Source organism: Duganella sp. 1411 (assembly GCF_017833525.1).
Taxonomy (GTDB): domain Bacteria; phylum Pseudomonadota; class Gammaproteobacteria; order Burkholderiales; family Burkholderiaceae_D; genus Rugamonas.
Genome location: NZ_JAFICD010000008.1, coordinates 1 through 57671, shown reverse-complemented (window position 1 = coordinate 57671; position 57671 = coordinate 1). Strand labels below are relative to the sequence as shown.

General features: G+C 64.5%; 50 protein-coding genes (1 of these 50 running past the window's edge). 30 read left to right on the top strand and 20 right to left on the bottom strand.

What is annotated here, in order from left to right; all coding sequences use genetic code 11:
• The 3 genes from JOD97_RS28420 to JOD97_RS28410 all read right to left on the bottom strand — a co-directional run.
• A protein-coding gene (locus JOD97_RS28420; protein ID WP_209725992.1) for a glycine-rich domain-containing protein-like crosses the window boundary here: on the bottom strand, positions 1-406 show its beginning. The gene continues 410 nt to the left of window position 1, outside the view; the window shows 406 of its 816 coding nt (coding positions 1-406); its start codon is at positions 404-406; its stop codon lies beyond the left edge, outside the window.
• A 161-nt stretch (positions 407-567) separates the two neighbouring features.
• Positions 568-2397, bottom strand: a complete 1830-nt coding sequence (locus tag JOD97_RS28415) for a CHASE domain-containing protein (protein WP_229264790.1) — start codon at positions 2395-2397, stop codon at positions 568-570.
• Positions 2398-2605: 208 nt separating this feature from the next.
• Positions 2606-4372 carry a glutamine--tRNA ligase/YqeY domain fusion protein gene (locus JOD97_RS28410; RefSeq protein WP_209725988.1) on the bottom strand — a complete coding sequence of 589 codons (1767 nt, stop codon included), beginning with the start codon at positions 4370-4372 and terminating at the stop codon, positions 2606-2608.
• 164 nt (positions 4373-4536) lie between these two features.
• Between JOD97_RS28410 and JOD97_RS28405 the strand changes: the two genes are divergently transcribed.
• The 4 genes from JOD97_RS28405 (at position 4537) to JOD97_RS28390 (ending at position 7112) form a co-directional block, all read left to right on the top strand.
• Positions 4537-4830 carry a DnaJ domain-containing protein gene (locus JOD97_RS28405; protein WP_209725986.1) on the top strand — a complete coding sequence of 98 codons (294 nt, stop codon included), beginning with the start codon at positions 4537-4539 and terminating at the stop codon, positions 4828-4830.
• 114 nt (positions 4831-4944) lie between these two features.
• Entirely contained in the window at positions 4945-5442 is a 498-nt protein-coding gene (locus JOD97_RS28400; protein WP_209725984.1) for a hypothetical protein, read from the top strand.
• 3 nt (positions 5443-5445) lie between these two features.
• Entirely contained in the window at positions 5446-6225 is a 780-nt protein-coding gene (locus JOD97_RS28395; RefSeq protein ID WP_209725982.1) for a hypothetical protein, read from the top strand.
• Between the two features lie 14 nt (positions 6226-6239).
• Positions 6240-7112 carry a hypothetical protein gene (locus JOD97_RS28390; protein WP_209725980.1) on the top strand — a complete coding sequence of 291 codons (873 nt, stop codon included), beginning with the start codon at positions 6240-6242 and terminating at the stop codon, positions 7110-7112.
• A gap of 57 nt (positions 7113-7169) precedes the next feature.
• Here JOD97_RS28390 and JOD97_RS28385 read toward each other — a convergent pair whose 3' ends face one another.
• Complete coding sequence (locus tag JOD97_RS28385) at positions 7170-8081, bottom strand: LysR family transcriptional regulator (RefSeq protein WP_209725978.1); 912 nt, start codon at positions 8079-8081, stop codon at positions 7170-7172.
• Between the two features lie 114 nt (positions 8082-8195).
• Between JOD97_RS28385 and JOD97_RS28380 the strand changes: the two genes are divergently transcribed.
• Complete coding sequence (locus tag JOD97_RS28380) at positions 8196-9455, top strand: MFS transporter (protein WP_209725976.1); 1260 nt, start codon at positions 8196-8198, stop codon at positions 9453-9455.
• Here the strand turns inward: JOD97_RS28380 and JOD97_RS28375 are convergent, their stop codons facing one another.
• Together JOD97_RS28375 and JOD97_RS28370 are read right to left on the bottom strand one after the other, a co-directional pair.
• A complete protein-coding gene (locus tag JOD97_RS28375; protein ID WP_209725974.1) occupies positions 9456-10100 on the bottom strand; it encodes a hypothetical protein in 645 nt (214 codons plus the stop codon).
• 72 nt (positions 10101-10172) lie between these two features.
• Positions 10173-13457, bottom strand: a complete 3285-nt coding sequence (locus JOD97_RS28370) for an EAL domain-containing protein (RefSeq protein ID WP_209725972.1) — start codon at positions 13455-13457, stop codon at positions 10173-10175.
• A 223-nt stretch (positions 13458-13680) separates the two neighbouring features.
• Here JOD97_RS28370 and JOD97_RS28365 point away from each other — a divergent pair, with 223 nt between their 5' ends.
• Entirely contained in the window at positions 13681-14010 is a 330-nt protein-coding gene (locus tag JOD97_RS28365) for a hypothetical protein (RefSeq protein ID WP_209725970.1), read from the top strand.
• A gap of 20 nt (positions 14011-14030) precedes the next feature.
• On the opposite strand, the gene JOD97_RS28360 is transcribed toward JOD97_RS28365, so the two are convergent.
• Positions 14031-14486, bottom strand: coding sequence for a GNAT family N-acetyltransferase (locus JOD97_RS28360; protein WP_209725968.1), 456 nt, complete (start codon positions 14484-14486; stop codon positions 14031-14033).
• 2 nt (positions 14487-14488) lie between these two features.
• Positions 14489-15724, bottom strand: coding sequence for a CaiB/BaiF CoA-transferase family protein (locus tag JOD97_RS28355; protein WP_209725966.1), 1236 nt, complete (start codon positions 15722-15724; stop codon positions 14489-14491).
• 184 nt (positions 15725-15908) lie between these two features.
• Between JOD97_RS28355 and ugpQ the strand changes: the two genes are divergently transcribed.
• The 7 genes from ugpQ to JOD97_RS28320 all read left to right on the top strand — a co-directional run bounded on the left by ugpQ (position 15909) and on the right by JOD97_RS28320 (position 23996).
• Complete coding sequence (ugpQ, locus tag JOD97_RS28350; RefSeq protein WP_209725964.1) at positions 15909-16661, top strand: glycerophosphodiester phosphodiesterase; 753 nt, start codon at positions 15909-15911, stop codon at positions 16659-16661.
• Positions 16662-16737: 76 nt separating this feature from the next.
• Positions 16738-19356: an alanine--tRNA ligase gene (alaS, locus tag JOD97_RS28345; RefSeq protein ID WP_209725962.1), complete on the top strand. Its 2619-nt coding sequence runs from the start codon at positions 16738-16740 to the stop codon at positions 19354-19356.
• Positions 19357-19579: 223 nt separating this feature from the next.
• Complete coding sequence (locus JOD97_RS28340; protein ID WP_373999957.1) at positions 19580-19837, top strand: sulfurtransferase TusA family protein; 258 nt, start codon at positions 19580-19582, stop codon at positions 19835-19837.
• 184 nt (positions 19838-20021) lie between these two features.
• On the top strand, positions 20022-20771 hold the full coding sequence (locus tag JOD97_RS28335; protein WP_161084473.1) for an electron transfer flavoprotein subunit beta/FixA family protein: 750 nt from the start codon (positions 20022-20024) through the stop codon (positions 20769-20771).
• Positions 20772-20781: 10 nt separating this feature from the next.
• A complete protein-coding gene (locus JOD97_RS28330) occupies positions 20782-21714 on the top strand; it encodes an electron transfer flavoprotein subunit alpha/FixB family protein (RefSeq protein WP_209725960.1) in 933 nt (310 codons plus the stop codon).
• 75 nt (positions 21715-21789) lie between these two features.
• On the top strand, positions 21790-23580 hold the full coding sequence (locus tag JOD97_RS28325) for an acyl-CoA dehydrogenase (RefSeq protein WP_209725958.1): 1791 nt from the start codon (positions 21790-21792) through the stop codon (positions 23578-23580).
• A 185-nt stretch (positions 23581-23765) separates the two neighbouring features.
• A complete protein-coding gene (locus JOD97_RS28320; protein ID WP_209725956.1) occupies positions 23766-23996 on the top strand; it encodes a hypothetical protein in 231 nt (76 codons plus the stop codon).
• 28 nt (positions 23997-24024) lie between these two features.
• Here the strand turns inward: JOD97_RS28320 and JOD97_RS28315 are convergent, their stop codons facing one another.
• Positions 24025-25008, bottom strand: a complete 984-nt coding sequence (locus tag JOD97_RS28315; RefSeq protein WP_209725954.1) for a proline dehydrogenase family protein — start codon at positions 25006-25008, stop codon at positions 24025-24027.
• Positions 25009-25349: 341 nt separating this feature from the next.
• Here JOD97_RS28315 and JOD97_RS28310 point away from each other — a divergent pair, with 341 nt between their 5' ends.
• Positions 25350-28529, top strand: coding sequence for a TonB-dependent receptor (locus JOD97_RS28310; protein ID WP_209725951.1), 3180 nt, complete (start codon positions 25350-25352; stop codon positions 28527-28529).
• A gap of 7 nt (positions 28530-28536) precedes the next feature.
• Positions 28537-30624: a glycoside hydrolase 43 family protein gene (locus tag JOD97_RS28305; RefSeq protein WP_209725949.1), complete on the top strand. Its 2088-nt coding sequence runs from the start codon at positions 28537-28539 to the stop codon at positions 30622-30624.
• Positions 30625-30806: 182 nt separating this feature from the next.
• Here the strand turns inward: JOD97_RS28305 and JOD97_RS28300 are convergent, their stop codons facing one another.
• Together JOD97_RS28300 and JOD97_RS28295 are read right to left on the bottom strand one after the other, a co-directional pair.
• The gene (locus JOD97_RS28300; protein ID WP_209725947.1) at positions 30807-31403 is read right to left on the bottom strand and encodes a glycine zipper 2TM domain-containing protein; all 597 of its coding nucleotides are present in this window, start codon (positions 31401-31403) and stop codon (positions 30807-30809) included.
• A 35-nt stretch (positions 31404-31438) separates the two neighbouring features.
• A complete protein-coding gene (locus JOD97_RS28295) occupies positions 31439-31879 on the bottom strand; it encodes a hypothetical protein (protein ID WP_209725946.1) in 441 nt (146 codons plus the stop codon).
• Between the two features lie 217 nt (positions 31880-32096).
• On the opposite strand from JOD97_RS28295, the gene rpsP reads away from it, so the two are divergent.
• From rpsP to JOD97_RS28245, 10 genes are all read left to right on the top strand, one after another.
• On the top strand, positions 32097-32342 hold the full coding sequence (rpsP, locus tag JOD97_RS28290) for a 30S ribosomal protein S16 (RefSeq protein ID WP_019921707.1): 246 nt from the start codon (positions 32097-32099) through the stop codon (positions 32340-32342).
• Between the two features lie 14 nt (positions 32343-32356).
• On the top strand, positions 32357-32917 hold the full coding sequence (gene rimM / locus JOD97_RS28285) for a ribosome maturation factor RimM (protein ID WP_209725944.1): 561 nt from the start codon (positions 32357-32359) through the stop codon (positions 32915-32917).
• Between the two features lie 21 nt (positions 32918-32938).
• Positions 32939-33685 (top strand): tRNA (guanosine(37)-N1)-methyltransferase TrmD, encoded by a 747-nt coding sequence (gene trmD, locus JOD97_RS28280; protein ID WP_209725941.1) that lies wholly within the window; start codon positions 32939-32941, stop codon positions 33683-33685.
• 120 nt (positions 33686-33805) lie between these two features.
• Entirely contained in the window at positions 33806-34192 is a 387-nt protein-coding gene (gene rplS, locus JOD97_RS28275) for a 50S ribosomal protein L19 (RefSeq protein ID WP_209725939.1), read from the top strand.
• A 161-nt stretch (positions 34193-34353) separates the two neighbouring features.
• Complete coding sequence (locus JOD97_RS28270; RefSeq protein ID WP_209725938.1) at positions 34354-35025, top strand: CoA pyrophosphatase; 672 nt, start codon at positions 34354-34356, stop codon at positions 35023-35025.
• Positions 35026-35118: 93 nt separating this feature from the next.
• Entirely contained in the window at positions 35119-36087 is a 969-nt protein-coding gene (locus tag JOD97_RS28265) for a CobD/CbiB family protein (protein WP_209725936.1), read from the top strand.
• A gap of 236 nt (positions 36088-36323) precedes the next feature.
• A complete protein-coding gene (locus tag JOD97_RS28260) occupies positions 36324-36656 on the top strand; it encodes a DUF3579 domain-containing protein (protein ID WP_090315719.1) in 333 nt (110 codons plus the stop codon).
• 236 nt (positions 36657-36892) lie between these two features.
• The gene (locus JOD97_RS28255) at positions 36893-39664 is read left to right on the top strand and encodes a pitrilysin family protein (RefSeq protein ID WP_209725934.1); all 2772 of its coding nucleotides are present in this window, start codon (positions 36893-36895) and stop codon (positions 39662-39664) included.
• Between the two features lie 135 nt (positions 39665-39799).
• Positions 39800-40264, top strand: a complete 465-nt coding sequence (locus tag JOD97_RS28250; protein WP_209725932.1) for an Rrf2 family transcriptional regulator — start codon at positions 39800-39802, stop codon at positions 40262-40264.
• Positions 40239-41162, top strand: coding sequence for an NAD(P)/FAD-dependent oxidoreductase (locus JOD97_RS28245; protein WP_209725930.1), 924 nt, complete (start codon positions 40239-40241; stop codon positions 41160-41162). Before JOD97_RS28250 ends, JOD97_RS28245 begins: the two co-directional genes overlap by 26 nt.
• Positions 41163-41281: 119 nt before the next feature.
• Here the strand turns inward: JOD97_RS28245 and JOD97_RS28240 are convergent, their stop codons facing one another.
• Complete coding sequence (locus JOD97_RS28240; RefSeq protein ID WP_209725928.1) at positions 41282-42016, bottom strand: GntR family transcriptional regulator; 735 nt, start codon at positions 42014-42016, stop codon at positions 41282-41284.
• 340 nt (positions 42017-42356) lie between these two features.
• Here JOD97_RS28240 and JOD97_RS28235 point away from each other — a divergent pair, with 340 nt between their 5' ends.
• The 4 genes from JOD97_RS28235 to JOD97_RS28220 all read left to right on the top strand — a co-directional run bounded on the left by JOD97_RS28235 (position 42357) and on the right by JOD97_RS28220 (position 48472).
• A complete protein-coding gene (locus JOD97_RS28235; RefSeq protein WP_229264788.1) occupies positions 42357-45251 on the top strand; it encodes a TonB-dependent receptor in 2895 nt (964 codons plus the stop codon).
• A 53-nt stretch (positions 45252-45304) separates the two neighbouring features.
• Positions 45305-46330, top strand: coding sequence for a cupin-like domain-containing protein (locus JOD97_RS28230; protein WP_209725926.1), 1026 nt, complete (start codon positions 45305-45307; stop codon positions 46328-46330).
• A gap of 16 nt (positions 46331-46346) precedes the next feature.
• Positions 46347-47627: a glycoside hydrolase family 18 protein gene (locus JOD97_RS28225; RefSeq protein ID WP_209725924.1), complete on the top strand. Its 1281-nt coding sequence runs from the start codon at positions 46347-46349 to the stop codon at positions 47625-47627.
• 131 nt (positions 47628-47758) lie between these two features.
• Positions 47759-48472, top strand: coding sequence for a hypothetical protein (locus JOD97_RS28220; RefSeq protein ID WP_209725922.1), 714 nt, complete (start codon positions 47759-47761; stop codon positions 48470-48472).
• A gap of 60 nt (positions 48473-48532) precedes the next feature.
• On the opposite strand, the gene JOD97_RS32845 is transcribed toward JOD97_RS28220, so the two are convergent.
• From JOD97_RS32845 to JOD97_RS28185, 8 genes are all read right to left on the bottom strand, one after another.
• Entirely contained in the window at positions 48533-49273 is a 741-nt protein-coding gene (locus JOD97_RS32845) for a hypothetical protein (RefSeq protein ID WP_229264787.1), read from the bottom strand.
• A 36-nt stretch (positions 49274-49309) separates the two neighbouring features.
• Positions 49310-49837, bottom strand: a complete 528-nt coding sequence (locus tag JOD97_RS32840; protein ID WP_229264786.1) for a hypothetical protein — start codon at positions 49835-49837, stop codon at positions 49310-49312.
• Between the two features lie 227 nt (positions 49838-50064).
• A complete protein-coding gene (locus tag JOD97_RS28210; RefSeq protein WP_209725920.1) occupies positions 50065-51372 on the bottom strand; it encodes an MFS transporter in 1308 nt (435 codons plus the stop codon).
• 22 nt (positions 51373-51394) lie between these two features.
• A complete protein-coding gene (locus JOD97_RS28205; RefSeq protein ID WP_209725918.1) occupies positions 51395-52888 on the bottom strand; it encodes a glycoside hydrolase family 3 protein in 1494 nt (497 codons plus the stop codon).
• A 124-nt stretch (positions 52889-53012) separates the two neighbouring features.
• The gene (locus tag JOD97_RS28200) at positions 53013-54026 is read right to left on the bottom strand and encodes an SIS domain-containing protein (protein ID WP_209726307.1); all 1014 of its coding nucleotides are present in this window, start codon (positions 54024-54026) and stop codon (positions 53013-53015) included.
• Positions 54027-54031: 5 nt separating this feature from the next.
• Positions 54032-55129 (bottom strand): N-acetylglucosamine-6-phosphate deacetylase, encoded by a 1098-nt coding sequence (gene nagA / locus JOD97_RS28195; protein ID WP_209725916.1) that lies wholly within the window; start codon positions 55127-55129, stop codon positions 54032-54034.
• Entirely contained in the window at positions 55126-55803 is a 678-nt protein-coding gene (locus JOD97_RS28190) for a GntR family transcriptional regulator (RefSeq protein ID WP_229264805.1), read from the bottom strand. The genes nagA and JOD97_RS28190 overlap by 4 nt, the downstream gene beginning before the upstream one ends.
• A gap of 60 nt (positions 55804-55863) precedes the next feature.
• Complete coding sequence (locus tag JOD97_RS28185) at positions 55864-56757, bottom strand: BadF/BadG/BcrA/BcrD ATPase family protein (protein WP_209725912.1); 894 nt, start codon at positions 56755-56757, stop codon at positions 55864-55866.
• A 291-nt stretch (positions 56758-57048) separates the two neighbouring features.
• Here JOD97_RS28185 and JOD97_RS28180 point away from each other — a divergent pair, with 291 nt between their 5' ends.
• Positions 57049-57315, top strand: coding sequence for a hypothetical protein (locus JOD97_RS28180; RefSeq protein ID WP_209725910.1), 267 nt, complete (start codon positions 57049-57051; stop codon positions 57313-57315).
• The last annotated feature ends 356 nt before the right edge of the window (positions 57316-57671 follow it).

Here is a 57671-nt window from a genome sequence, read left to right as displayed (position 1 = left end):
CGTTGGCTTGGGTCGCGCCCTCGAACGCGCGCTTGGCGGGACGGGCATACGGCTCGCCGAACTCGGCTTCGTACAGTTCCTTCATGCGCTGGCCGATGCGCGCCAGGGCCGCTTCGTCTTCCTCGCCGCGCATGCCGACATACGGGAAGTGGTGCAGGAAGTAGCCGAACACGGTCTCGCAATCGGCGGCGTATTTCATCGTGTCCAGGATGTGGTAGTGCCAGAACGTGTCGACGTCGACCAATGGCGAAGTCTGTTCGTTCGGGTACTTTTTCATCAGCGTCAGGAATCGGCGATATTCGAACTCGACAGCGTTGGCGCGTTCCAGCGACCAGCCTTCGCCGGATTCTTTGTGCATCAGCTTGACCTTGATGGGGTCCAGATCCAGGGCGTTGATGACGTTCATTGGGGCATCTCCTCTGTGTTGAAACGGGTTAAAAAACATTGCGACCAGTTGATTTTTGCCTAAGTTTGCTTCTTGTTATTTGATATTTATCAATGTTTATGAGGAAATTCCTACACGCCGCCGACTTTTTCCTAGTCGGCGGCGGGATAAAACGGAGGGGATCAGGCGACGACGTTGGCGGCCAGGTGGCCGGCGTCTTTGATATCGTTGATATCGTCGCTGGAGGGGGGCGGTACGTGGTCGATCGGCACCGAAATGGCCACCGTGGTGCCGGCGTTGGGGCTGCCGATGATCGAGCACACGCCTCCTAACAGGCTGATGCGCTCTTCGATGCCGACCAGGCCGAACGAGCCGACCTTGTTGCGGTTGCTCGCCCGCATGCCGACGCCGTTGTCGGTGATGGTCATGCTCAGCATGCCACCGGCCTGACGCAATTCCACCCGCACCAGGCTGGCGTGCGCGTGCTGGACGATATTGCTCAGCGATTCCTGCAGCACGCGGAAAAATGCCGTGGCGCAATGGTCGTCGATGCGGATGTCGCGCTGGTGCTCGATCAGCTCGCAAACCATGCCGGAGCGCTGGCGGAACTGGGCGATCTGCCATTCGACGGCGGCGTTCAGTCCCAGGTCGAGCACGTTCGGACGCAGGTCGTTGATGATGTGGCGCACGCTTTTGATCGTGCTGTCGATCTGGCTGAGCGTGCTTTTGGCGCGCGCGTGCAGGCGCGGGTGGCGGTGCCGGGTGCGCGTGGCCAGCATGTCCGCCTCGATGCGCAGCACCAGCAGGTTCTGGCCCAGGTCGTCATGGATTTCGCGCGCGATGCGCTTGCGTTCCTGTTCCTTGATCTGGTCGGCGTGCGCGGCCAGCCGGCGCAGCTTGTGGTGCGACTGTTGCAGCTTGGCCTGGCTGTCGCGCAATTCCTTGGTCATGACCTTGGCCATCTTGATGGCCCGCATGCGCGACGACGACAGCGTGTGGATCAGCAAATAAAACAGCAGCGAGCCGATGAAGCCGGCCAGCATGGCCAGCCACGGCAGGAACAGGTCGAAGCGGCTGGACCAGGCCGCCTTGGGGGCGCTGAAGTGGGCATGCCACTGGCGGCCGTTGAACATCAGCGGCAGCACGATGGCGAACTGGTCGGCCGGACGCACGTTGTCGCCGTTGTTGAGCTTGTTGTCGAACAACAGGCTGGGCGGCGATGCGGCCGGCGATCGGTCGCCGCTTTCGCCGCCGTCGTACAGGCGCAGGCGCACGTCGCGCACCTGCATCTGGTCCATCGCCAGCTGCACCAGGCGCGGCACGCTGAAACCGATGCCGACCGAGCCCTTGTAGGCGGCGCGGCGTTCCTCGGTGTTAGTCAGCGGCATATCCTTGCGGTACAGCGGCAGGCGGATCGCCATGCCGCCGCCCTGGCCGAAGCTGTCCATGTCGATCTGCTTGCCGGACGTGCTGACCTCGCCCGTGTCGCGCGCGTAGGCCAGCGCCTGCGCCACCGCCGGCTTGTGCGTGATGTCGAGGCCGACCCGCCAGCGGAACGCGGCGATCGGTTCGATCATCGTGATGACCGAATAGTCGGCGCGGCGCCCGGGCGGCTGGATGACGTAGTCGGGATAGCCGTTGGGCGTGCCGTCGCCGCTGTGGCGCGAAATCTTTTCGAACTCCTCGCGCTGGGCGTCGGTGATGTATGGAGCGAAGTTAATGCTGACCAGGGCGGGGAACTGGGTGGCCAGTTTCAGTCCGCGCACAAAGCGGTGGAAGGCCTCGCGGTCGACGCGGTCGCTGGCGTCGAAGAAGCTGGCGGTGGCGCGCAGCACGTCGGAATAGGTGTCGATGCGCGAGCTGATGTGATACTGGGCGTTGCGCGCCTGGTGCATGAAGCGTTCGCCGGCGTCGTACTCGACCATTTTATAGGCGGCGACATAGCACAGCGCGCCGACGCCCAGGGACAGCATGATGCCCGCCCACCAGACGGATTTTGGCGGCGAAAACATTTGTCGCTGCGCGAGAAGTACCTCCATTACGATTGCCTTTCAAGCAACTTCCATGATTTCCACCGTGCTTGAATATAGAAAATATTACTCATGCGAGTCAAGTAATTTTAAAAAAAATGCCATTTGTCCTGAACATACTCCCCGGCAATGGCCGAAAAAAAACCGGCGCCTCCAGGGGAGGGCGCCGGTCCGGTGCAGGCTTGGTGTCTTATTTAGCGACGAAGCTGTCTTTTAGCGTCACGATCCGATTGAACACCGGTTTGCCCGGGGCCGAGTCGACGCGGTCGGCGACAAAGTAGCCGTGCCGCTCGAACTGGAAGCGCTGGTCCGGCAGCGCCGCGCTGATGCCCGGCTCCAGATAGGCGGTGACCACTTCCTTGGCGTTCGGGTTAAGCAGCGACAGGAAATCCTTGCCGCCGGCGTCCGGCTGGGCGTCGGTGAACAGGCGGTCGTACAGGCGCACCTCGGCCTGCACGGCGGTGGCGGCCGACACCCAGTGGATGTTGCCCTTGACCTTGTAGGTGTCCGAGCCGGGCGTGCCCGATTTGGAGTCCGGGAAGTAATTGACATGGACCGCGACGACTTTGCCGTTGTCATCCTTGTCGAAGCCGGTGCACTCGGTCACGTAGCCGTGGCGCAGGCGCACCCGGCTGCCCGGCTTGTCGTCGATCGGCGGGTAGTAGCGGAAATAGCCCTTGCTCGGCACTTCCATGAAGTCCTCTTCCTCGATCCACAGCTCGCGCGTGATCGGGAAAGTGCGCACGCCCATTTCCGGATGGTGCGGGTGGACCGGCGACGTGCATTCCTCGCTCAGGCTTTCCGGATAGTTGTCGATGATCAGCTTGAGCGGACGCAGCACGGCGGTGGCGCGCGGCGCCTTCGGATCGAGGTCCTCGCGCAGGCAGCCTTCGAGCGTGCTCATGTCGATCCAGCCGTCGGACTTGGTCACGCCGATGCGCTCGCAGAACAGCTGGATCGCCTCGGGCGTGTAGCCGCGCCGGCGCAGGCCGACGATGGTCGGCATGCGCGGATCGTCCCAGCCGCTGACGATGCCGTCCTCGACCAGCTGGCGCAGCTTGCGCTTGCTGGTGACCACATAGGTCAGGTTCAGGCGCGAGAATTCGTACTGGCGCGGCAGCGGCAAGGTGAAGAAGCCACCTTCGGCCAGTGTTTCGAGCAGCCAGTCGTAGAACGGCCGGTGGTCCTGGAATTCCAGCGTGCACAGCGAATGGGTGATGTTTTCCAGCGCGTCCGAGATCGGATGCGTGTAATCGTACATCGGGTAGATGCACCAGGCGTCGCCGGTGCGCACGTGGTGCGCGTGGCGGATGCGGTAGATGGCCGGGTCGCGCATGTTCATGTTGGGCGAGGCCATGGCGTCGTCGCTGATCCTGGCGCGCAGGATGTGCTCGCCGTCGGCGTACTTGCCGGCTTTCATGTCGCGGAAGATTTGCAGCGATTCGGCGCGCGGACGGTCGCGGAACGGCGAGTTCTTGCCCGGCGTGTTGAAATTACCGCGATTGGCCGCCATATCGTCGGCCGACTGGCTGTCGACGTAGGCGTAGCCTTGCTCGATCAGGTACTCGGCCATCGCGTACAGCTGGTCGAAGTAGTCGCTGGCGTAGTGCAGATGGTGCTCGACGCCGCCGTCGGCGGCCGGGTAGTCGTAGTCGAAGCCCAGCCACTTGACGCTGTCGATGATGGTGTCGACGTATTCCTGCTCTTCCTTGGCCGGGTTGGTGTCGTCGAAGCGCAGGTTGCAGCGGCCCTGGTAGTCGCGCGCCAGGCCGAAGTTCAGGCAGATCGACTTGGCGTGGCCGATGTGCAGATAGCCGTTCGGCTCGGGCGGGAAGCGGGTGATCACGCTGGGCATGCCGGCGCGCACGTGGGTGCCGGCGGCCTGGTCGTGATCGATGATGGCGCGCAGGAAGTTGGACGGTAAGGCGGGCGCGGTGCTGTTTTTTTCGTTGCTCATCTGAAAAGTGGGCTTTGCAAGAGTTCGTGTAAGGGCATTTTACCGTATCCCCTCCGTGGGCTGAGGGGAAATGCCGCATCGCGGCGGCCGGCGGGGATCGCCGGTGGCGCGGCGGGTATAATTCGTCTTTAATTGTTTCGGCACACTGGCCCGGAGTTTCCAAGATGGAAAATCACTACAACACGCTGGGTATCGCGCCTAACGCCACCGAAGACGAGATCAAAAAGGTATATCGCTCGCTGGCGATGCGTTTTCACCCGGACCGCAACCAGGCGCCCGGCGCCGAGGCGCGCTTCAAGAGCATCACCAAGGCCTACGAGATCCTGTCGGACCCGGTCAAGCGCGAAGAGTACAACCAAAGCGTCAACCACCGCATCATCATCGACGCGGAAGCGGAAGCGTACCAGTTATGGCGCTCGGTGTTCAACCTGCACGGCACGACCCTGCCCCCCGCGTAAGAGCGAGGTGACCCCGGAAACACGTAGGGCGGATTAGGCGGCACGCCGTAATCCGCCAAGCGCCGCCAGCGACGCAAACATAATATACACAGCATCAAAAAACGAAAGCAAGCAATGAGAAAAGTACACCCCGAATTCGCCTATCAATCGCGCGAACTGGAAGGCCAGATCGAAGGCATTCTGGGCGACCCGCCCGACCGCAAGAACTACCAGCGCATGATCGACGCGCTGGTGTCGGAGTACGCCGCCGGCGGCGGCATCGAAGATGTCAACATGCTGGCCTTCGCGCTGGTCGACCACCTCGAGTTCAGCGATCCGAAAGGCCTGCTGGCCGAAGCCCAGGACTACGAGTTCGGCGACGCCGCGCGGGTGTTTTCGATGGCCTCGTGCAAAGGCGAGGCGGCGGCACAAATGTACGCGGCGCTGGAAGAAAACCTGCCGGACCTGGCGCGCCAGGCCATCATCACCGCCTTCCTGTACAAAAACCCGCGCAAGTGGGACGACGACGACCAATCGCTGGAACAACTGTCGGCCAACGACGACGGCGACGATATCGAGGACGAAGACAACGCGACCGACGACTTCGCCCAAATGTTCGACAAGGAGGATTAAACCATGTCCGACGAAAACAAAAGCAACCTGCCCGCGCTGAGCAAGCAGGTGACCGAGCTGGTGCTGGCCGGCTCGCTGGGCCACGCCGAGCAAGCCTTCGCCGAAGCGGCCGACCAGTTCGGCGACCTGGCGGTGGTGGAAGTGCTCAGCAACATCCCGCCGCAAGTGACGGCGTTGCACATGGCCGGCTTCGACGGCGGCAAGATGTCGCTGGCGACGCTGCTGGTGCCGCCCAAGGCCTGGGCCGACAGCCTGGCCTTCTTCGCCGCCACCTGGCAGGACGACCTGATCGAGGACGACCCGGAGCGCATCGCCGAATCGCTGTTCGCGCACGTGCACGGCGTGGTGTTCTCGACCGACGACGAGGAGCGCCGCAGCGAACTGCTGCAGGCGGCCTCGGCGACCGACCACGGCGCCACCATTTTCGCCATCCTGTTTTCGATGGCGCCCAAGGAAATCCTCGAGGTGGCCGGCGAGATCATCTCGAAGGGGCCGTACCTGACCGGCCAGACCTCGTCCGACAACGACGTCGTGCCGCTGGCGATCGCGCTGGCGCAGGCGTCCGAGGACGGCTGGGACCGCGCGCTGTTCGAGCTGTTCCCGGAGTTCCGCCACAGCGCCGACCTGGCCGACGCCGAGTTCAGCGACGACCCGGACGAGGAGCCGACCTTCCTGCAGCGTTCGACCAAGGAATTGCTGTACCGCTTGCGCAAGCAGGTGCCGTCGACGCGCAGCGCCAAGGCGGGTTCGCGCCGCAGCGTCGGCACCGGCATTTTCTCGTGATGGAAATTTGATCCATGCTGCCAGCATTAGTAGTAGAGAATTTGCCGCGCCTGACGCGCGCGATCCAGCAACTGGCCGCCCATCCGGACGACGACGCCGCCTACGCGCTGGCCGACGAGCTGACCGGCATCACGGCCATGGTGGCCGAAAAGTTCACCAACGACCGCACCGCCGAGGGCATCCAGAAGGCGCTGCAGTTGACGGTGGGCGGGGTGTCGCTGGGGCTCGACCATGCGATTCCGCATGAGACGGACCTGGCCGCGCTCGACTTCCTGGTCGAGCACGGCGCCGAGCACGCGTTCCAGATCGGCTTCCGGATGATCAAGGAGTTGTCGGCCTTGCCGGAGGATACGCTGGTCGGCGAGTACGACACCGATCCGGTGTATTCGGCGCGCCGGCTGCGCGACCTGTTCATCGAGCTGTGCCAGACCGATCCGAACCAGAACTGGAACGGCGCGGACCGCTACGACGTCATGCTCAAGCAGCGCAAGGAGGTGCAGGCGATCGTGCGGCTGGCCGGATGGCTGCGGCGGCACAACACCGAGGGCCCGGTCAGCGACACGGACCTGAACGCCGAGGGCGTGATCGCGCTGGCGATCATCTTCGCCATCGAGGGCGGGGGCAGGGTGGTGGCGCGCACCGGGCAGAAGGAGTTCGAGCGGTTCGTCAAATCGGTGCGCAAGAACAAGCCCGACTACGAGGAGGGCTGGGCGGCGCTGGTGGCCAAGGTGCCGGTGCAGCATCATCCGGTGTTGTTGGACCGGATCGACAGCTATCGCCAAACCTGCACCGTGATCCAGCACATCAAGGGACGCACGGCGATGAAGACCTTGTTCGCCGAGTTGGAGAATTACGCCGGTTCGGAGCTGGACGCCGATTACTCGTAGCGTTTAACCCGCACCCCGCCACGCTGCGGGGTCGTACCCCTCGGGGTACGACCCCTCTCACGGGGTATGGGTTTGATTTTCCAGCGCCGCCTCCAGCGCGATCGCCCGGAACGCCGCGACCAGCGACGAAATCTCGTCCTTCCTCTGCGCCAGCAGCAGCGCCGTGGTGGCGTCAGGATCGGCCAACGGCCGGTACAGCACGCCGCTCAGGCGGATGATGTCGAACGAACTCGGCAACACCGCGATGCCGAACCCCGCCGCCACCAGCCCCGCCATCGTCGACGCCTCGCCGGCCTCCATGGCGATCGTCGGCTCGAACCCGGCCGCGCGGCACAGCCGGAAAATCTGCGGATGAATGCCGGTGCCGGCCGTCTTCGGATACATGACAAGCGGCTGCCCCTCCAGATCGCTGATCCGCAAGCTGGCCCTGGCCGCCAGCGGATGCTCCTCCGGCAGCACCATCACCAGCGGATCGCGCCGCAGCTCGGTCGTCATCACCGCCTCGGGCAGCGCCGACTCCGGCGGCCGCACCAGCCCCAGATCGAGCTCGCGGTCGGCCAGCGCGGTGATCTGCGCCAAGGTCGAGCTCTCTTGCAAGGTTAGCGTGACGCCCGGATAGCGCTGCCGGTAGCGGTTGATGACGGTCGCGAACAGCGGCGTCAGCGGCGTCGAGAACGTGAAGCCGACGCGCAACTCGCCCGCTTCGCCGCGCTCGGCCCGGCGCGCCGTCTGCACCGCCTGTTCCGACAGCGACAGCACGCGCCGCGCATCGTCCAGAAACAATTTCCCCGCCTCGGTCAAGCGCACCCAGCGTTTGCTGCGCTCCAGCAGCTGCGCGCCCACTTCGGCTTCCAGCATCTGGATCTGGTGGCTCAGCGGCGGTTGGCCGATGTGCAGACGCTCGGCCGCGCGCGTGAAGCTCAGCTCTTCGGCGACGGCGACGAAATAGCGCAAATGACGTAATTCCACGCGGGTGTCCTCAGTTATCGTTTTAAAGTATGACTAACGACTTAAATATATATTGGACAGCCATACAGCGCAATCCTAAGATGAAACCATCGCGTTTTGCATTGGAACCGCCCCATGTCTTCAAGCACAGCCTTAGCTTCAGCCCTGCCCGGGCCCCGGGCCCAGTATGTCGCCGCGCCGCGCATCGCCGCCGGCAGCGCCGAATTCACCCGTAGCAACCGCGCGCTGTTCTTCGGCGGCTTTTCCTGCTTCGCGCTGCTGTACTGCGTGCAACCGCTGATGCCGTTGCTGTCGCGCGAATTCGCGCTGAGCGCGGCGCAGAGCAGCATGGTGCTGTCGGTGTCGACCGCCGCGCTGGCCTTGTCGCTGGTGGCCTCGAGCGCGCTGTCGGAACGGCTCGGCCGCAAGCCGCTGATGGTGGCGGCGATGGCGGTCGCCGCGTTGATGACGATCTTGTGCGCGTTCGCCCACAGCTATCCGCAGCTGCTGGCGATGCGCGTGCTGCTGGGCGTCGCCCTGGGCGGCATGCCGGCCATCGCCATGGCCTACCTGGGCGAGGAGATCGAGCCGACCTCGCTGGGGCTGTCGATGGGTCTATATATTAGCGGTAGCGCTTTCGGCGGCATGGCGGGACGGGTCATCACCTCGGTGTTGAGCGACCACTTTTCGTGGCGGCTGGCGCTGGGCGCGGTCGGCGTGGCCGGGGTGCTGGCGGCGGCCGAATTCTGGCGCAGCCTGCCGGCCTCGCGCCATTTCGTGCCGGCCGGCGGCGGCTGGCGCTCGATGGCGTCGGGTTTCAAGCTGCACCTGTCCGATCCGGGCCTGCCGTGGCTGTTCGCGCTGGCTTTCTTGCTGATGGGCGCGTTCGTCAGCCTGTATAACTACATCGCCTACCGCCTGCTGGGCGCGCCGTTCGGGCTGAGCCAGAGCCTGGTCGGGGCCGTGTCGTTCCTGTACCTGCTGGGGATCTACAGTTCGGTCTGGGCGGGGCGGCTGGCCGACCGCTTCGGCCGCCGCCACGTGCTGTGGGCGGTGATGACGCTGATGCTGGCCGGCTTGCTGCTGACCTTGTCGAACTGGCTGCCGCTGATCGTGCTGGGCGTGGCGCTGTTCACCTATGGATTCTTTGCCACCCACTCGGTGGCCAGCAGCTGGGTCGGGCGGCGCGCCACCACCGGCAAGGCGCTGGCGTCGGCGCTGTACCTGTTCTTCTATTACCTGGGATCGAGCGTGATCGGTTCGGCCACCGGCGTCATGTGGGGGCGCGGCGGCTGGCCCGGCGTGGTCATGGTGCTGGGCCTGGCGCTGTCGCTGGCGATGCTGGTGGCGTGGCGCCTGCGCCGCCTGGCGCCGCTGGGCCAGGCGGAAAAATGATTAGGGGCAGTTGGTGTACGACTTCTTGCCGTCCGGGCGGATGTTGATGCAGTAGGTCACGAACGCGGTGATGATCTTGTAGGTGCGGGTTTTGTTCTCGCCGTCCGGCGTGCCCAGTTCCACCATTCTCGCGCCCTGATACCATTTCGGCGGCACCGCGTCGTGGGCGGCGTCGAAGCCGCGTTGCAGCCGGGCCTGTTTGCTGTCGGGCGGCGGCAGCGGCTCGGCGACGGGGAAGGTCTTGCGCAATTCCCGATCGATCTTGCCGGCGTCGAGCCGGGCTTGCGCCAGGATGTCGGCGGCGCCGGGTGCCGCCGGCGCTGTCGTCGCCGTCGTTTGGGCGAAGGGATCGTAGGGCGGTGCGCTGTCGGCGGCGGGCGCCGGCGCGGCCGGTTCGGCCACCGGTAACGACCGGTTGGGCGCGGCCGGCGGGGTTTTCAGGCGCACCGGCGGCGGCGCCGGCTTCGGCGCCGCCGCGCGCGGCGTTGGCGTGGTCGGCATCGGCAACAGCCATTGGATGGCGTCGCGCGGCGCGCGTGGCGTCCGGGTCAGGCGCTGGTTTTGCAGCAAAAAATAAATGGCCGCACAGTGCGCCAGTGCCGTTAGAAGCAAGCCGGCGTAATGGCCTGGGCGTCGTATGTTCATGGCCGGGATTGTACCCGGGCCGGCGCGCGCGGTTTATCTTTATTGCAAGTATCGCCGCGCGCGCCCCACGGGCTAGGGCGGCGGGTCCTGCTGGTCGTCGGCGGCGTGCAGCAGCCCGTGGTAGGCGAACGCTTCCTGTATGTTGTCGCGCAGGGTCTGGTCGTCCCACGGCTTGGTGTAGAAGCGGTAGATCTCGCCGCGGTTGATTGCGTTGAGCACCGATTCGAGGTCGGCGAAACCGGACAGGATGATGCGTATCGTCCGCGGATACATGTTCTTGACGCGGCTGAGGAACTCGGTGCCGTTCATGCCCGGCATGCGCTGGTCGCTGATGACCACCTGCACCTCGTGCATGGCCAGCAGGTCGAACGCCTGCTCGGCCGTCTCGGCGCTCAGGATATGGTAGCCGTCGACCCGGAACAGGCGCTTGAGCGACGCGCGGATCGACGGTTCGTCGTCCAGCAGCAGCAGGGTTTGCTGTCCGCGCGCCGCGTCGCTCGGGCGCGGCGCCAGGCCGCGTTCCTGGCGCAGCAGCTCGGCGAAGTCGTCCGGCACCAGCGGCCGGCTGAAGAAATATCCCTGCATCTCGTCGCAGCCATGGCGCCGCAGGTAGGCCAGTTGCGCCTCGGTTTCCACGCCTTCGGCGATCACCTTGAAGCCCAGGCTGTGGCCCAGCGCCAGCACCGAGCGCACGATCGCCGCCACCTTCGGCTCGGTCAGCATCTCGCGCGTGAAGGATTGGTCGATCTTCAAATAGTCGACCGGGAACTGCTTCAGGTAGGCCAGGCTCGAATAGCCGGTGCCGAAGTCGTCGATCGACAGCGCGATATCGAGCCGCTTGAGCTGCTCGACCACCTCGACCGCCGCGCCGACGTTGTGCATCATCAGGCTCTCGGTCAGTTCCAGCTCGAGGTATTGCGCCTCCAGGCCGCTGTCGGTCAGCGCCGCGACGACCTCGCCGGCCAGCGCCGGATCGCGGAACTGGCGCGCCGACAGGTTGACCGCCACCCGCAGCGGCGTCAGGCCGGCATCCTGCCAGGCCTTGTTCTGCGCGCAGGCCTGGCGCAGCACCCAGCGGCCGATCGCCACGATCATGCCGGTCTCCTCGGCCACGCCGATGAAGCGCGCCGGCGACACCATGCCCATGCTCGGATGGTGCCAGCGCAGCAGCGCCTCCATGCCCACCACGGCGCCGCTGCGCAGGTCGACCTTGGGCTGGTATTGCAGGCTCAGCTCGTTGCGCGGCAGCGCGTGGCGCAGCTCGGCCTCGATCATCGTGCGCTCGGCGATGCGGGTGTGCATGGCCGCCTCGTAGAACTGGATCTGGTTGCGGCCGGCCTCCTTGGCGCGGTACATGGCGATGTCGGCGTGCTTGAGCAGTTGCTGCGGCTCGGCGCCGTCGTTGGGGTAGACGCTGACGCCGATGCTGCAGGTGACGGTGAACAATTGCTTGCCCAGCGCCACCGGCGCGCTGACCGCGTCGAGCACGCGCTCGAGCAGGAGCGACATGGCGCGGCCGTCGGCGTCGGGCATGAGCAGCAGGAATTCGTCGCCGCCGAGCCGGGCCACGGTGTCGCCGGCGTCCAGGCAGGCGCTCAGGCGCGCGCCGACGGCGCACAGCAGCTCGTCGCCGGACTGGTGGCCCTCGCTGTCGTTGACCAGCTTGAAGTTGTCGAGGTCGATGAACGCGACCCACACGCTGTGGCCGTAGCGCTGGGCGTAGCTGATGGCCTGGGCCATGCGGTCGCCGAACAGCGCGCGGTTGGGCAGGCCGGTCAGCGCGTCGTGGCTGGCCTGGTGTTCCAGCTGTTCCTGGTAGTTGATGGTTTCGGTCATATCGGTCAGCACGCAGACGTGGTGGCCGATCTCGTCGCCGGTGTGCACCGGCGCCAGGTGCAGCTGGGTCCACAGCGGCGCGCCGTCGCGGTGGCGCGCGCCCAGCAGCATCGTCACCTCCTGGCGCGACTGCAGCGCCGCGCGCAGCGCCTCGCCGTCGTCGCTGTGCTGGTCGTGGCCGAGCAGCAGGTCCAGGCGTTGGCCGCGGGCGTCCTCGCCGCTGTGGCCGAACAGGCGCGAGAAGGCGGGATTGGCGTACTCGATCAGGTCGCCGTCGGGGCCGTGCGCGGTGATGACGATGGCGTTGACGCTGGCGTCGAGCGCGCGCCCGCGCAGCTGCAGCATCATCTCGTTCTGTTTGCGCTCGCTGATATCCTCGATCGTGCCGAGCACGCCGATGACGTTGCCGTGCTGGTCGTGGAACGGCAGCTTGTTGATCGTGTACCAATGCACCGAGCCGTCGGCCCAGGTCATGTGGTCCTGGCGGTCCAGTTGCGGCTGGCCGCTGGCGACGATGGCGCGGTCCTCGGCGCGGATGGCCTCGGCGTTGTGCGCCCACGGCAGTTGCTCGTCGCGCCGGCCGGCCACTTGCGACGTGCTAGCGAGTCCGGCCGCGCGCGCGAACACCTCGTTGCCGCCCAGGTAGCTGCCGTCGAGCCCCTTCCAGAAGATCTGGTGCGGCAGGTGGTTGATGACCAGGTTTTTCAATTCGCGCGAGGCGTGCAGCTCGGCCGCCATGCGCAGCTGTTCGGTGACGTCGTGAACCACGACGAAGCGGGCCGGATGGCCGGCGATGGTGACCGAATGCGACGAGATCTCGACATGGATATGGCTGCCGTCGCGCTTGATGTGGGTCCAGACGCCGGCCCGCTCGGCGCCCCTGGCGGGGGCGGCGGCCAGGTTGCGCTCGAGCCGCGCGTGCTCCTCGGGCGGGCGGATGTCCATGATCGTCATGCGCAGGAATTCGGCCTCCGTGTAGCCGTAGTGGTCGACGGCGGCGGCGTTGACCACCAGGAACTGCAGCGTCTGCAGGTTGTAGACCCACATCGGTTGCGGATGGGCCTCGAACAGGTGCTTGAAGCGCAGGCGCGACTCGAACACGTCGTAGTCGTCGAGCGGATACGACAGGCACAGGTAATGCGCGGGCTGCTGCGGCGTGGCGCGGCGCCATTCCACCGTCTGCGTGACCATGTGCGGCACGCCGCCGGCGCCGACCAGCTCCAGCTCGCCGCGCCAGTAGCCGCGCGCGCGCGCCGTCGGCAGCGCCTCGTCCTTGAGCATCGGCACAGACCAGGTGGCGTACAGCGAGGCGGCCGGCGCCTTGTCGGGCAGCGGTCCCAGCGCGGCGCGGGTGTGGCCGTTGCACCACAACAGGGTGCCGCCGTCGTCGATCGAAAAAGCGAAATAGGGGCTGTGGGCGAAAAAATGTTCGGCGCTGGCGGCCGGGCCCGGCTGGCGATCCCCGCCCGGCGGCTGCTGTTCGGTCCCGCGAAGGTGTGCTGAATACTGGTCGATGTCCATGTCCGTTCTGAGGGTGCGGGCTTTGTTGATTAATACTAACAGATGCCGGTGGCGGCGCGTGCACAGCTGACTCATGCGGGATCATGCGGGAGTAGGCGGACGAGTTTGACCATGTTCTGACATGGGTCAACGGGCGGACGCGGGCTTTGAAACTGGCGCCGGGGCAGTGAGTCGAATCTGCACTGGCACGCCTGTGCCCGATCCCACGAAGGAGGAGTCCACCATGCTGCAAACGAACGACATCGAGCACCGGTTCCATTTACTTGAGCAAGCGATAGGCCAGGCCGCCCAGGCCAGTTCCGCCGAGCCCGATCTTCCCAGCGAGCTGCGCGACAGCATCCAGCGCGTCGACCGCTTGTCGGACACGGCGCGCGAGATCTTGCTGTCGCAGGACGGCGAGCGCATCCGCAAGCTGATCCGCGACATGGAAGCGCTGGCCGAGCGCGCCAAGCGGGTGTGCACCAACATTCCGCGCTTGTCGGCGCAGATGAAGGGCTCCGTCAGCCAGATGCACGGGCAGATCATGGAGTTGAAGCGGGATGTCCTCCGTTGAAGGGGGGGAACGCGGCAGCGTTACTGCGCCACCCTGATTTCGGCGATCATCTCGCCGATCTCGTCCAGGCCGGTCTCCTGGAAGCCGAAGCTTTGGTAGAACTTGCGCGCGGTCGCGTTGCCCGGCTTGTAGCAGATCGTGATCAGCCTGACGTCCGGCTTGGCCTTGAGTTCATCGAGCAGCAAGGCCATCGCGCGCCGGCCTATGCCCTGGCCCTGGCGCGGGAAATCCACCATGAAGCGGTAGATGCCATATTCGCCCGGGTTGTCATTCGACTGGCGGTCGTACAGCAAAAAGCCGGCCGGTTCGCCGTCGCAGTAAATGCCGCGCGGGATGTAGTCGGCGTAGAACTTGGCCTGCGCGATCGAAAAGGCATTGCTGGCGATAAAATCGCGTTGATGGTCGGGCAGCTCCATGTCCATGAAGGCCTCGAAGTTGTGGCCCGTAATTTCTTCCAACGTCACGTTGCTACTCATGCTTACAGAACTCCTTTGTTGCGCAGGGCGGCGATATCGGCCTCGCTGTGGCCCAGCAAGTCGCGCAGCACTTCGTCGGTGTGCTGGCCCAGCAGCGGCGGCGGCAAGGTGGCCGCGTCGTCGGCCGGCGCGCCCGACATGCGCATCGGGCTGCGCACCAGCTTGACCTTGCCGGCGGTCGGATGCGGCACTTCCATCACCAGTTCGCGCGCCAGCACCTGCGGGTTTTTGTAGACATCGTCGAGGTTGTTGATCGGGCCGCAGGGCACGCCGACCGCCTCCAGCTGGTCGATCCAGAAATCGCGGCTGCGCGCCTGCACCATGGCCGCCAGCAGCGGCACCAGCTCGTCGCGGTTCTTCACGCGCAGCGGATTGGTGGCGTAGCGCTCGTGCAAGGCCAGATCGCCGCGCCCGCCCACTTCGACGAACTTTTGATATTGCCCGTCGTTGCCGGTGGCGACGATGATGTAGCCGTCCGAACAGGCGAAGGTTTGGTACGGCACGATGTTCGGATGCGCGTTGCCCCAGCGCTTGGGCGGCTTGCCGCTGTTGAGGTAATTGCTGCCCATGTTGGCCAGCATCGCCACTTGCACGTCGAGCAGCGCCATGTCGATGTACTGGCCGCTGCCGTCGCGGTCGCGCTGCGTCAGCGCGGCGAGGATGGCGATGGTGGCGTACATGCCGGTCATCAAATCGGTCAGCGCGACGCCGGCTTTTTGCGGGCCGCCGCCGGGCAGGTCGTCGCGCTCGCCGGTGACCGACATCAGCCCGCCCATGCCCTGGATCAGGAAATCGTAGCCGGCGCGGTGCGCGTACGGGCCGTCCTGGCCGAAGCCGGTCACCGAGCAGTACACCAGGTCGGGCTTGATGGCCTTCAGCGATTCGTAGTCGAGGCCGTAGCGTTTGAGCTGGCCCACCTTGTAGTTTTCCAGCACCACGTCGCAATGCTTGACCAGCTCGCGCAGCAGCGCCTGGCCCTCGGCGCTGGCGATGTCCATCGTCACCGAGCGCTTGCCGCGGTTGGCGGCCAGGTAGTAGGCGGCCTCGGTGGTGTCGTTGCCGTCGGCGTCCCTGGCGTACGGCGGGCCCCAGGCGCGCGTGTCGTCGCCGGCGCCGGGCCGTTCGATCTTGATGACGTCGGCGCCGAGGTCGGCCAGATTCTGCGAGCACCACGGTCCGGCCAGCACCCGGCTCAGGTCGAGCACGCGGATATGGCTAAGCGCTTTTTGAGCTGTCATGATATGTCTAACCTTTTGAGTAATCCTATCAGGCCGCCAGTGTAGTGTCTGCGCCGCATTCGTGATAGGGTTGGTGTTGGTTTAACACTAAAATTTTACCCCGCACCCCGCTTGGCCCGGGGGCTACCCCGCATGGGGTACGACCCCTCCGGTACGCGGGTTCGGGCAGTTGGAGGCACTTATCATGTGGCCATACCCTAAAATTGTTGCGCATCGCGGCGGCGGGACCGTGGCGCCGGAAAACACCGTCGCCGGCCTGCGCGCCGGCCTGGCCTACGGTTTCCACGCCGTCGAGTTCGACGTGATGCTGTCGCGCGACGGCATCGGCATGGTCATGCACGACGCCGACTTCGGCCGCACGGTGGCGGGGCGGGGAAGCGTGCCGGGCACCGACGCCGTCGATCTGGCCGGGATGGACGCGGGCTCATGGTTCGGCCCGCAATTCCAGCATGAACCGGTGCCGTATTACACGCAATTCATCGATTACTGCAAGGCGCAGCGCATCTGGATGAACGTGGAGATCAAGCCGGCCGACGGCTTCGAGGCCGATACGGGCCGCTGGGTGGCCCGGGTGACGCGCGACAGCTATGCCGACGAGATCGCCGCCGGCGACCCGGCCGCCGTGCCGCTGCTGTCGTCGTTCAGCTTCGAGGCGCTGGCCGCCGCCCGCGACGCCGCGCCGGACCTGCCGCGCGGCTACCTGCTGGACCGGATTCCGGACGACTGGCAGGCGCAGGCGAGGGAACTGGGCGCGGTCGCCATCCACACCAACCACAAGCACCTGACCCGGGAGCTGGCGCAGGCGATCAAGGCCGCCGGCTATGGGCTGTTCTGCTACACCGTCAACGACCCCGGGCGGGGCAGGGAGATCCTGTCGTGGGGCGTCGACGGCTTCTGCACCGACCGCATCGATTTGATCGGCCCGGGGTTTGCCTAGCCCCGCTAGCAACCATTCCCATGGCGGGGTCATATATAATCAACCCTTTGCATTTGCCAGCTACCCTGCTCACGACATGAAATCAACTGAAATCCGCGAGAAATTCCTCAAGTTTTTTGAATCCAAGGGTCATTCGATTGTCCGTTCCAGCTCCCTGGTACCTGGCAACGACCCGACCTTGCTGCTGACCAACAGCGGCATGGTGCAATTCAAGGACGTCTTCACCGGCACCGACAGCCGTCCGTACACCCGCGCGACGTCGGTGCAGCGCTGCGTGCGCGCCGGCGGCAAGCACAACGATCTGGAAAACGTCGGCTACACCGCGCGCCACCACACCTTCTTCGAAATGCTGGGCAACTTCAGCTTCGGCGACTACTTCAAGCGCGACGCCATCAACTTCGCCTGGGAACTGCTGACCAAGGTGTACGGCCTGCCGGCCGACAAGCTGACCGTCACCGTCTACATGGAAGACGACGAGGCCTACGACATCTGGGCCAACGAAGTGGGCGTGCCGAAAGAGCGCATCATCCGCATCGGCGACAACAAGGGGTCGCGCTACGCGTCGGATAACTTCTGGCAGATGGCCGACACCGGCCCGTGCGGCCCGTGCACCGAGATCTTCTACGACCACGGCGCCGACATTCCAGGCGGCCCGCCGGGCTCGCCGGACGAGGACGGCGACCGCTTCATCGAAATCTGGAACCTGGTGTTCATGCAGTTCAACCGCGACGAAGCGGGCGTGATGCACAAGCTGCCGAAGCCGTGCGTCGACACCGGCATGGGCATGGAGCGCCTGGCCGCCGTGCTGCAGCACGTGCATTCGAACTACGAGATCGACCTGTTCCAGGCGCTGATCAAGGCCGCCGCGCGCGAAACCGGCGCCACCGACCTGGAAAACAAGTCGCTGCGCGTGATCGCCGACCACATCCGCGCCTCGGCGTTCATGATCGTCGACGGCGTGATTCCGGGCAGCGAAGGCCGCGCCTACGTCCTGCGCCGCATCATCCGCCGCGCGCTGCGCCACGGCCACAAGCTGGGCCAGACCAAGCCGTTCTTCTACAAGCTGGTGGCCGACCTGGCGATCGAGATGGGCGGCGCCTATCCGGAGCTGGAGGAAGCCAAGGACCGCGTGGCGCAGATGTTGAAGGCCGAGGAAGAACGTTTCGGCGAGACCTTGGAAACCGGCATGAAAGTGCTGGAGGCGCAACTGGCCAAGGACAGCACCGGCATCGACGGCGCCACCGCCTTCACCTTGTACGAGACCTACGGCTTCCCGCCGGACCTGACCGCCGACATCTGCCGCGAACGCAACATCAGCTTCGACCAGGAAGGCTACGACGCCGCGCTGAAGGAAAGCCAGGAGCTGTCGCGCAAGGGCGGCAAATCGGTCAAGGACAGCAAGGTCGAGTACTCGGGCGAGAAGAACAAGTTCGTCGGCTACGACAACCTGAGCCACGCCACCAGCAAGATCGTGGCGCTGTACACGGGCGGCACGGCGGTGCAGGAACTGACGGCCGGCCAGTCCGGCATCGTGGTGCTCGACACCACGCCGTTCTACGCCGAGTCGGGCGGCCAGGTGGGTGACCAGGGCAGCATCACCGGCAGCGCCGGCGCCGCCCGCTTCAACGTCGACGACACGCTCAAGATCCAGGCCGACGTGTTCGGCCACCACGGCACCTTGGCCGCCGGTACGCTGAAGGTGGGCGACGCGGTCGGCGCCGACGTCGACCAGGCCAAGCGCGCGCGCACCATCCGCAACCACTCGGCGACCCACCTGATGCACAAGGCGCTGCGCGAGGTGCTGGGCGGCCACGTGGCGCAAAAAGGTTCGCTGGTCGATCCGGACAAGACCCGTTTCGACTTCAGCCACAACGCGCCGCTGACGGCCGAGCAGATCGCCGAAGTGGAAGCCAAGGTCAACAAGGAGATCCTGGAAAACCACGCGACCAAGGCGCAGCACATGTCGTTCGACGACGCCGTCAAGCATGGCGCGATGGCGCTGTTCGGCGAGAAGTACGGCGACGAAGTGCGCGTGCTCGACATCGGCTCGTCGAAAGAGCTGTGCGGCGGCGTCCACGTGCAGCGCACCGGCGACATCGGCCTGTTCAAGATCATCTCGGAAAGCGGCGTGGCCGCCGGCATCCGCCGCGTCGAGGCGGTGACCGGCGAGGGCGCGCTGGCGCTGGTGCAGTCGATGAACCGCCGCCTGCTGGAAGCGGCCGCCGCGCTCAAGGCCAGCCCGGAAGACTTGACCGCGCGTATCGGCCAGGTGCAGGACCACGTCAAGGCGCTGGAGAAGGAACTGGCCGCGCTGAAGTCGAAGCTGGCTTCGGGCCAGGGCGACGAGCTGGTCACGCAAGCGGTCGACGTCAACGGCATCAAGGTGCTGGCGGCAACGCTGGACGGCGCCGACGTGGCGCGCCTGCGCGAGACCATGGACAAGCTGAAGGACAAGCTGAAGACCGCCGCCATCGTGCTGGCGAGCGTCGCCGACGGCAAGGTCAGCCTGATCGCCGGCGTGACGGCGGACGCCACGTCCAAGGTCAAGGCGGGCGAGCTGGTGAACTTCGTTGCACAACAAGTGGGCGGAAAAGGCGGTGGCCGCCCCGATATGGCGCAGGCCGGCGGCACCGATCCGAGCGGCTTGCCGGCGGCGCTGGCGGGGGTCGCCGCGTGGGTCGGTGAGCGCGCTTAAGGTCGCTGTACAAGCGGCTATCAATCTGTAACCAGGCCTTTAATGCAGCACCAATGCGGCCCGCGTGTCAACGCGGGCCGCAGTTGTTTAAGCAGACTTATTGTAAAATCGCAAGTTCCCGTTGCGAACTTGCAACGCACAATGAACTATTTTGGTGCAGCGCGTCAACCGCTACAAATTGGAGTAGTATGACGAAAGTGCTTAACAAACTAGCGGGTTCTTGATGACCGACACGATACTTGAAAACGAAATCATGGAATTCCACAAAGAACTCGACGCGCGCGGCTTGAATTGCCCGCTGCCGATTCTTAAGGCTAAAAAGGCCTTGTCCGAGCTACAAAGCGGCGAAGTGCTGCGCATCATGGCAACCGACCCCGGTTCCGTGCGCGATTTCCAGGCATTTGCCAAACAAACGGGCAATGCGTTGCTGTCCCACGTGCAAACGGGCCGTGAATTCGTCTTTTTGATGCAGCGCAAATAAGCGCCAGCGATCCCCGCAGTATTCTTCCCCGTAGAACCGCCGTCTAAGGAATCAGTTTTTTAGACGGTTTCTACTAGCGAAAAATCGCACGATCGTGCTTTAATTTCTTGTGCATGGCGGATTTCTCATATAATCTAGTCCACATTTAGTCCCGAACATTTACACATTTTCCAAAGGCACACCTATGAAAGTCTTGGTACCCGTCAAACGCGTGGTCGACTATAACGTCAAGGTACGCGTCAAATCCGACGGCACTGGCGTCGATATCGCTAACGTCAAAATGTCGATGAACCCTTTCGATGAGATCGCGCTGGAAGAGGCGATGCGCCTGAAGGAAGCCGGCAAGGTCACCGAGGTGGTGGCGGTGTCGTGCGGCGTGACCCAGTGCCAGGAAACGCTGCGTACCGGCATGGCCATCGGCGCCGACCGCGGCATCCTGGTCGAGACCGCGGTCGAGCTGGAGCCGCTGGCCGTCGCCAAGCTGCTCAAGGCGCTGGCCGAGAAGGAGCAGCCGCAGCTGATCATCCTGGGCAAGCAGGCGATCGACGACGACTCCAACCAGACCGGCCAGATGCTGGCCGCGCTGCTGGGCTGGCCGCAAGCGACGTTCGCGTCGAAAGTGGTGCTGGAAGACGGCAAAGTGACCGTCACGCGCGAAGTGGACGGCGGCCTGGAAACGCTGGCGCTGACCTTGCCGGCGATCGTCACCACCGACCTGCGCCTGAACGAGCCGCGCTATGTGACCCTGCCGAACATCATGAAGGCGAAGAAAAAGCCGCTGGACGTGACCAAGCCGGAAGACCTGGGCGTCGATGTGACCCCGCGCCTGAAAACCCTGAAAGTCGTCGAGCCGGCCAAGCGCTCGGCCGGCATCAAGGTCCCGGACGTCGCCACCCTGGTCGCGAAACTGCGCACCGAAGCCAAAGTCATCTAAAGGAACAATCATGGTCGCATTAGTCATCGCAGAACACGACAACGCTAGCCTGAAGGGCAGCACCCTCCACACCGTGACCGCGGCCGCCCAGTGCGGCGGCGACGTGCACGTGCTGGTCGCCGGCTCGAACGCCGGCGCCGCCGCCGCGGCTGCCGCGCAAATCGCCGGTGTGTCGAAAGTCATCGTGGCCGACGCCGCGCATTTCGCCGACGGCCTGGCCGAGAACGTCGCCGAGCAGGTGCTGGCGCTGGCAGGCTCGTACAGCCACATCCTGGCGCCGGCCACCGCCTACGGCAAGAACATCCTGCCGCGCGTGGCCGCCAAGCTGGACGTGGCGCAGATTTCCGAAATCACCAAGGTCGATACGCCCGACACCTTCGAGCGTCCGATCTACGCCGGTAACGCCATCGCCTACGTCCAATCGTCGGACAAGATCAAGGTCATCACCGTGCGTTCGACCGGCTTCGACGCCGCCGCCGCCACTGGCGGTTCGGCCGCCACCGAGACCGTCGCCGCCGTCGGCGATTCGGGCAAGTCGACCTTCGTCGGCCGCGAGCTGGCCAAGTCGGACCGTCCGGAGCTGACCGCCGCCAAGATCATCGTCTCCGGTGGCCGCGGCATGGGCTCGGCAGATGCCTTCAAGGTGCTGGAACCGCTGGCCGACAAGCTGAACGCGGCCATGGGCGCCTCGCGCGCCGCCGTCGACGCCGGCTACGTGCCGAACGACTGGCAGGTCGGCCAGACCGGCAAGATCGTCGCGCCAACCTTGTACATCGCCGTCGGTATTTCCGGTGCGATCCAGCACTTGGCCGGCATGAAGGATTCGAAGACCATCGTCGCCATCAACAAAGATCCTGAAGCGCCGATCTTCTCCGTTGCCGATTACGGCATCGTTGGCGATCTGTTCGACATCGTGCCGCAACTGGTGTCGGAACTGGGCTAATACCGCCCGACCGCACCTCGAGCCACGCTGATCCGGTACGCCGGATCGCCGTGGCTTTTTTCTTGGAGACATAAGATGCCCTATCAAGCACCCCTGAAAGACATGCTGTTCGTGATGAACGAACTGGCCGACCTGGCCGGCGTCAACGCGCTGCCGGGCAATGAAGACGCGACCCCGGACACGGCCGAAGCCATCCTGGAAGAGAACGCGAAATTCGTCAGCAACGTCATCGCGCCGCTGAACCACCCGAGCGACAAGGAGCCGAGCCATTGGCACGACGGCCAGGTGACCACGTCCAAAGGCTTCAAGGAAGCCTTCAAGGCGTTCGGCGAGGCCGGCTGGCAGGGTGTGCAGCATCCGGTGGAGTTCGGCGGCCAGGGCTTGCCCAAGCTGCTGGCCACGCCGTGCATTGAAATGCTCAATGCCGGCAGCATCTCGTTCGCGCTCTGCCCGCTGTTGTCGGACGGCGCGATCGAAGCGCTGCTGACGGCCGGCAGCGACGAGCAGAAAGCCATCTACCTGGAAAACCTGGTATCGGGCAAATGGACCGGCACCATGAACCTGACCGAGCCGCAAGCCGGCTCCGACCTGGCGGCCGTGCGCACGCGCGCCGTGCCGCAGGGCGACGGCACTTATAAAGTGTTCGGCACCAAGATCTTCATCACCTACGGCGAGCACGATTTTTCCGAGAACATCGTCCACCTGGTGCTGGCGCGCACGCCGGACGCGCCCGCCGGCGTCAAGGGCATCTCGCTGTTCATCGTGCCGAAGTTCCTGGTCAACGCCGACGGCACGATCGGCGCGCGCAACGACGCCCACTGCGTCTCGCTGGAACACAAGCTGGGCATCAAGGCCAGCCCGACCGCCGTGCTGCAATTCGGCGACCACGGCGGCGCCATCGGCACCTTGGTCGGTGAGGAGAACCGCGGTCTGGAATACATGTTCATCATGATGAACGCGGCGCGCTTCGGCGTCGGCCTGCAGGGCATCGGCCTGGCCGAGCGCGCCTACCAAAAGGCGGTGGCGTTCGCCAAGGACCGCGTGCAGTCGCGCGATCTGGCCGGCTCGGCCGGTCCGGTGGCGATCATCCATCATCCGGACGTGCGCCGCATGTTGATGTCGATGCGCTCGCAGACCGAGGCGGCGCGCGCGCTGGCCTACGTCGGCGCCGGCATCAGCGACGTCGCCCACAGCCACGCGGACGCGGACGTGCGCAAGGCCAATCTGGCGGTGTACGAATATCTGGTGCCGATCATCAAGGGCTGGTCGACCGAGATGTCGCAGGACGTCGCGCGCGACGGCGTGCAGGTGCACGGCGGCATGGGCTTCATCGAAGAGACCGGCGCGGCGCAGCACTACCGCGACGCCAAGATCCTGACGATCTACGAGGGCACGACGGCGATCCAGGCCAACGACCTGGTCGGCCGCAAGACGGTGCGCGACGGCGGCGCCGTGGCCAAGGGCATCATCGCCCAGGTGCGCGCGACGGAAGCCGAACTGGCGGCCGGCGGCTCGGCCGACTGCAAGGCGATCCTGGCGCAGCTATCGGCTGGCAGCAAGGATCTGGAGGCGGTGGTCGAGTACGTCGTCGCCAACATGAAGAGCGACATCAAGGGCGTGTTCTCGGGCAGCGTGCCGTACCTGAAGCTGGCCGGCATCGTGCTGGGCGGCTGGCAGATGGCGCGCGCGGCCGTGATCGCGCAGCGCAAACTGGACGCGGGGGAGGGCGACGCCGCCTTCTACAAAGCCAAGATCGCCACCGCGCGCTTCTTCGCCGACCACATCCTGTCGCAATCGTCGGGTCTGCGCACCGCCATCGTCGACGGCAGCGCCGGCGTGCTGGCGCTGAGCGAGGAGCAGTTCTAGTATCGGCGACCTCTAAAACACGTAGGGCGGATTAGCGTAGCGTAATCCGCCATGCGTGCGTTTCGATGGCTCATGCAATGGCGGATTACGGCGTTCCGCCTAATCCGCCCTACGTGGAACCGCTGGGATTGAATCCATTTACGTGCGCGCCGCGTAAAACGAGGATGTTCACAGTGAGGTTCGCCATGAAATCCATCGTTATTGGCCCGATCAAAAACGGCCGAAAAGCTTATGCCGTGAAACGCATGAACGAGGCTGCCCGCCGCATGCTTCAAGCAAAAACGGCCGCCGAGGAAATCATCGCCGGCCACTGGGTGCTGGCCTGGGCCGTTGCCGCCGGCGCGCGACCTTCCGCTCGTTCTGTGCGTGCCGCCGAGGCCGCTATTTCGACGCTGGTCGAGCCGCGCCTGCACTGATAGATCCTCAACTGGCCGCTCCCCCTGATCAGGCCGGCGCGCCCAGCACATCCACAATCGCTTGATACACCCGCACCGGTTCCTCGGCGATGCGGTTGAGCACGTACAGGAAATGCTCCTCGCCAAAGACCACATACTCGCGGGTAGGGAAGCCGCGCGCCTTGAGCCCGGCGATGTTTTCCGCCCCCAGTCCAATCAGTGATTCGAATTCATACCAGCGCGGATCGATCCGCTCCTTCAGTATCAAGTCGCTCAGGTCGGCCTGGATCGAGCGGTCGTGCGTGGCGATCGAGCACTTGTGGCCGCTCAGCAGCAACTCGCCCGCGTAACGCCGGTACGCGGCGGCCAGCTCGGGGCTGTTGCGGTCGTGGGAAATCTCCGCCGATTCCAGGAACGCGCCTTTGACCAGGCGGATGCGGCCCGGGATCTTCATCAACTCCGGCAAGTCGCGCGCCGTGCGGTGGCGCTTGGCCGGCACCGTGATGCCGACGTTGTGCAGGCCGTCCTCCTTGTGCAGCCGCGCGTAGACGGCGTAGATGTCGTCGGCGCGGTCCGCGCCTTCCATCGAGATCATCACTTCGCGGTTGATCTCGGCCGCCGCCAGCGCCACGCGGCGCAGGTTGCGGTAGCCCAGCTCCAGATCGACCATCGATCCCACGTGCGACAGGTCCAGTGAGATCGAACAGTTCAGGTTGCGCTGGCCAACCGCCCGCGTCAACTCCATGAACACGTCCGTCTCTGCCATCGCGAAGGCTTCGTCGCGCACGCTCTCGCCCATGTATTCGACCGAGGCCGCGTGGCCCTGGCCGATGATGGCCTCCACCCGCGCCAGCGCCTCGGCGACCGTCTGGCCGGCCACATAGCGCTGCGACACCTTGTGCATGTAGGCGCGCAGCAGCGGGTCGCTGCAGAATTTTTCCTTGGCCGATACATCGAGCGCGAGCGCGCGCAGCGCCGTCGCGGCTTGGTCGACCAGGGCTTGCCACTGGGCGGGGAAGGTTGGTGCGGACACTGCGTCTCCTTGAGGTGATCGAATCAACCAGCGATTGTGTCACAGCCGCGACGACCCGTCCAAACGAGGGCGGGCAGGCCGGATGATTGCGCAATCTAGTTCGCGCGAATATACGCTAAAAAACCCCCTGATTACTGTATTTTTTTGACAACTATAGCCAAATTAAACGATTGACGAAGGTGAAATAAAGGCCGAGCATCGCAAAATGATTGCGCATGACATTTCCATGTTAGGAGGTGAATGGAGACTAAAAGTAATAAAAATTGGTAGAGAAAAACAAAAAATGATGCGCCCGAAGGCGCGAAAACCACAGGCAAAAAATGCCGAGTAGAGGAGACAGTATGGACCGTAAGTTGATCGGCGCGCCACGGCGCGGACCAGGCTTGGGCGGATGCATTGCCGCCACCGTTGTCGCAGGCCTCATTTCGAGCGCGCACGCGCAGACCACCCCGGCACCGGCGACGACGCCGGCCGCGTCGCCGGCACCGGACGACGAAAAAGCCGAGCAGCAACCGGCCAAGCCGGTCGTCGTCGTCAGCGGCTACCGCAGTTCGCTGGCGCTGTCGGCGAACGAAAAGCGCGAGAACGTCGGCCTGAGCGACACCGTGTTCTCCGAGGACATCGGCAAATTCCCCGACCCCAACATCGCCGACGCGCTGGCCAGGGTGCCCGGCGTCACCGTCCGCCGCGCCGAGATCGACGGCGAGGGCCTGAACATTTCCATCCGCGGCATGGGGGCGGCCTTCACCCGCGTGTTGCTCAACGGCGCGCCGATGGCGTCGGCGTCGGCCGGCAGCTGGGGCGGCTCGATCAGCGCCAACCGCGAAGTCGACATGGACTTCCTGCCGTCCGAGCTGTTCCGCAGCGCCAGCGTCTACAAGAGCCAGCAAGCCAGCCTGATCGAAGGCGGCATCGCCGGCACCGTCAACATGCGCAGCGTGCGCCCGTTCGACAAGAGCGGCTTCCGCTCGGCCTTCACCCTGAGCGGCAATTATCGCGAGCAGAACGGCAAGATGGGCGCCACCGGTTCCGGCCTGGTCAGCAACACCTGGACCAGCAACGCCTGGGGCAAGTTCGGCCTGCTCGGCGGCGTGGCCTTCGGCGACACCAAATACAAGACCGACGGCTTCCAGTCCGTCGACATGCGCAACTTCCAGCTGAAATCGTTCCAGGCCAACGCCGCCGACAATCCCAACAGCACCGGCGGCGGCTCGCAGTCGACGCCGGACACCGTGCCGTCCGGGCTGGCGCTGAAGGACTTGCCCGAGTACGCCCGTTCCATCCTGGTGCCGGGCAAGCAGATCGACCGCGCGATGCTGCTCGCGCTCAATCCCGGCGCCACCATCCAGCAGATCGACAACGCGCTGATGGCGCGCCTGGGCCGGCATCTGGTGTACGAGGGCGAACGCAAGCGCATCGGCGAAGTGCTGAGCATGCAATGGCAGCCGAACGACCGCTGGGACCTCTATCTGGATCTGGTCGCGGCGCAGAAGCGCAACCAGATGACCTACCAGGCAATGAACGCCGGCACCCGCGCCAACACGGTGATTCCGATCGGCATGGAGTTCGACCGCAGCGATTGCGCCATCGGTTGCGTGCTCAACAAGGCGATCTTCGCCAACACCTTCTGGTCGCTCGAATACCGGCCGATGGAGGAGAAGACCAAGTTCCACAGCATCAATCCTGGCTTCGAGTTTCGCGCCACCGACAAGCTGACCGTCGACGCCCATTTCAACGCCACCAACAGCACCTTCTACCGCGACATGCCCACGGTGCTGTTCGCCACGCGCTCGCCCAACTCGGTGATCAACTACGACAACACCCACCCCGGCCTGCCGCCCACCTACACGGCCAATCTGGATATCAACGATCCGGCCAACTTCGGCTGGTACCAGGGCGGGCAGGGCTTGTCGGGCCTGCGCATGGACCTGTATGAGCGCACCAACACCACGCGCGGCACGCGCCTGAACCTGAACTGGGGCGACAACGACTTCAGCATCAAGGTCGGCGGCGCCTACGACGACATCAAGCGCCGCTATCGCAGCTTCTCGGTGGCCGACGCCTGGATGAACGTGGCCTGCGGTAATAACGTCAGCGTGCGCTATGTCGCGCCCAATACGCAGCTGCGCTCGCCGGAGGGGTGCGACGGCCGCAGCACGCCCGGCCCCATCGCGGACGCGGCCACCGCCTATCCCGGCTACGGCACCGGCTCGACCAGCGGCATGACGGCGCCGCTGACCTATCTGGGATCGGTGGTGCCGAACTCCGCCGTCGTCAATTACGCCCAGCCGTCCGGCAACGGCTTCATCACCGTCGACTGGCCCAAGTTCGCGCAGGACACCGACTATCAATATTTCCGCGACAATATCTACAAGGGTTTCGGCACCGGCAGCGGCGGCTACATCCGCGAGGCGGTGAGCGCCTTGTACGCCGAAGTCAACGGCCGCAACCAGGTCTTCGGCCGCACGCTGCGCTACAACGCCGGCGTGCGTTATGCGCGCACCAGGCAGACCATCGGCGCGCTCAAGGTCGGCGCCGATCCGCGCAACGCGAACCTGCGCAACGGTGGCCTGTATGAGAATCTCAGCGTATGGGAGTACGAATCGACCACCTACAGCAATACGCTGCCGTCGGCGACCATGGCCTACAACCTCACGCCGTCGGTCATCGCGCGCCTGTCGGGCTCGAAATCGCTGACACGCGCCAACCCCGCCGACCTGCGCCAGACCCAGCTGACGGTCGGCGACCAGGGCCTGCGCCAGGGCAGCCTCACCAATCCCAACCTCAAGCCGTTCGAGGCCAACAACCTCGATGTTGGACTGGAGTACTACATCACGCGCGAGGCTTACGTGTCGGTCAGCGGCTTTGCCAAGGACATCATCAGCCGGCCGGGGCAGCGCGTCACCACGTATACGCTGGCGCAACTCGATGCGCGCTTCGGCACCATCGGCCTGACCGACGCGCAACAGCAGGCGGTCAACGCCAGCGGCGGGCGCGACAAGCATCTGATCGAGATTTCCGAACCCTACAACATCGACACCAAGCTCAAGGTGCGCGGACTGGAATTCACCTGGCAGCAACCGCTGGATATGTTGCCGGTCAAAGGCTTCGGTCTCGCGGCGAACTTCACCTACGCCAAGCAGAAGGACGAGGCCAAGAACGCGCCGCCGGTGGCCGGCGTGCCGCCACGCACCAACAACCTGACCTTGTACTACGAGCGCAACGGGCTGAACGTGCGCGTTGCGCGCCAGTACACGGCGTCCCACGTGGTCAACACCGGTACCGGCCTGAACGTTCCCGGCGGCGCGTATGCGTACACGACGGAGCGCTCGCAGGTCGACCTGTCGCTGGGCGCCAATCTGAAGCAGTTGTTCAACTTCCGCTACAACACCGACTTGACGTTGAGCGTGTGGAATGCGAACAAGGCGATCAGCCGCACCTACACGCAGTTCAGCAACGCGGTCGCCGACGAGTACAAGCCCGGCGCGGCCTATACTCTGTCGTTGCGGACCACCTTCTGACATGATGATGACCAAACTTACACACCTCCACCTTGCGGCGCGGCTGGGCCGCGCCGCCGTCTGCGCGATCTTGTTGGCGGCTGTGGCCTTGCCGCCGGCGATGGCCGGCCGGCAGGCGCCGGCCCGAACCTGGACCGCCGACAACGGCAATGGCACCTTCACCAATCCATTGTTCTACGACGAGTTTTCCGATCCGGATCTGATCCGCGTCGGCGACTGGTTTTATCTGACCGGCACGACCATGCACGCGATGCCGGGGCTGCCGGTGCTCAGGTCGAAGGACCTGGTCAATTGGGAGTTTCTCAGCTACGCCGCGCCCAAGCTCGATTTCGGTCCGGCGTTCCGGCTCGAGGACGGCAAGGGGATTTATGGCCAGGGGATATGGGCGCCCAGCCTGCGCTTCCATAACGGCACTTTTTATATCTTCACCAATATCAATCGCCGGGCCACCCAGGTCTATTCCGCGACCGACCCGCGCGGGCCGTGGAAACATCACGAAATGCGGCGCGGCCTGCATGACCTGTCGGTGCTGTTCGACGACGACGGCAAGGCATACGCGGTCTGGGGACACCAGACCATGCAGGTGGCCCAGCTCAACGACGATCTGACCGACATCGTGCCCGGCACCGAAAAAACCTTGTTCGACAAGGATCAGGGCATGGGGGAGGGCGCGCATTTTTATAAGATCGACGGCAAGTATTTCATCCTCAGCGCCAACTATGCGGGCGGATTCCGCATGCCGGCCGCGCGCGCCGACCACGTCTACGGTCCGTACGAGGTCAACCAGGCGATCAGCAAGGACGAGGGCTTCGGCATGGTGCGCGGCCATCGGTTGAAGGAGAACAAGCCGCCGTTTGTCATCGAGCCACCCAATCCCGCGTCGAAGGATGGAACGTCGCTGCACCAGGGCGGCATCGTGTTGACCCCGGCGGGCGAGTGGTGGGGCTTTTCGATGATGGACTACAACTCGGTCGGGCGGTTGCTGGGCCTGTCGCCGGTGACCTGGAGCGATGGCTGGCCGTATTTTGGCCTGCCGGGCAATTTGGGCCGCACGCCGCGCACGTGGATCAAACCGAAGACCGTCGCCGCGCAGCCGATCCGCATGCCGTACGAGCGCAACGACGACTTTTCCGGCGCCGCGCTGAAGCCGATCTGGCAATGGAACCACGTGCCGGTCGATAACAAATGGTCGCTGGCGCAGCGTCCCGGCTTTTTGCGTCTGCACGCCTTGCCCGCGACATCGTTCTGGGATGCGCGCAACAGCCTGACCCAGCGCGCGATCGGGCCGGTGTCGTCGCCGACCGTCGCGCTGGACGTGGCGGGTCTGAAGGAGGGCGACAGCGCCGGCCTTGGCCTGCTCAATCTGCCTTACGCCACGCTCGGCGTGGAAAAGACCGCCGGGGGCTTGAGCGTCGCGCTGTTCGACCAGGCCAGCGGCCAGACCACGCGGGTGCCGCTGGATGCCCGCCGCGTCTGGCTGCGCGCCGACTGTGATTTCCTGCGCGAGCAGGCGCGCTTTAGTTATTCAGTCGATGGCAAGCATTTTGTCGCCATCGGCGGCGAATGGACGATGGTGTTCCAGCTCACCACGTTCCAGGGCGTGCGCTACGCGCTGTTCAACTACAACCGCGACGGCGTGGAGGGCGGCTACGCCGACTTCGACAGCGTCGATATCGCCGAGCCGATGCCGCGCGGGCTGACGCGCGCCATTCCGTTCGGCAAAGCTATCCGGCTGACCTCTTACAAGGCCGAGACCGGCTTGGCCGTCACAGGCGGAAAGCCGGCCGCTGCCGTTCCGACAACGTTCAAGGTAAAGGATATGGGACTGGGCCGGGTCGCGCTGGCATCCGGGGCGTCGTATCTGGCGGTGGATAAGGAGGGTGGCGTCAGCCTGCGGCCGGGAAAACCCGGTGCCGCGCACAGCTTCCAGTGGATAGAAACGCCGACGGGGGAACTGGTGCTGATGTCGATCGCCAACAACCGCTTCCTGCGCATCGATCCGCGCACCGGAGTGGTAATAGCTGACAGCCCCGGACCGCTACCGGACGGCAGCGATGGCGTGCGATTCGTCTGGTCGCACGCCGAGAAAAACTAACCCCCTCGGGGGGCAGTGCCGCTAAGTTAGGCGGACATCGGAACCACGTAGGGCGGATTAGCGCAGCGTAATCCGCCAAGCGCCGTCGACGGCTCATGGCGGATTACGGCGTTCCGCCTAATCCGCCCTACGAAAATCGCCTTAACTGAGCGGCATTAGGCACTTAGCCCGCTGTGGAGGTCTTAGCGGCGGACGATGCCGCCGTCCGAGCGTTTCACCGGATCGCCCTTGCTCATGCCGGGGTCCTGGTCGAAGGTGTAGCTGTTGTGCTTGCCGTCCTCGAATTCGACGTTGACAGTCCATTGCTTGGTGGAGCGCGCATGTTCCTCGACCTTTTTGCCGGCGTAGGCGCCGCCGGCGGCGCCGGCCACGGTGGCCAGCTTGCGCCCGCCGCCGCTGCCGACCTGGTTGCCGAGCAGGGCGCCCGCGACACCGCCGGCGATCATGCCGACCGCGCCGCCTTCACCTTTCTTTTCGCCCTCGACAACCGAGGTCACCCGGCCGCAGTCGGCGCAGTTGGCTTCCGCCTTGGCGCTGCCGCTACTCTTATAGTTGGCCTTCGCTTGCGCGTTGGATTTGTTGAATTCGGACTTGGCGTCGCGCAGACACTGCATGCGGGCGCTCGATTCGCTTTCCTCGGCGCACAGCTTCTTGTCTTCCGCGTAACGGGTGGCGATGCGCTTGGTTTCGGCGTTGTAGTGCTGCTTTGGCGTCTGCGCTTGCGCCGCCGATGTCAGGGCGGCCAGCGTGATCGCCAGCAGGATCGAACGTTTGTTCATGGTAGGTCTCCTCGTTGTTGCTTAAATATTACTTGTTAGCCATATGCGCCACCAGTGTACAGTAAGTCAAATAACCGGGAGATCGTGGCGATCAGGCTGCCGGCCCCGAGCATCATGGTGGCCACCAGCACGATGGCCAGCGGCCAGTGCGTGTCCGATTGCCGCCCCGACGCCGGATTGAAACGGGCGTCCCACTTATCGTCCGGCATCAATCCCAGCACCAGCGCCTCGAGGAAGCCGACCAGCCCGGACACCATGATCGGCAGCAGCTTGAAGAAGCCGTCCGCCTGCGGCGCCAGCGTGGCGACCAGCCAGGCCGCCGGCAGGCAGGCCAGGTGCGCCCACAGCCAGGGATCGCGCGCCCCGCGCAGATACAAGCGTTGCAGGCCGAGCCCGCCGAACAGGAAGGCAAGCAGGGCGGCGAAGGTCTTGTTTTTGTGGCGGGCGGCAGGCGAGGTGTGGTGCGGATTCGTCATGGTTATCGATTAAATAGCCGGAAAGCATGCAGTATCGGTCATAATACCGGCCCGGCCCACCTTTTTATCGCAGTGGCTATTGCCCCGTGCGCCGGAACGGGGGATAATCTTCGATTACCCCAATTCGCCCGATTATTTCATTAACGCTTGCTGCTTCGCGGCTAAGCGCGCTATAATTTGCGGCTTTTTCCGTCCTAGCACACTTTTTGGAAATATTATGGTCGTTATTCGTTTAGCTCGTGGAGGCGCCAAGAAGCGTCCGTTCTTCAACATCGTTGCAACCGACTCGCGCAATCGTCGCGATGGCCGTTTCATCGAACGCATCGGTTTCTACAACCCGATGGCGCAGGGTGGCGAAGTGCCACTGCGCATCACCGCTGACCGTCTGGCTCACTGGCAATCGGTTGGCGCACAACTGTCGCCTACCGTCGCTCGCCTGGTAGCGTCGAACAAAGCAGCTTAAGTCTGGCCGCTGGTTTGACCGATAAGAATGCATCCGGGGTGCAAGTCCCCGACGATCTGGCACAAGTGGGCTTTGTCTTCGGTGCCTACGGCGTCGCTGGCTGGGTGAGGATACGTCCTTTCTCGGAAGATGCGGATGCGCTCCTCGCGGTGAAAACCTGGTGGATCGACAAGCCAAGCTTGCACGATGTCGATGTCAAGCAGTGCAAACTGCATGGCGGCGACGTGGTCGCGCAGCTGGTGGGAGTGACCGATCGGGACGTCGCGGAAGCGCTCAAGGGCGCAGCTGTGTCGGTTCCGCGCAGTCGTTTCCCGGCCTTGTCCGATGACGAGTTTTACTGGACCGAGTTGATTGGTCTGGATGTAGAGAATTTGCAAGGTGAGCACCTCGGTACGGTGACTGACATGATGAGCAACGGTCCGCAGTCGATCTTGCGCATCACGACGGCGGCCACTGAAGGAGCGGATCCCGAGGTTGCGGCGCAAGAGCGCCTGATCCCGTTTGTCGACGCGTTCATCATCAAGGTGGACAAGGCGGCGAAAAAGATCACCGTCGACTGGGGCCTTGATTACTAAAGAACATAAGGGCGGCCCGCCATGCAATTCGATGTCGTGACCCTGTTCCCCGAAATGTTCGCCGCACTGACGCAGTCGGGGGTCACCCGGCGCGCGTTCGAACAGAATAAATGTGGCTTGTCGCTGTGGAATCCGCGTGACTTCACGACCGACAATCACCGCACCGTGGATGACCGCCCCTATGGCGGCGGCCCCGGCATGGTGATGCTGGCCAAGCCCCTGGAGGCGACGCTCAACGCGGCGAAGCAGCGCCAGACCGATGCCGGTCTGCCCGCGCCCCGCGTGCTGTTCATGTCGCCGCAGGGCAAGCAGTTGACGCACGAGCGCGTCATGCAGCTCAAGCAGGAGCCCGGCCTGGTGATCCTGTGCGGCCGCTACGAGGCGGTGGACCAGCGTTTGCTGGACCGCTGCGTCGACGAGGAAATCAGCCTCGGCGATTTCGTGCTGTCCGGCGGCGAGCTGCCGGCGATGGCCTTGATGGATGCCGTGATCCGCCAGATTCCCGGCGTGCTCAACACGGACGCGTCGGCGATCGAGGACAGTTTCGTCAACGGCCTGCTCGATTCGCCGCACTACACGCGGCCGGAAACGTATGAAGGGGTGGGCGTGCCGCCGGTACTGATGGGCGGCAACCACGCCGAGATCGAAAAATGGCGCCGCCAGCGCATGCTGGAGGCGACCGCGCGCAAGCGCCCCGATCTGCTGGTCAAGGCGCGCGCGAGCGGCCTGCTGACCAAGCATGACGAGAAATTTTTGGCAGGTTTATAAAAACCTGTTGTTGTAGAAGCTTGCGGACATGTTGTCCGCCTGTTTAACCCCATCCTCTACTGGGCGAGTGTTTGAACAGCACTCATCGCGCGCCAGCATGATGGTTTTTGGAGTCTTAAAATGAATCTGATTCAACAACTCGAGCAAGAAGAAATCGCTCGTCTGGGCAAGAAGATCCCTGAATTCGCCCCTGGCGATACCGTGATCGTCAACGTCAACGTCGTCGAAGGCACCCGCAAGCGCGCCCAGGCATACGAAGGCGTCGTAATCTCCCGTCGTAACCGCGGCCTGAACTCGAACTTCATCGTTCGTAAGATCTCGTCCGGCGAAGGCGTCGAGCGTACGTTCCAGCTGTACTCCCCGCTGATCGCTTCGATCGAAGTGAAACGCCGCGGTGACGTACGTCGCGCTAAACTGTACTACCTGCGTGATCGTTCCGGTAAATCGGCACGTATCAAGGAAAAACTGCCAAACCGTCGCCCAGTGGCGAAAGCAACCGCCGCTTAATCGCCGCGCTTGTGTTTGGATGAAGGGGCACCACCTAACGGGGTGCCCTTTTTTTTTACCCCGCACGGCCAGGCGGGGTCGTACCCCACCGGGTACGACCCCTCAGCGGCGCGGCAAGCGTATCGCTCGATGCGTGCGGGTTTCTCAATGTGGAGACAGCGTTGGCTAAACCGCTATTTGACCCCAAACTGCTGCCGATCGACGCCATCGCCGGCGAGCCGGCCGTCGCCCGCGAGCGCCTGGTGCCGCAATGGCTGCGCGAGCGCTTCGCCGAGCAGCCGCGCTGGACGCCGGAGAGCACCGACGAGCTGCACCTGCTGCGCGCCGACGGCACCGCGCCCACCCCGGCCGCCGTGCTGATCCCATTGGTGCTGCGCGAGACCGGCCTGACCATCCTGCTGACCCAGCGCAACGCCGACCTGACCGACCATCCCGGCCAGGTCAGCTTTCCCGGCGGCCGCGCCGAGGCCTACGACGCCGACCCCGTCGACACCGCGCTGCGCGAGAGCGAGGAGGAGATCGGCCTGGCCCGCGTCCACGTCGACATCATCGGCACCATGCCGGACTACTACACCGGCACCGGCTACCGCGTCACGCCGGTGGTCGGCCTGATCGCGCCGCCGTTCGAGCTGCGGCCCGACCCGTCCGAGGTGGCGGAAATCTTCGAGGTGCCGCTGGCCTTCCTGATGGACGGCATGAACCACCAGCGCCTGTCGGCCGAACTGCCCGGCGGGCGGCGCAGCTTCTACGCCATGCCCTACGGCGAGTACTACATCTGGGGCGCCACCGCCGGCATGCTGCGCAACCTGTTCCACTTTTTGCGGGCGGATTGACGAACTTATAACGAACTTAATAAGTTTGATTCTCTTACCACGGTGGGTTATCGTAGCGGGCATCAAGGCGCTGCCGACTTAAAAGGACCATTAATGACATTTCTTTCCATTTTATGCGCGCTGCTGCTCGAGCAAATGAAACCGCTGCGCGCGGACAACCCGATCTACGCCGAGATCAAGAGCCTGGCGTTGCGGATGGAGACTTGGTTCAACGCCGGCCACTCGAGCCACGGGCGCCTCGGCTGGTTCCTGATGATGGCCATCCTGATGGTGCCGACCGCGCTGATCTACTGGGTGCTCAAATACTACGACTGGTTCCTGGCCGCCTTCGCCTGGAACGTGCTGGTGGTCTACCTGACGCTCGGCTTCCGCCATTACAGCCACTATTTCACCTCGATCCAGCTGGCGCTCAGCGCCGGCGACGACGCCGCCGCGCGCGCCTTGCTGGCCGAGTGGACCAAGCAGGACACCATCGGCCTCGATACCAGCGAGATCTCCCGCATCGCCGTGGAAAAGGCGCTCATCACCACCCACCGCAGCGTGTTCGGCGTGTTCTTCTGGTTCCTGATGCCGCTCGGGCCGGCCGCCGCCGTCATGTACCGCGTCTCCGAATACCTGGCGCGCGCCTGGAACGAACCCGAGCACATGCGCAACGAGGCGTTCGGCCAGTTCGCCGCCCGCGCGTTCTACTGGATCGACTGGATCCCGGTGCGGCTGACGGCCGTCGCCTTCGCCGTGGTCGGCAACTTCGAGGACGCGATCTACGCCTGGCGCAACTTCGCCCACCGCTGGAACGACAAGGCGATCGGCATCATCCTGTCGGCCGGCGGCGGCGCCATGGGCGTGCGGCTGGGCACGCCGGCCGAGAACGCAGCCAAGGTGGTGCTGGTCGACGCCGGCACGGTTGACGTCTCCGACATGGAGCCGGACATGCTGCCGGGCGAGGAGCCGGGCATCCGCGCGCTGCAGAGCACGGTGGGCCTGGTGTGGCGCGCGCTGCTGCTGTGGATGATGTTGCTATTGCTGTGTTCAGGCGCCGCCTGGCTCGGCGGGACGCCTTAAAACCCCCGGGAGCAGGGTACAATAGCGGTATTGCCTTGGTGCGGAATGATGAATTTTCTGCACCAAAGTGGTTATCCGCGAGGAAAGGTCATTTGAAATCAATGGCTTACGTATTTAGGTCTTCTATAAGATATAATACGTAAGATTCTTCTAGAATGATATCCGCCCGGCGCACCTCGCCGGGACTTTCCACGCATTCTTGTTACCAACAAGTATCTACGCACAAGCCCCCGCCCATGGCAGAGTCAGTTCAAAAACCGGCAGAACAGCAGGAATCGTTCTTCATCCTTGGCCTCACCAGCAATGGCAGGCAGTTCCGTCCCAGCGACTGGGCCGAGCGCCTGTGCGGCGTGATGTCCTGCTTCAAGCCGGAAGGCTACGGCGGCGGACGCGACTCCCACTTGCAGTTTTCTCCGTATGTCACGCCGACGGTGGTCAACGGCGTCAAGTCGGTGGTCGTCAACGGCAAGTTGCGCGCCCTCGAACCGCTGGCGTACCACTTCGTGATCTCCTTCGCCAAGGACAACGACCTGCAGATGGTCGACGCCTGCCTGGTGCCGGAAAAATAAGCAATAAAACACGTAGGGCGGATTAGCGCAGCGTAATCCGCCACGCTCCGCCGACGGCTCATGCATGGCGGATTACGGCGTTCCGCCTAATCCGCCCTACGTGTCTCCGTGCTCTATCCCGCGCCGCTGGCCGCCGGTATCCTTAAGCCTCCCCTCAGAAAAATTTCGTTTTTGCCACTACCCACGTCGGCGGGTCGGGGCTATGCTGCCTGTTCATCCGTTTTTAGCGAGACACCATGAACAACAGCCGTTTGAAACACGCCGTCGTCGCCAGCATGATGCTGTGCGGCCTGTCCTTCGTCGCCACGGGCAGCGCCTGGGCGGCGACTGCCACCGCCACCACCGCCAAGACGCCCGCCACCGCCGCCGTCAAGCTGCCGGCCGGCGTCGTCAAGGGACCGTCGGTGGAGGGCATCACCGAGTACCGGCTGCCCAACGGCTTGAAAGTGCTGCTGTTCCCCGACGCCTCCAAGCCGACCGTCACCGTCAACGTCACCTACCTGGTCGGCTCGCGCCACGAGAACTACGGCGAGACCGGCATGGCCCACCTGCTCGAACACATGCTGTTCAAAGGCTCGCCGAAGAACCGCAGCATCCCGCAGGAATTCGCCAACCGCGGCATGGACTTCAACGGCACCACCTCGTTCGACCGCACCAACTACTACGAGGTGTTCCAGGCCAGCCCGGAGAACCTGAAGTGGGCGCTGGACATGGAGGCCGACCGCATGGTGAACTCCTTCGTCGCCCGCAAGGACCTGGACTCCGAAATGACGGTGGTGCGCAACGAGTACGAGAGCGGCGAAAACAGCCCGTTCGGCGTGCTGCTCAAGCGCATGGAGAGCGTCGCCTACGACTGGCACAGCTACGGGCGCGACACCATCGGCAACCGCAGCGACATCGAGAACGTCAAGATCGACAACCTGCAAGCCTTCTACCGCACCTACTACCAGCCTGACAACGCGGTGCTGCTGGTGGCCGGCAAATTCGACCCGGCGCAAACGCTGGCGTGGATCGGCAAATCGTTCGGCGCGATCCCGAAACCGAAGCGCGCGCTGCCGCCGTTCTGGACGGTCGAACCGACCCAGGACGGCGAGCGCAGTTTCGTCGTGCGCCGCAAGGGCGACATGCAGCTGGTGGTCCTCGGCTACAAGATCCCTTCCGCGCTGCAGGAGGACAGCGACGCGCTCAGTTTCATGTCCGAGATCCTCGGCGACACGCCGACCGGCCGCCTGCACAAGGCGCTGGTGGAAACCGGCAAGGCGGCCGAGGTCTTCAGCTTCCCCCAGACCGGGTACGCGCCCGGCCTGCAATTGATCGGCGCCGTGGTCAAGGCGGGCGAGCCGCTGGAGCCGGTGCGCGACGCACTGATCGCGGCGGTCGAGGGCTTCGCCAAGACGCCGCCGACAGCCGAGGAAATGGAGCGCGTGCGCCGCAACGTCGCCAATGGCATCGAGAAGTCGCTCAACGATCCGCAAAAGGTGGGCGTGACCTTGTCCGAGGAGATCGCGCTGGGCGACTGGCGCCTGCTGTTCCTGGACCGCGACAAGCTGCCGACGATCACGGCGGAGCAGGTCAGCGCGGCCGCCGCGCGCTACCTGAAGCGCGACAACCGCACCGTCGGCACCTTCATCCCGGAGGACAATCCGCTACGCGCCGACATCCCCGCCGCGCCGAGCGTGGCCGAGGTGATGAAGGACTTCAAAGGCAAGGACAGCGTGCTGACGTCGGAGGTGTTCGATCCGAGCCAGGACAACATCAACGCCCGCACCGAGATCAAGACCATCGGCGGCTTGCGGGTGGCGCTGCTGCCGAAGAAGAATCGCGGCGAAGCGGTATCGGTCAACATGTCGCTGCACTGGGGCGACGAGAAGAACCTGTTCAACACCAACGCCGTCGCCGCCGCCGCCAGCGCAATGCTGATGCGCGGCACCGACAAGTTCACGCGCGAGCAATTATCCGACGCCTTCGCCAAGCTGAAAATCTCCGGCGGCCCGTTCAACTTCGAGACCACCGGTCCGAATCTGGACGCGGCGCTGCGGCTGGCCGCGCACGTGGTGAAGGACGCCAGCTTCCCGGCGGCGGAGTTCGAGCAGCTGCGCCAGCAATGGCTGGTCGGGATTGAAGCATCGCGCAACGAACCGCAGTCGCTGGCCAGCACGGAAATGGACCTGTACTTCAACCAATACCCGAAAGGCGACGTGCGCGAGGCGGTGTCGGTGGACGAGCAACTGGCGCAGGTCAAAGCGCTCAAGCTGGAAGACGTGGTGGCTTTCCACCGCAAATACTACGGCGCCAATCATGGCGAAATCGCCGTTGTCGGCGATTTCGATAAGGCCGTGATCAGCAAAACCATCGAAGACGTGTTCTCGGGCTGGGACAGCAAGGTGTCCTACGCACCGATCACCCGCGTCAACGCCGACAAGGCGCCGATCGTCAAAATGATCAACGCGCCGGAAAAGGAAAACGGCTTCTATGCCGCGCGCCTCAACCTCGATTTGAACGTCAACGATCCGGACTATCCGCTGCTGGACCTGGCCAACTACATTTTCGGCGACGGCGGTTTGAAATCGCGGCTGATGGACCGCATCCGCCAGAAGGACGGCCTGTCGTACGGCGGCGGCACCGGCTTGCAGGCAGGCGAAATCGACCGCGCCGGCCGCTTCGAGGTCAGTGCCATCGCCGCGCCGCAGAATCTGAACAAGCTGCAGTCGGCGATCAGGGAAGAGCTGGACCGTGCGGTGAAAGAGGGCTTCACGGCGGCGGAACTGGCGGGCGCCAAATCCGGCCTGCTGCAGCAGCGCATCCAGAACCGTTCCAAGGACGCGGTGGTGGCCGCCGGCTGGACGCGCAACCTGTACCTGAACCGCACCTACAGCTGGAGCAAGGAATACGAGGACAAGCTGCGCGCCGCGACCTTGGCGCAAGTCAACGCCGCCTTCCGCAAGGCGGTCGACCCGGCCAAGCTGACGGTGGTGGTGGCCGGCGACGAAGCCAAAGCGAAGAAATAAAACTCCGGGGTCAGGTCCACCATTTCTACACGAGCTGGACCGTAGACCGGAAAAATCGCCCGTTTGCCTGGCCAACAGCCGGGTTCGTGTAGAAATGGTGGACCTGACCCCGGATCATGTACTATCATTAGTTACATGAGACGAGACAGCAAACTATCTTCCATCCTGCACGTGCTGCTGCACATGGCGCACGCCGACCGGCCGTTCACCTCGGACGAGCTGGCCGGCTTCCTCGGCACCAACCCGGTGCTGGTGCGCCGCGTGCTGGCCGGCCTGCGCGAGCGCGGCTACGTCGGTTCCGACAAGGGCCACGGCGGCGGCTGGAGCATCACCTGCGACCTGCGCCAGGTAACCCTGCGCGATATCTACGAGGCGGTCGGCTCGCCCACCGTGTTCGCGATGGGGAACCGCACCGAGCAACCTGAATGCCTGGTGGAGCGCGCCGTCAACGACGCGCTCTCCAGCGCCTTCGACGAGGCCGAGGCTTTGCTGATCGAGCGTTTCAAGGACGTCACGCTGGCCGATTTGTCGGCCCGCTTCAACGACGAATTCGCCAAGCACAAAGGAGCCTCCCATGCACACCCAACATCCGGGCACTGAGTTCGACGTCATCGTCGTCGGCGGCAGCTATGCCGGCTTGTCGGCGGCGATGCAGCTGGCGCGCGCCCGCCGCCGCATCCTGGTGATCGACGCCGGCCAGCGCCGCAACCGCTACGCCCAGCATTCACACGGCTTTCTCGGCCAAGATGGGCGGGAGGCGGCCGCCATCGCCGCCGACGGCCGCGCGCAGTTGATGAAGTATCCGACCGTGCGCTGGATCGAGGGCTCGGCGCGCCAGGCGCAGCGCCTGGAGCAGGGCTTCCGCGTGACGCTGCATGACGGCGCCGTCTACAACGCGCAGCGGCTGGTGCTGGCCACCGGCGTGGTCGACGAACTGCCGCCGGTGCCCGGCCTGGCCGAGCGCTGGGGTGGCACGGTGTTCCACTGTCCTTATTGCCATGGCTATGAGTTGATGGAGGGGCGCATCGGCGTGCTGGCCACCGGTCCGCTGTCGATGCATCACGCGATGATGCTGCCCGATTGGGGGCAGGTGACGTTGATACTTAACGGCGTCTTCGAGCCGGATGCGGAGCAACTGGCGTCGCTGGAGCGGCGCGGCGTGGCGATCGAGCGCACGCCGGTCAAGGCCATCACGGGCCATGCGACGGTTGAATTGCGCGATGGCCGTTCGCTGGAGATGGCCGGCTTGTTCGTTGTCAGCCGCACCCATAGCGGCAGTCCGCTGGCCGAGCAGCTGGGGTGCGGGATGGAGCAGGGGCCGATGGGCATGTACGTGCGCACCGATGCGATGAAGGCGACCAGCGTCGCCGGCGTGTACGTGTGTGGTGATGCCGCGCGCATGGCCGGCAGTGTGGCGCTGGCGGCCGCCGATGGCACGCTGGCCGGCGTGGCGGCGCATCAGTCGCTGATCTTCGGGGCGTCCGCGGCTGCGGCTTGATTTGGTGGCGGCTCGCAGATGGCGGATTACGCCTTCGGCTAATCCGCCCTACGTGTCACCACGGATGATCGCATTGACCCTAAGCTCCGCCAGCGGCTCAACCGCCGCCACCGCAACGCTCACGCCGCGTTAAGCTCCGCCACAAAATCGTACAGATCCCCGCGAAAATACGACCGGCAAAATTCCACCGCGCGGCCGTCCCGTAAAAAACCCAAACGCTCCACCGCCAACCCGGCGTCCCCGACGCGCGCCTGCAGCAGCGCCGCCTGTTCCTCGTCGAGCAGCAGCGCGCTCAGTCGCTGCAGCGCGCGCACCGGCCGGTTGTGCGCGTGCTCCAGCGCCTCGTACATCGACACCTGCACCGCGTCGAGCGATGGCAGGCAGGCCGCGACGATGGTCGCGTGCTCGATACACATCGGGATATCGTCGGCGTAGCGGATGCGGTGGAACCGGTACACCGCCGCCCCGGGACCGAGCCGCAACCTGAGCGCCTCCTCCGGCGTGACCGTTCCCTCCGACCGCTTGAGCCATACGCTGCGCGGCGTGCGTCCGCGCGCCCGCATGTCCTCCGAAAACGATGTCAGCTTGGCGAAGTTCTTTTCGATCCGGGTGTTGATGAAGTTCCCCGAGCCGGGCCGGCGCACCAGCAAGCCTTCGTCCACCAGGCCGTCGATGGCCTTCCTGACCGTGATGCGCGAGATCGCGAGATCGGCGGCAAGCTGGCGCTCGGCCGGCAGCGCTTGCTCCGGCCCGAACAGCCGCTGGTCGATGGCCGTGCGCAGCGCCCGCTGCAGGCGCTGGTACAGCGGCTGGCCGCCGGCCTGGCCGTGCATGATTTCCGCAAGCGATGTCATCCGTTCATCCCCCTCGTCGGTGCTGTGTCCGTTTCGATAATACCAAAAAGAACCACCGTTCTGGTATTGCACTGGTTTTACTCTGGACCACACCTTCTCATAGATGCTCCTCTGCAAAGAACTGGGAATTGGTATGTGTACTTCGCACAACATATGAAAATATTATGGTAATTGGTAGTATTCTGGTATTGGCGTTGAGGTATATTGGCGTTGAATTGGTTTGTATGAGGTTGCAAAAAGGGATCTGTACGACATCGCGGCGGCGATGGACCGGGGAACTGATCTACGTTAAACAGCACGGGCCTTCTAATAAAAACAGGCCGCAATCAAGGGGGAGTAAATGAAAGAGAATCTGCCAGGTAAGAAGAACATGCCGCGCGGCGCGGTCGAGCAGTTGACGCCGATCGCGGCGGCGGTCGGTCTGATGGTGCTGGGCATGTCGTGGTCGGCCCAGGCCCAAGCTCAGGCGCAACCGGCGGCCAATGCCGGCAAGAAGGACGGCGAGGAAATGCAAACCGTCCAGGTGCAGGGCATTCGTGCGGCCCTGCAACAGTCGCTGAACCAGAAGAAGAACGCCGAGTCGCACCTGGAGGTGATCACGGCCGAAGACATCGGCAAGATGCCCGATAAAAACGTCGCCGACTCGCTGCAGCGCGTGGCCGGCGTCAACGTCAGCAACGCCGGCGCCAGCGAGGGCGGCTTCGACGAGAACGACCGCGTGTCGATGCGCGGCACCAACCCCAACCTGACCCAGACGCTGTTCAACGGCCACAACGTGGCTTCCGGCGACTGGTTCATCCTGAACCAGACCACCCAGGTCGGCCGCAGCGTCAGCTACACGCTGGTGCCGTCGGAGCTGGTCGGCTCGGTGGTCGTGCATAAGAGCTCGGAGGCGAGCCTGGTCGAGGGCGGCGTGGCCGGTTCGGTCGACATCATCAGCCGCAAGCCGCTCGAGTTCAAGGACAACTTCACCGGCGAAGTGTCGCTGGGCGCGGTGTACGCCGACCTGCCGAAGAAGACCGATCCCCAATTCAGCGCCCTGATGAACTGGAAGAACGAGCAGAAGACCTTTGGCGCCTTGCTGCAGGTGTTCTCGGAGGAGCGCCACCTGCGCCGCGACGGCCAGGAGGCGCTGTCCTACGACAAAATCCTGCCCACCAGCCAGATGGCGAAAGACCACCCCGATCTGGCCAACGCCTACTATCCCGGCTTCCTGGGCGCGTCGCTGTTCCAGCAGGAGCGCAAGCGCCGTGGCGGTTTGATCGACCTGCAATTCAAGCCTAGCCGCGACTTGAACTTCGACCTGACCGGTTTCAGCTCGACCCTCAAGGCCTCCAACACCAACGACAACTATCTGCTCAACGGCGGCGCCATCATCAACCAGGGCAGCGGCCAGGCGCCGCTGCCGGGCTATGTGGTCACCACCAAGAACGGCGTCAAGACCCTGGTGAGCGCGAACTTCGCGCCGGTGGCGGGCACCAACTACAACGAGTACGACCAGATCTCGCGTCCCGGCGCCGAGGCGACCGCCAAGTTCCTCGCGCTGGACGGCAAATGGCGCGCCGCCGAGAACCTGACCTTCTACGGCAAGGCCGGCACCTCCAAGGGCGAGGGCAAGACGCCGACCCAGGACGTCATCGCGTGGAACGGCGCCACCGGCACCGGCGCGTCGTATAAGTTGAACGGCACCGGCACGGCGGCCGACTTCTCCTTCAATAACAACCCGGCGGCGACGCCCGGCACCGACGCCACCAGCGGTTTTAGCTGGATGTTCGGCGACCAGAATGTCACCGTCACCGACAAGGAAAAATGGGCACAGCTGGACGGCGACTTCCAGCTCGAAGCCGGTCCGCTCAAGCTGCTCAAGTTCGGCGTGCGCGGCGCGAACCACGACCGCTATTCGGACAACGTGGTCGGCCAGGGCCCGACCTGCTCGACCCGCACCGACGCGGCGGGCGGTCCCGGCTTCTTCTGGGCGGCGCCGCTGCCTAGCCAGTACAGCTGCATCAACGGCGCCAACTCGCCGTACAACCCGGCCAACTGGCCGGCGGCGGCCGGATCGTATCCGTCGAATTACGCCAGCGGCCTGGGTGGCACCTTCCCGCGCGGGATCTTCCGCTACACGGCCGACCAGTTGGCGGCGTTCTCCAAGCTGTACGCCAACCGCGCCACCGATGGCACGCGCGAGGACTTCGGCAATGAGTTCAACCTGAAGGAAAAGAACCGCGCCGCCTATGTGCAGGGTAACTTCGAGGGCGAGGGTTGGAGCGGCAACGTCGGCGTGCGCTATGTGCAGACCAAGGAGCGCGCCGTCAGCAACGTCGGCATGCCGGGCGATACGCCGGCCGGCCAGCCGGGCGTGGTCTACACGTCGGCGTTCGGCATCTTCAAGCCGACCACCGTCGAACACACCTATAACGACTATCTGCCGAGCGCCAACCTGCGCCTGGAACTGAACAAGGACCTGGTGGCCCGCTTCGCGCTGTCGCGCACCATGACGCGTCCGGACTTCTCGTCGCTGGTTGGCACCTTCACCCTGACGCCGCCGGCCACCAAGGGCGGTGTCGGTTCCGGTTCGGGCGGCAATCCGGATCTGAAGCCGATCACGTCGAATAACTTCGACGCCTCGCTGGAGTACTACTTCGCGCCGCGTTCGCTGGTGTCGGCCAGTGTCTACTACATGAACCTGACCAATTACATCGGCCAGGGCACCCGAGTGGGCACCTACCGCACCTACACCGAGGCGACCAAGATCACCGATCCGAATGGTTTCGACGCGCAGTACCTGATCTCCTCGCCGATTAACAGCAAGGGCAAGGTCAAGGGCATCGAACTGTCGTACCAGCAGCCGCTGTTCGGCTACTTCGGCATCGACGGCAACGCCACCTTCACCAACGCCAGCGACAGCAGCGGCGCCAAGGTGCTCGGCTCGTCGAAGCAGACCTACAACGCCAGCGCGTTCTACGAGGACGAGCGTTTCAACGCCCGCCTGACGTACAGCTATCGTTCGGATTCCTACGTCGGCCTCGATCGCGGCACGGAGTTCAACCAGGTCGGCATGGGGTATCTGAACGCGTCGCTGGGCTACAAGTTCAACGACAAGATCGGCTTCACGCTGGATATGCGTAACCTGAACGATCCCAAGCTGAAGTACTACGCGTTGAATGAAGACCAGCCACGTTCGGTCTACAAGAACGGCCGCCAGTTCTTCCTGACGATGCGCGTCAAGTACTAAACCGAATCCGACCCGGCGTTTGGACGCCGGGTCGATACGGATATACTGTGCCGATGCACCCAACTCCGCAACCGATACCCGAGTGGCGCGACGTCGACGCCCGCGTCTTCCACGAGCAGATACTGCCGCTGCACCGTCCCGCCGTGCTGCGCGGCGTGGTGCGCGATTGGCCCGTCGTCGCGCACGCGCTGCGCTCGCCCGAGGCGGTCGGCGGCTATCTCAAATCCCTCGACAGCGGCGCCGATGTCAACGCCATCATGACGCCGCCCGCCGCGCAGGGGCTGGTGACCTACAGCGACGATGTCAGCGCGTTCAGCTTCGTGCGCAACCGCCTGCCGCTATCGAGCGTCATCGATCAGCTGATGCGCTACCTGCCGGCCGGCGCTCGCGCGCCCGCGCTGGCGGCGCAAAGCGCGGTCGTCGCCGAATGCCTGCCGGGCTTTTTGGCGGAGAACCAGCTGCCGTTGCTGGGGGCAGAGGTGCAACCGCGCATCTGGCTGGGCAATCACATCACGGTGCCGGCGCACTTCGACGAGGCGCACAATATCGCCGCTTGCGTCAGCGGGCGGCGGCGCTTCACCTTGTTCCCGCCCGAGCAGGTCGGCAATCTGTATGTCGGCCCGCTCGATTACACGCCGGCCGGCGCGCCGATCAGCATGGCCTCGCGCGCGCAACCGGACTTCGACAAATACCCGCGCTTCCGCGATGCGCTGGCGGCGGCGCAGGTGGCCGAGCTGGAGCCGGGCGACGCGATCTACATTCCCGCCATCTGGTGGCACCAGGTCGAATCGATCGGCCATCTGAACATCCTGGTCAATTACTGGTGGGGTGGGTCGCACACCGCCAATGACCGCGGCATGTCGCCGTCGAACGCGCTGATGCACTGCCTGTTGAACATGAAGGACCTGGAGCCGTCGGTGCTGCAGGCCTGGCGCGCGATCTTCGAGCATTATGTATTCGATTCCGATCCACAGCGGTTGGAGCATATCCCCGGGCAGCGGCGCGGCGCGCTGGGGGCGATGTCGCCCGAAGAGGTGCGCCGCCTCAAGGACGCGCTGATCGCGCAGCTGCAAAAATAATCACACTGGAGGTAGCATGAAGTTATCAGCCGGCGCAGCGGTCATCGCAGCGTTGTTGTCATCAACCGCCACGGCGGACGAAGTGGTCGGCTATTACCCCGGCTGGAAATCGGCGGACTATCCCGTCACCGCGGCCAATGTCGATGCCGGCAAGCTGACCATGGCGCTGTATGCGTTTATCGACGTGTGCTGGGACGGCAAGCATGGCAACCCCGAGCCGTCCATCAATGACGAGGCGCCATGCCAGGACGCCGCCGGCGATCCGGCATCGGCCAACGGCGCGCTGGTGTTCCGCGACGCCGTCTCGGACGGCGCCAATCTGCGCGCGCTGGTGGCGCTGAAGAAGCGGCATCCGAAGTTCAAGGTGGTGGTGTCGGTCGGGGGCTGGAATTGGTCGAACCGGTTTTCGGATGTCGCCGATTCGGCGTCGGCGCGGGCCAATTTCGTCGCCTCGTCGGTGAAGCTGATGCGCCGTTTCGGTTTGGACGGCATCGACATCGACTGGGAATATCCGACCGACGTCGGCGTGCCGTGCGTGGCGGGCAGGGTGTGTGTGCGGCCGCAGGACAAGCCGAACTACATCAAGCTGGTGCGCGAGCTGCGCACCGCCTTCGACGCGGCTGGCAAGAAGGACGGCAAGCATTACAGCGTCACCATCGCGTCGGGCGCCAACGCCAACTTCGTCAATGACGGCGCGGCGGGCAGCGCCTGGATCAAGGAGCTGGCGCAAAGCCTCGACTGGATCAACATCATGACGTACGACTACCACGCGCCGTGGGAGAAAAGCACGGGACACCTGGCGGCGCTGGGCGCGGATCCGAAAGATCCGGTCGCGTCCAAGGGCTTGTACGCGGAGGCGTCGGTGCAGCGTTATCTCGACGCCGGCATCGGGGCGGACAAGCTGGTGATGGGCGTGCCGTTTTACGGGTATGGCTGGAAGGATTGCGCGCCGGGTCCGGCGGGCGATGGCCAGTATCAGCTGTGCGAAGGCGGCGCGACCGGCGGCGCCGGTGGCGGCAACGCGTATGGCTTCAGCCATCTGCTCAAGCAGGGGATCTTGACGCCGGCGTTCGAGGGCGGCAACGGCTACAGGCGCTATTGGAACGCCTCGGCCAAGGTGCCGTACCTGTATAACGCCAAGGAGAAGATCTGGATCACGTACGAGGACCAGGACTCGCTGAAGGGGAAGGCGCGCTTCATCAAGTCGAAGAAGCTGCGCGGAGCGATGTTCTGGGAGTTGAGCGCCGACGGCGAGCATCAGCTGCTGCAAACGCTGTCGTCGGCGATGAAACGTTGAACGCGAGGGGCGCGAATTGCAAGGTGTTGCTTAAATAGGTTTTATTAAAGTTAATAATATTTTTTTGGAAATACTCTTTATAATTCCCTGGCATTTGCCGTGTTGAAAGATTAAACTTTTTTGGAGGAATTATGAATAGAGTATCAGCAAGATTGCTCGCGTTTTGCATGCTGTTTTGGGTGGCGGTATCGGCCCATGCGGAGTACGCGGTCGTGCACGGCGACAACGTCGATTATTACTACGACACGAGGGTCTATAGCGCGCCGACGGTGGTTGGCAACCTGGTGGAATTCGACATTAGCATGCATTCGCAAGCGGGCTATCCCACCGCCTACCGTAGCGACTATTTCCAGATCTACGCGACGTCGCACACGGGCTATGTATTGAACGGGGGCATGACGATCGGTATCGAGGGAACGATGCAATGGCCGAGCAGCAGCTCGGTGGGCGCGCTGGACGCCAATGCCAGAATCAGCCTCAGCACCTTCTTGTACTCCGGTACCGCCTCCGGCGTGGATCATCAGTTTTATCCTACCGATCTTAGCAGCTTCAATAGCCACGCCGAGGCGGTTGTCAACCCGACGGGCAATTTCGACACCTCCGGCACCTACAGCGGCTATGCTGTCGCCGGCGCCACTGGCCTTTACCACACGCTTGGCCTGATCAACATCGCTGAAATCAGCACCGACAACAACCTGAATGCGCTGGTCACCCTCGACAAGCTGCGATTCGATCTCGGCACGCAGATTGCCGCTCCGGTCCCGGAGGCGGACAGCTACCTGATGATGGCGGCTGGTTTGTTGATGGTTGGCGCCACCCTCAAGCTGCGCAAGCGTCAGGGATAAGCTAAAAAAGCTCGAAAAAAATGCCGGCTTCAAGCCGGCATTTTTGACATCGCGCCGCGTTTACTTGGCGGCTGCCGCAGGTTTGTTCTGATACATGATCCAGTAGCGCGCCAGATCGCCACGGCCGTCGTTGCCGGTGATCGTTTCCAGCAGCTTGACCGATTCATCCTTCTTGCCGGCCAGCGCCAGCGCGTAACCCAGGCGCAGTTTGGCGTCTTCAGGATTCTTCGACACGCCTTTGGCGATACCTTGCTTCATCAAGTCGATACCCTTGTCGAACTGGCCCAGGGTGATGAAGTTGTAACCCAGGTTGACCAGGCCCACGCCGTCCTTCGACTTCTGCGCGGCGGCGACGCCGGAATCGATGTTCTTGGCATCGTCCGCGGCGCCCTTGTTGGCGTTGTCGCGGATCTTCTGGATCGCGGCTTTGTCTTTGCCCGCCGGGATGGCGCCCGGATAAGCCTTGTCCATCGCGATTTTACCTTCGGTGAAGAAGCCGCCCAGCACCGCCAATTCGGCCTGTTCGACGTAGTCCTCAGGCTCCATCTTCGACGGCGCGGCGACGGCCTTCAGGCGCGCCATGTCCAGGTCCAGGCGTGGAGCGTAGGTCTTCTTGCCGCGGGTGCGGTTCAGCAGGTCGAACCAGTAGTCTTCCGACGGGTAGTAGCGCACCAGCTCTTCGATCGCCTGCAGATACAGGTCGGTGTCCTTCAGCTTGATGCCGACGTTACCCAGCAAATTGAGTTCGTCCTTGCTCGGCGGGGTGCCGGCTTTTTTCGCCGCGTCGATATCCTTCAGCACTTCGGTCTTGGCGGTGGCGAAGTCGTTCTTCAGGAACTACGAGCGCACGATGTATTGACGCTGCTTGGCGGTGTCGCCCGATTCGGTGCCGTAGCGGTTGAACCAGGTGATGGCCTTGTCGTAGTCCTTGATGGAGCTGTAGTAGATGCCGCCGACGGCGTCGATGAAGCGCAGTTTGTCTTCCTGCTTCAGACGGCCCGAATCGATCATCGCTTCCAGCGCCTTCAAGGTCAGTTCGTTGTTGCCGCTCGCCTGGCCCAGTTGCACGCGCATCTGGTTCAGCACAAACGATTCGTAAGGCGTCAGGTTCGGCGCGGCGGCGGCGCTGTCGATGCGGGTCTGGTATTCCTGGAAGTTCTTGGCGTCGAGCAGAGGCTTGGTTTGCGCCGGGTCGATCAGTTTGTAGATTTCGGGACGGACCGCATCCTTCGGCGCTTCGGCGGCGGCTTTTTCTTTTTCCTTGTCCTGCGCGTGGGCGGCGGTCACACCCAGCATGGCCGGTACCGCGTTCAGACCGATGGCGGCCAGGATCAGACTAATACGAGCGAGACGAAAATGGGACATGTTTAATCCTTCAATCAAAGACATGAGATGGCCGGCGCCGAACCTGAAACGCCATGCCGTCGCTATTGGAGTTGTGTTATGGGCCGCGCTGCGCGCAATCCGGCAAACCGCACATTCTACGATCCCTTTCCGGGAAGTAAAAGGGCGCGCCGGTCAAACCAACGTATTGTTACATAAATCATGGTTGATGCGCTTAATTCAAGTGTGCGCCGCCGGCGCGCAAGCGCTTACCCGGCATGGGCCGGCTGCGCCACCGCTTCCGCTTCCCGCTGCGGGCGCGCGGTCATCGGAATGATCTGCGACAGGACGGCGACCGGGATCGCGCACAGCATCACCCAGACGAAGAAATGGCGGTAGCCGAGGGCGATCTGGATGTCGCCGCTGAATAATTTGAACAGGACAAAACCGAGCTGCATGATGCCGGTGGCGAAGGCGTAGTGCGCGGTCTGATATTTGCCCGGCGCGACCACCTGCATCATGTACAGGATCAGGCCGACGAAGCCGAAGCCGTAGCCGAACATTTCGACGCTGAGCGCCGCGCCGATCACCGTCAGGTCGGTCGGCTGGAAGTGCGACAGCAGATAGAAGGCGGCGTTGGGCAGGTTGACCGCGAGGATCAGCCACAGGATGGCGCGTTTGAGGCTGAGCCACGAGGTGAAGTAGCCGCCGGCGATGCTGCCGACGACGAAAGCGACCGTGCCCACGGTGCCGTAGACGGCGCCCACTTCGGCGGTGGAAAGTCCCAGTCCGCCCAGCGCGCGCGCCTCCCGCAGGAACAGGGGGCCGATCGACTGCACCTGCGCCTCGCCGGCGCGGAACAAAATGATGAACAGGATCGAGATCCAGATGCCGGGCTTCCTGAAGAACTCCACGATCACCTGCCACAGCGTGCGGGCGATGGCGGCGGCGTTGGTGTCGGCGCTCATGTCGTTTTTCGCCAGCGGCAGCGCCCAGCTGTTGTACAGGCCAAGGCCGACCATCAGCGCGGCCAGGATGCAGAAGCAGATGGTCCACGCCGGGACCACGCCCAGCGTCTTTTCGAAGTGGCCGGCCAGCAGCAGCAGGCCGCCGGTGGTGAAGAATTTGCCGGCGTTGAAGAAGGTGCCGGTCCAGCCGGCGTATTGGGCCTGGCCTTTTTCATCGAGGCTGGTGATGTACAAGCCGTCGCAGGCGATATCGTGGGTGGCGGCGGAGATCGCGACCAGCGTGAGCATCGCCATGCAGGCGGCGAACCAGAACGGCGCGTGCAGCGCCAGCGCGACCCCGCCCAGGCATACGCCGCCGAGGATCTGGAAACCGACGACCACCAGCTTTTTGCTGCTGGCCAGTTCCAGGAAGGGACTCCACAACGGCTTGAACACCCAGGCGAAGCCGATCAAGCCGGTCCAGTGATTGAGCTCGTCGTTGGGCACGCCCATGCTCTTTAACATCTGGTTGGCGACGATGGCCACCGCGAAGAACGGCAGGCCTTGCGCCAGATAGAGGCTGGGCACCCAGAACTTCGGGTTGCGGATGTTTGGCTGGTTGTGGTCCACTGAGGTCGTCCCCGGATTTTTATTATTCGAAGCCTGGCACCGGCGCGCGGCCTGTCGCTTCCCGCTCGCCGCGCAGCCAGCTGTTGACCGCGTCCAGCGCCGGCTTGGCGAAGCCGTAGGTCAGCAGCGCGGGCGCCTGGATGTCCAGCGCCTGGTACGGATTCCACAGCGCCAGGTGCAGGTCCGGGCGCCACGTCGCGCGCGCATGCTCGCCGTAGCGCAGGCGCGAGGTCGACGCCAGTATCGTGAAGCTGCCGTCGCGGGGCAGGGCGCTCCAGTCGAAGCGCTCGGCGTCGGCGAAGGTCACCAGTTCGACGTCGTACAGGCGGCGCAGCGACGCGGCCACCGTTTCGGCCGGCACGCCCGCTTCCGACACGCCGTCGCTGACGACGTCCTGGCGCACCACCAGGCGCACATGCGCGCCCTTGGCCGGACGGCGTGGCTGGCCGTAGGCCGTCAGCGCGCGGCACCAGCCTTCGGCCATCACTTCGCGGTCGGCGGCGTCTTCCTTGTACGAGCGCGGTTTGCACGGATAGGCCAGCGCCAGCGCGGACAGGCGTTCGAGGCGCAGCCGCACGTCGTCCACAGTCAGTTCGCCGCTCGCCAGCGCCGCCGCGATGGAGTCGAGTGTCTCGTTCTGCGTTTCCGGGGTGCCGAGCGCCATGACCATGTCGGCGCCGGCGGTCAGCGCCCGCACGGCCGCGTTGCCGACGCCGTAGCGGCCGGCGATGGCGTGCATGTCCATGCCGTCGGTGATGACGACGCCTTTGTACTTCCATTCGTCGCGCAGCAGGCCGGTGAGGATGCGGCGCGACATCGTGGCAGGATAGTCCGGGTCCAAGGTCGGATAGACGATGTGCGCGGTCATCATCGCCGGCGCGGCGCCGGAGGCGATGCGGAACGGCGCCAGTTCGAGGCGGTCCAGTTCCGCCAAAGGCTTGTCCACGGTCGGCAGGTCGCGGTGCGAATCGACGTTGGTGTCGCCATGTCCGGGGAAGTGCTTGACGCAGCAGGCCACGCCTTCCGAATGGCTGCCGGCCATCCACGCCATCGCCAGTTCGGCGGCGCGTCCGGCTTCGGCGCCGAAGGAACGCTCGGCGATGACCGGGTTGTGCGGATTGTTATTCAGGTCCAGCACCGGCGCGAAGTTCCAGTTGAAGCCCAGGGCCTTGACGGCGCGCGCCACGGCGGCGCCGGTGCGGTAGGCCAGGTCGGTGTCGTCGGCCGCGCCCAGGCCCATGGCCGCCGGCGGCGCCGGCACCCAGGTCGAGCGCACCACGGCGCCGCCTTCCTGGTCGATGCCGATCAGCGATTCCGGCCCCATGACCGCGCGCAGGTCGGCGGTCAGTTTGCCCAGTTGTTCGGAGTCGGTCATGTTGCCGCGGAAAAGGCAGACGGCGCGGATGCCGTTCGTCTTCAGGAATTCGGCGGTGGCCGCGTCCAGCACCGTGCCGGGGAAGCGGATCATGATCAGTTGGCCGGCGATCTTGCGCAGTTCGTCGTGGGTTTGGGTCATTTTGCGGTTCCGTTCATGTCACGATAATGCCTGCTTGAACCCGCACGGCGGCATACCGGGGTCGGACCCCACTGGGTCCGACCCCATGCGGTTGGGGCGGCGGCGCGGCTCACTCGTCGTGTTCTCAATTGGTTTTGGTGACTTTGCTCAGGTGGCGCGGCGCGTCCGGGTCCATGCCGCGCGCCGCCGACAGTTTCGCCGCCATCACGTAGAAGGTCTGGATCGCCACGATCGGGTCGAGGTCCGGCGTTGCCGCCACCGGCAAGGTCAGGTCACGCTCGGCCACGTCGGCCGGTGCCGCCAGCAGCACGCGCGCGCCGCGTCCGCGCATCTCGCTCGCCAGCTGCAGCAGGCCGGCTTGCGTCGGGCCGCGCGTGGCGAAGATCACCAGCGGGTAGCCTTCTTCGATCAGCGCCATCGGACCGTGCTTGATTTCCGCGCCGCTGAAGGCCTCCGCCTGCAGCGCCGAGGTTTCCTTGAACTTCAGCGAGGCTTCCAGCGCGACGGGGAAGCTGATGCCGCGTCCGACGACCATGATGTTGCGGGCCGGCGCCAGCACCTCCAGCGCCGGCGACCAGTCCTCGGTGGTGGCCGCGCGCAGCGAGTCGGGCAGCGCCTGCAGGCCGGCCAGCAGCTCCGGATCGTTCTGCCACGCGGCCACCAGGCGGGCGCCGGCCACCAGGCTGGTGATGAAGCTCTTGGTCGCGGCCACGCTTTGCTCCTTGCCGGCGCGCAGCGGCATCGCCCATTCGGCGGCGTGCGCCAGCGGCGAATCGATATCGTTGACCAGCGCGATGGTGGTGGCGCCGCCGTCGCGGAAGTACTTGATCGGCTCGACCACGTCCGGGCTTTGGCCGGACTGCGAGATCGAGATCGCCAGCGTGTCGCGGGTGATCAGCGGCGATTTGTTCAACGTCACCAGCGACATCGGCAGCGAGGCGACCACGCGTCCGAGGCGCGCCATGATCAGGTAGGCCGCGTAGGCGCAGGCGTGGTCCGACGAACCGCGCGCGATCGTCAGCGCGGTGGAGAACGAGGTGCTCCTCAATTTGCGGCCCAGCTCCGCGTAACGGTCGCCGTCGTGGGCCAGTTGCAGGGCCACGCAATCAGCGGCGGACAGGGCTTCTTTCAACATCATTGAGGTCACAACAATTCTCCTTCGATATAGACGGCTTTGAGGTTAAGGTCACGGTCGAGCACCACCAGGTCGGCGTAGGCGCCCGGGGCCACGCGGCCGCGTTCCTGCAGGCCGAGATAATCGGCCGCATACGTCGAGACCCGCGCCGAGGCGTCCGCCAGATCGAGGCCGAGTCCGACCAGGTTGCGCAGCGCCTGGTCCATGGTGAGGGTGCTGCCGGCCAGCGTGCCGTCGGGCAGGCGCACGCCGCCCATGCACTTCATGACGACCTGGCGGCCCAGCATATATTCGCCGTCCGGCATGCCGGTGGCGGAGGTGGAATCGGTCACGCAGTACAGGCGCGGAATGCAGCGCAGCGCGGTCTTGATGGCGCCGGGGTGCACGTGCAGCAGGTCCGGTATCAGCTCGGCGTACTGCGCGTGCGCCAGCGCGGCGCCGACCATGCCCGGCTCGCGGTGGTGCAGGCCGGTCATGGCGTTGAACAGGTGGGTGAAGCCGTGGGCGCCGTTCTCCAGCGCCGCCTTGCCGTCCTCGTAGGAGCCCAGCGTGTGGCCGATCTGCACCCGCATGCCGGCGTCGGACAGTTCCTTGACCAGCGCCAGGTGGCCTTCGATTTCCGGCGCGACGGTGATCAGCTTCAAAGGCGCCAGCGTTTCGAGGCGTTCGACATCGGCCAGCTTGGCCGAGCGCGCGTAGTTGGGCTGGGCACCGAGCTTGCCGGAGTTGATGTATGGGCCTTCGAGGTGGGCGCCGAGCACGCGCGCCTCGCCTTTGCCGCGTTGGGCGGCGGCGTTGCCGATGCCGGCCAGCGCGATGTCGATGTCCTCGGGCGGCGCCGTCATCGTCGTCGCCAGCATGCTGGTGGTGCCGTGGCGGGCGTGGATGGCGGCGATGGTGTGGACCGCGTCGCCGCCTTCCATCACGTCCTTGCCGCCGCCGCCGTGCACGTGCAGGTCGATGAAGCCGGGGATGATGTAGTCGTCGGCATTGAGCGCCGGATCGACGCCGCCGCCGGTGATGGCGACCACGCGTTCGTCGAATGTGACCTCGCCGTGGACCCAGCCCGCCGACGTGAGGATGTTACCTTTGATTGCACTGCTCATCTGCGCGACTCCGCTACGAATTCATAATAATCACTTCGGCAAAACGAGTGGGTCAGTTCCACCGCCGCGCCGTTGTCGAGATAACTGACGCGGGTGATGTGCAGCATCGCCGCACCCGTGGGTATGTTGGCCAGGCGCGCCTGTTCCACGCTGGCGTTGACGGCGCGGATATGTTGCAGCGCGCGCATCGGAATCGTGCCCTTCGATTCCAGATAGCCGTACAGCGAATCGGTCACGCTGTGCGGATTGGGCATGTACTGGGCGGGGATGGTGGTCGTCTCGATCGCCATCACCACATCGTCGGCGGTGCGCAGGCGCTTCAGGCGCGCCACCGGCATGTTGGGCGAAAGGCCGAGCGACAGCACCTCGACCGGCGAGGCCACGCCGAGGTCGCGCTGCAGCCAGCGCGAGCCGGCGGTGAAGCCGCGCTCGCGCAGCTCCTCCGAAAAGCTGGTCAGGCGCGACAAGGGCTGCTCCAGTTTCGGCGTGATGTAGGTGCCCGAGCCGCGCTTGCGGGTCAGCATGCCGCGTTCGCACAGCATGTCGATCGCCTTGCGGGCGGTGACGCGCGAGATATTGAGCATCTCCGACAGCACGCGCTCCGAGGGCAAGGCCTCGTTGGCGCGCCACTCGCCGTTGACGATACCGTCGGACAGCTTGTTCGCCAGCTGCATGTACAGCGGCGTATCGCTGCCGGCGTCCGGCTCGAAGTCTCTCAACTGGGCTAGCACGGGCTACTCCTTCAATCGTTGTTGGATCAGCCGCAGCGCGCCGGCCGCCGAATCGCCCTGCGGCGCCACGCTGCGCGCCAGGACCGCCGCCGGCAGGTAGGGGCGCAACGGCGCACCGAGGCCGCCGCACAACGCGATCGGCAGCGCGCCGCTCGGATCGAGCGCGTTGGCCATCAACTCCACCTCGCGGCCGGCGTCGAGCAGGATGGCGCGCGCGGTGGGATTGGACTCGCCATGGCGCAGCACCACGCGCGCCAGCTGCGCGTATTGGGTCTGCGTGGCTTTGGCCAGCCAGTTCTGCACCGCGTCGCGCGCCTCGGTGGCGTTCGCGCCTTGCGCGGCGCCGCAGGCCTGGGCGACATCGGTGGCGAAGGCGTTGGCCTGCATGCGGCCGTCGAGCACCTGCTGCAGATGGTTGGCCGCGCGCAGTCCCATCCAGGCGCCGCTGGCCTCGTCGCCGGCGGGGAAGCCCCAGCCGCCCATTTCGATATGCGGGCCGTGCGCCGGTTTGACCTCGCCGACGCTGCCGGTGCCCAGCGCGATGATGGCGCCAGGCTGGCCGGCGTGCGCGCCGAGCACGGTGGTATGGCCGTCCGACTCCAGCGCCAGGCGCGCGTAGCCGGGATTGGCGGCGACGAACGCGGCCGCCCACTGGCGATTGTGCACGCCGGCCATGCCCAGGCCGATGGCGATGGCCGACTTGGACGGGAAAGCCAGGCCGGCGGCGTCGAAGGCTTTGCTGGCCGCGTCGTCGACGGCGGCCCAGGCGCCGGCGATGCCGTGCGACAGGGCGGAGGGACCGCTGGTGCCGGTTGCCAGTTCGACGCCGTCGGCGCGCGCCAGGCGAACCCTGGTGCCGCTACCGCCGCCGTCGACGCCGAGTAAAAATTCGATCATGTGTATCCGAAAACGCTATCGGTGGGAATCCGGCCTGGCCGGGTGGTGAGGGCACTATATGGTTGGCAAACCAGCTTGTCAACAGGTATTTAACTGGTATTATAAAATATCGAAGTGGACTGGCGTTGTCGGGCTGATATGTGTTTGTAACTACCTGTTTTTAATAGGGATTGGCGAATCGGGCGGAGCGGGGTGGTGCATGGTTGATGCATGCCACTTTGGTCTGGCTTTGGTAGGGAGGGCGCTGCAGGGAGTACACTAGCGCTTTGGTAGACATTTAAAGGTAAGACAATGACTGAGTATTGGGACGACTGGCAGCGCGAAGCGTTGGCTGCCGGCGTAAAGGCGCCGCTGGCCAAGCTGGGGATGGAAGTGTTGAAGACGCACCGCAAGAACCGCTGGCCTTCGCACTTTCTGGGCCGCATGGAAGATGGGCCGATGATGATCGAGATGTGCCTGGAAGAGCCGGACGAGACGGAGCTGCTGTTCATCGAGAACCTGCATCCGTACGACGACAAGTTAATTGCCGCCACCAAGAAGCGCCTCTGCTTCGACTAAAAGCACTTGTGCCACGTAGGGCGGATTAGGCGGAACGCCGTAATCCGCCATGAGCCGTCGGCGGCGCTTGGCGGATTACGCTACGCTAATCCGCCCTACGAGGTTGTGAATTTTTCGATTTCCTGTCCTGGTCCGGTAGACGATGTCCGGCTCGATGGCATTTGCCGCCAGGTGATGTTTTACACCGGCGAAAAGTTGTTTTACTTGTTTGGAGATGCCTTGGAAGGCATTTGAGAGGGTAAGGCGGAGGGATTGTGCGGTGCTGCGGTTTTAGAAGGCGTTTTTTGCCAGGGGCGTGCTCAACAGCATTGGTGCGAGCGCCACCGTACGCATCAGGTTGTGCGCCAACGCGAACA

Bases quoted from the DNA above. Each gene is read 5' to 3' on its own strand.
- trmD (WP_209725941.1), top strand. From the start codon at position 32,939: ATGCAATTCGATGTCGTGACCCTGTTCCCCGAAATGTTCGCCGCACTG.
- JOD97_RS28265 (WP_209725936.1), top strand. From the start codon at position 35,119: ATGACATTTCTTTCCATTTTATGCGCGCTGCTGCTCGAGCAAATGAAA.
- JOD97_RS28365 (WP_209725970.1), top strand. From the start codon at position 13,681: ATGCTGCAAACGAACGACATCGAGCACCGGTTCCATTTACTTGAGCAA.
- alaS (WP_209725962.1), top strand. From the start codon at position 16,738: ATGAAATCAACTGAAATCCGCGAGAAATTCCTCAAGTTTTTTGAATCC.
- JOD97_RS28320 (WP_209725956.1), top strand. From the start codon at position 23,766: ATGAAATCCATCGTTATTGGCCCGATCAAAAACGGCCGAAAAGCTTAT.
- nagA (WP_209725916.1), bottom strand. From the start codon at position 55,129: ATGAGCAGTGCAATCAAAGGTAACATCCTCACGTCGGCGGGCTGGGTC.
- JOD97_RS28205 (WP_209725918.1), bottom strand. From the start codon at position 52,888: ATGACCCAAACCCACGACGAACTGCGCAAGATCGCCGGCCAACTGATC.
- JOD97_RS28370 (WP_209725972.1), bottom strand. From the start codon at position 13,457: ATGGACATCGACCAGTATTCAGCACACCTTCGCGGGACCGAACAGCAG.
- JOD97_RS28190 (WP_229264805.1), bottom strand. From the start codon at position 55,803: ATGCAGCTGGCGAACAAGCTGTCCGACGGTATCGTCAACGGCGAGTGG.
- JOD97_RS28335 (WP_161084473.1), top strand. From the start codon at position 20,022: ATGAAAGTCTTGGTACCCGTCAAACGCGTGGTCGACTATAACGTCAAG.
- JOD97_RS28330 (WP_209725960.1), top strand. From the start codon at position 20,782: ATGGTCGCATTAGTCATCGCAGAACACGACAACGCTAGCCTGAAGGGC.
- JOD97_RS28410 (WP_209725988.1), bottom strand. From the start codon at position 4,372: ATGAGCAACGAAAAAAACAGCACCGCGCCCGCCTTACCGTCCAACTTC.
- ugpQ (WP_209725964.1), top strand. From the start codon at position 15,909: ATGTGGCCATACCCTAAAATTGTTGCGCATCGCGGCGGCGGGACCGTG.
- rpsP (WP_019921707.1), top strand. From the start codon at position 32,097: ATGGTCGTTATTCGTTTAGCTCGTGGAGGCGCCAAGAAGCGTCCGTTC.
- JOD97_RS28395 (WP_209725982.1), top strand. From the start codon at position 5,446: ATGTCCGACGAAAACAAAAGCAACCTGCCCGCGCTGAGCAAGCAGGTG.
- JOD97_RS28230 (WP_209725926.1), top strand. From the start codon at position 45,305: ATGCACCCAACTCCGCAACCGATACCCGAGTGGCGCGACGTCGACGCC.
- JOD97_RS28340 (WP_373999957.1), top strand. From the start codon at position 19,580: ATGACCGACACGATACTTGAAAACGAAATCATGGAATTCCACAAAGAA.
- JOD97_RS32840 (WP_229264786.1), bottom strand. From the start codon at position 49,837: ATGTCCCATTTTCGTCTCGCTCGTATTAGTCTGATCCTGGCCGCCATC.
- JOD97_RS28405 (WP_209725986.1), top strand. From the start codon at position 4,537: ATGGAAAATCACTACAACACGCTGGGTATCGCGCCTAACGCCACCGAA.
- JOD97_RS28300 (WP_209725947.1), bottom strand. From the start codon at position 31,403: ATGAACAAACGTTCGATCCTGCTGGCGATCACGCTGGCCGCCCTGACA.
- JOD97_RS28200 (WP_209726307.1), bottom strand. From the start codon at position 54,026: ATGATGTTGAAAGAAGCCCTGTCCGCCGCTGATTGCGTGGCCCTGCAA.
- rplS (WP_209725939.1), top strand. From the start codon at position 33,806: ATGAATCTGATTCAACAACTCGAGCAAGAAGAAATCGCTCGTCTGGGC.
- JOD97_RS28380 (WP_209725976.1), top strand. From the start codon at position 8,196: ATGTCTTCAAGCACAGCCTTAGCTTCAGCCCTGCCCGGGCCCCGGGCC.
- JOD97_RS28325 (WP_209725958.1), top strand. From the start codon at position 21,790: ATGCCCTATCAAGCACCCCTGAAAGACATGCTGTTCGTGATGAACGAA.
- JOD97_RS28225 (WP_209725924.1), top strand. From the start codon at position 46,347: ATGAAGTTATCAGCCGGCGCAGCGGTCATCGCAGCGTTGTTGTCATCA.
- JOD97_RS28235 (WP_229264788.1), top strand. From the start codon at position 42,357: ATGAAAGAGAATCTGCCAGGTAAGAAGAACATGCCGCGCGGCGCGGTC.
- JOD97_RS28360 (WP_209725968.1), bottom strand. From the start codon at position 14,486: ATGAGTAGCAACGTGACGTTGGAAGAAATTACGGGCCACAACTTCGAG.
- JOD97_RS28375 (WP_209725974.1), bottom strand. From the start codon at position 10,100: ATGAACATACGACGCCCAGGCCATTACGCCGGCTTGCTTCTAACGGCA.
- JOD97_RS28295 (WP_209725946.1), bottom strand. From the start codon at position 31,879: ATGACGAATCCGCACCACACCTCGCCTGCCGCCCGCCACAAAAACAAG.
- JOD97_RS28250 (WP_209725932.1), top strand. From the start codon at position 39,800: ATGAGACGAGACAGCAAACTATCTTCCATCCTGCACGTGCTGCTGCAC.
- JOD97_RS28400 (WP_209725984.1), top strand. From the start codon at position 4,945: ATGAGAAAAGTACACCCCGAATTCGCCTATCAATCGCGCGAACTGGAA.
- JOD97_RS28255 (WP_209725934.1), top strand. From the start codon at position 36,893: ATGAACAACAGCCGTTTGAAACACGCCGTCGTCGCCAGCATGATGCTG.
- JOD97_RS28390 (WP_209725980.1), top strand. From the start codon at position 6,240: ATGCTGCCAGCATTAGTAGTAGAGAATTTGCCGCGCCTGACGCGCGCG.
- JOD97_RS28310 (WP_209725951.1), top strand. From the start codon at position 25,350: ATGGACCGTAAGTTGATCGGCGCGCCACGGCGCGGACCAGGCTTGGGC.
- JOD97_RS28220 (WP_209725922.1), top strand. From the start codon at position 47,759: ATGAATAGAGTATCAGCAAGATTGCTCGCGTTTTGCATGCTGTTTTGG.
- JOD97_RS28240 (WP_209725928.1), bottom strand. From the start codon at position 42,016: ATGACATCGCTTGCGGAAATCATGCACGGCCAGGCCGGCGGCCAGCCG.
- JOD97_RS28305 (WP_209725949.1), top strand. From the start codon at position 28,537: ATGACCAAACTTACACACCTCCACCTTGCGGCGCGGCTGGGCCGCGCC.
- JOD97_RS28355 (WP_209725966.1), bottom strand. From the start codon at position 15,724: ATGACAGCTCAAAAAGCGCTTAGCCATATCCGCGTGCTCGACCTGAGC.
- JOD97_RS28185 (WP_209725912.1), bottom strand. From the start codon at position 56,757: ATGATCGAATTTTTACTCGGCGTCGACGGCGGCGGTAGCGGCACCAGG.
- JOD97_RS28180 (WP_209725910.1), top strand. From the start codon at position 57,049: ATGACTGAGTATTGGGACGACTGGCAGCGCGAAGCGTTGGCTGCCGGC.
- JOD97_RS28415 (WP_229264790.1), bottom strand. From the start codon at position 2,397: ATGTTTTCGCCGCCAAAATCCGTCTGGTGGGCGGGCATCATGCTGTCC.
- JOD97_RS28260 (WP_090315719.1), top strand. From the start codon at position 36,324: ATGGCAGAGTCAGTTCAAAAACCGGCAGAACAGCAGGAATCGTTCTTC.
- JOD97_RS28245 (WP_209725930.1), top strand. From the start codon at position 40,239: ATGCACACCCAACATCCGGGCACTGAGTTCGACGTCATCGTCGTCGGC.